The following is a 56,523-nucleotide window of genomic DNA, read 5'->3' as shown; positions in this document are numbered from 1 at the left end:
TCGCACACTCTCGCGGCCGCTGCGGTGGAGGCCGGCGCGCAGGCCTTCCGGGTCGGGATTTGCCAGGACGACCCGGAAAAACTGCGTTCGCTGCTGGACGACCAGACCATCCGCGCGGACCTGGTGGTGCTCACCGGCGGCACCGGCACCGGCCCTGGGGACATGGTCCGTCGCACGCTCACCCGCGAGGGCGTAACTTTCACCGATGTCTCCGTTTACCCGTCGCAAGTGTTCGGCTTCGGCCGGATCGGCGACGAGCGCACCCCGGTGATCTGCCTGCCGGGCGACCCGGGCTCCGCGCTCGTCGGTTTCGAGGTGCTCGTACGGCCCGTCCTGCAGCGCCTGGCCGGCGCCGAGCCGGTTTTCCGGCCGTCGGTGAAAGCGCACCTGACCGAGACGGTGTCCTCGCCGCGCGGCTATCGGGAGTTCCGGCCGGCGTACGTGACCGAGCGGCGCGGCGGCGGCTACACGGCCGCACCGCTGGCCGGCGGCCCGCACCTGCTGTCCGGATTGGCCGCCGCGAACGCGCTGATGGTGCTCGGCGAGCGGATCGCGACTGCGCCGGCAGGGACCTCAGTGGACGTACTGCTCTTCGATCGGCGACGATAACCGGCCGTGTATCGACACCCTGGGTGGCCCGCGACCCTGACCGACGGCCCTGTCACGTTGAGACCGCACCGCTCTCGTGACGCGCGCGCGTGGAGCGAGGTGCGGCTGGCCAACGAGCGCTGGCTGGCGCCTTGGGAACCGACCCGGCCGCAGCCGTGGCGGGTGTCCAACGACGTGAGCCAGTATCCGAACCTGTTCCGGTCGCTCAAACGCGGCGTAAGGACCGGCGACACGCTGCCGTGGGTCATCACGTACGAAGGCGCCTTCGCCGGCCAGATCACGCTCTCGAACGTCGTTCGGGGCGCGTTCTGCTCGGCATCGGTGGGCTACTGGGTGGATGGCCGGCTGGCCGGCCGCGGGATCATGCCGACCGCTCTCGCGATGGTCGTCGACCACGGCTTCACCGCCGCCAGCCTGCACCGGATCGAGGTCAACATCCGACCGGAGAACGTCGCCAGTCGTCGGGTGGTGGAGAAACTGGGCTTCCGCGAGGAGTCCCTCCATGAGCGCTTCCTGCACATCGACGGCGCCTGGCGGGACCACGTCGGCTACGCGCTGACCGTCGAGGACGTGGCACCGTCCGGTCTGGTCGCGCGCTGGCGGGCTTCTCGTACGCCCTGATTCGCCGCTGCCGTCGAGGTTGGTTTCGTCGCCGCCAGCCGAAACCAAGATCAACTTCTTCGCGCGCGCGTCCTCAGACCCACCCCCACCCGATATGGGAGGGGGCCAGAATGAGGTGGGGGTACGACAGTTTCGCGCCCCATGGGGTGTTGGTTGCAAGATGGCCCATTGCGGGCGGTCGTTATCGAGCGGGTACGGCGTGACCTGCGGATCTATCGCGAATAGGTAACAGTCCGGCGACTGAATCGGCGTTCGGGCCACGAGGGCTGTCGCGGGTGTTCTATGCTGCCGCCGTTCCCAGAGTGAGGTGAGGATGTCGAAACTGACCAAGCCGTCCGACGCGCCGGCGGGGCCCGTGCTGGAGGTCAAGGACCTTCGGATCACGTTCCCAACCCAGCAGGGTCCGCTCAAGGCTGTTGATGGCCTCTCGTTCGAGTTGGATGCCGGCAAATCGCTGGGCATCGTGGGCGAGTCCGGCTCCGGCAAGAGCGCCACCTCGCTCGCGCTGCTCGGACTCCATCGGCGCAGCCGGGCGAAGATCACCGGCGAGATCGTGGTGACCGGCACCGACATGCAGTCGGCCAGCGACGAGCAGGTCCGGCAGATGCGCGGCAGCCAGATCGCGATGGTTTTCCAGGACGCCCTGTCGGCCCTGAACCCGTATTACACGGTCGGCGACCAGGTCGCCGAGGCCTACCGGTCGCACGTGCAGTGCTCGAAGAAGGAGGCCTGGGCCAAGGCCGTCGAGGCGCTCGACCACGTCCGGATCCCGGACGCGGCGCGCCGTGCGAAGGCCTATCCGCACCAGTTCTCCGGCGGCATGCGCCAGCGTTCGGTGATCGCCATGGGCATCGTCTGCCAGCCCCGCGTGCTGGTCGCGGACGAGCCCACCACCGCGCTCGACGTGACTGTTCAGGCCCAGATCCTGGACCTGCTGGAGGACCTGCGCCGGGAGACCGGCATGGCGCTCATCCTGGTCACCCATGACCTTGGCGTGGCGGCCGGCAGCACCGACGAGATCCTGGTCATGCAGAAGGGCAAGGAGGTGGAGCGCGGGCCGGTCGGTGACGTGCTTCGCCGCCCGGTGCACCCGTACACGCAGGCCCTGCTGGCCTCGGTGCCGCGGCTGGATTCGCCGTCGGCGAAGGTGACGGCCCGGCTGGAGGCCATCAAGGCCGGCACGATCGACAAGGACGACGCGCTCGTCCAGGTCATCAACCTGCACCAGACCTTCCGTAGCGGCCGAGGCTTCCTGGGCAGCAACCGGATCGAGGTCAAGGCGGTCGACGACGTCACGCTCGACGTGCCCCGCGGCCGTACGCTCGGCGTGGTCGGTGAGAGCGGCAGCGGCAAGTCCACGCTGGCGCGGTCCATCATCCGGCTCCTGCAGCCCACCTCCGGCAAGGTCATGTTCGAGGGCAAGGACATCTCGAACCTGCCCAATGGCCAGCTCAAGCCGGTACGTCGGGACATCCAGATGGTGTTCCAGGACCCGGTCTCCTCGCTCAACCCGCGCATTCCGATCGGCGAGAGCATCGCGCTGCCGCTGCGGATCATGGGCGGCAAGAACAGCCGACAGATCCGCCAGGAAGTGCAGGACATGCTGGAGCGGGTGGGCCTGGACCCGCAGCGCTTCAACGCTTATCCGCACGAGTTCTCCGGCGGCCAGCGCCAGCGCATCGGCATCGCCCGGTCGCTGATGCTGCGGCCGAAGCTGCTCATCTGTGACGAGCCGGTGTCCGCGCTGGACGTGACCACCCAGGCGCAGGTGCTCCGGCTGCTGGACGACCTGCAGGAGGAGTTCCACCTCACCCTGATGTTCGTCTCGCACGACCTCGCGGTGGTGCGTCAGGTGTGCGACCGGGTCGCGGTGATGCAGCACGGCAAGCTCGTCGAGCACGCCGACACCGAGGAGCTCTACAGCAACCCGCAGCACCCGTATACGAAGAGTCTGCTGGCCGCCGTACCGCTGCTGGACCCGGACGAGGCGCGCGAGGCGCGTCGTGTCCGCCGCCAGTTGCTCACCGTCGCCTCCTAGCTCGCTGCTTCGTCCGCAACGCCCCGTTCCCTGCGTCCAGCGCAAGGAACGGGGCGTTGCGGCCTTCACGGCCGTGACACGCCGTGATCACCTCCCAGATCGGGAACTGGTAGGCACGTAGCCTCGTGTGACAGTTGAGGCAGACGTGACGGAGGTGTCGATGCTGCCCTCGTCGATCCTCCTGTTGATCGCCGCGGTCGGGGGACTTGCTGCCCTCGTGCCGTCCCTGGTGCGCCGGTACGACCGGAAGCTGCGCGCCGATTTCGAGCTGCGTACGTCGATGATGCGGGTGCTGCGCCGGCGCCGTCGTCGTACGACGGTGCCTGGCCAGGTGCCGGTAGCGCCGCCCAGCGCGGTGCTGGAGGAGCCGGCCGACGAGCCAGTCACGCAAGCCTTGCCAGACCTCAGCGGGTACGTGCCGGGCGCCTCCGGCCGGGCTGTGGTGTCCGGTGCGCTGGTGCCCGGCTCGGTCGAAGACGACGCGGCTGTGTACGAGGCTCTTAAGGACGCCGACGAAAGTTTCCGGCAGACCGGGCCGATCGACCTGCGCCCCGACACGATCTCGCTGCCCGCCGCGGCCTGGCTGCACCTGCGCCGTGCGCTCATCTGGCTGGTGTCGCTGCAGAAGGAGCAGGTCACCAGGGTCGGCGCCGCGCAGAAGCCGGCTGCTCGTACGACCGGACGCGCCGCCAGCGGCCCGGAGCCCAGCCACTGGTGGCGCCGCCGCCGGCGCCGCGTGGTGACCGTCCTCGCGCTGCTGGTCGCCGGTCAGGTCGCCGGCCTGCTGGCGGTCGGTCCAGGTTTCCTGGTCGGCCTCAGCGTCTCCGCGATCCTGCTCATCGCGTACCTCAGCCATCTCCGGAACCGGGCCGTCGCCGAACGCCGTCGTACGCTCGCCCTGCTCCGCCGTCGCCGCCGCGCCCGCGACTTCGCCGCCGTGGTGATGACTGTCGCCGGCGCCGCCGAACTCATCGGCTCCGACGCCGAACGTTCCCTCGTCGCCTGGGTAGCCACCCCCGCGTCGGCCCGCCGCCGCCCCCCAGACGACTCCACCATCGCGCTGCTCGCCCGCGGCGGCTACCAGGTCGTACAGACCACCGATGGCCGCATGGGCCTGCGCCGCGCCCCGGCCCCACCCGAGCCACCCCGCCGCGCCCCGGCTCGTACGGACAAACCCGCCGCCACGACGCCACCCTTCGAGGAACGCAAGGTCGCCAACCTCTGACCCGGCCGATCAAGGCTTCCTAGCCTGCGTGCTAATGTTGGCGCCGTTCAAGGGGCTGTGGCGCAGTCTGGTAGCGCACCTCGTTCGCATCGAGGGGGTCTGGGGTTCGAATCCCCACAGCTCCACAAATTGGCGGCTCGTGCTCGCGAAGAGCGCGAGCCGTTGTTGTTCCGCGATTGCCCTGGGGGCGGAGCCCCCAGACCCCGCCCCGGGGGCAAGCCCCCGGACCCCCAGGTGTGGCTGGGTCGGGTGTTGATCTTCAGTCGGGTTCGAATTCTGTCCCCTCAGGTCCACGCATTGGTGGTCCGTGTCCGCTGAGGACGCGGACCTTTGCGTTCCGCATTGCCCTGGGGGCCCAGCCCCCAGACCCCGCCCCGGGGGCAAGCCCCCGGACCCCCGCGTGTGGTTCAGTTACGTCGTTGGGTGCGGTTTGGGTTCGAATTCTGTCCCCTCAGATCCACCTGGTCAAAGGCCCTATCCGCATTTCGCCGGATAGGGCCTTTGAGGTGAGGCACGCAGGTAGTTCCGGATGTTGGTTAATGTTCGTGACGACACCACCATGCCGCGGCAATCCGGCGCCGACCTTGCGCAGCACTGCTTTTTGATTGGCCGCTGGGCATCCGTACGTTGCTCACAACACTGACATGTCCTCGCGACCCGGTTGATCCACGTCTGAACTTCGCGTTTCTGTAGTTTGCTCAGCCGTTTGTCGCCGAGCCCAGGCACGATGTATAGCCGCATGAACATGTCGTAGTTGGCGTACGTCGACGGGGCGCGGTTGGGCTTAATCACGTCCTCAAGCCAGTGTCACATCAGTCACTGGTGCCTCCTACGTCCCGGAGTCACACCGTTAAAAGTGCAGTCCCCACTTGAGTGCGGCACGCCCTGCACGTCACGCCCTGTTACCTTTGACCGGGCGTCAGAATCAGTCACCTCAGCCACTCCAGCCCTGTGTTGATCTTGGTTAGTTGGTCTAGCCGAAACGGACATTCACTCGATATGTCCGCTTCGGGTAGACCAACTAACCAAGATCAACAACGGAAACAGCGAACCCCCGAAATCGAGCGTTCACGAGAGCACCGACAAAACGGTGCCTGGTTCGTTCTCCCCGTCGGTGGGCAGGATGTTCGGTTCGAAGAAAAGCTTAACGATCAGATGGCGCAGCTCAGGCCCGACCTGAGTCGGGAATCGCTCGGCGTCGGGCCCGACTTCCGGGCGTCACCCCGAACCCGCTCCTGAGCGGTGATGCACGCAAGCGCAATGCGGAACTGCGTACGGGGGCGCTTGCGCTCGGCGTTCTCGTCGACTGGCGGGAGGTCAACAGCAATCCACGCGTGGTCCTGATGTTCGACGTGGAGACCGCCGGCGGCATCTCGTTCCGCGGTATCGCGGACGAAAACCTCACGATCACCGAGCTCACCCGACTCGCGCCAGGACAGACGTTGCCCGTGCGCTACCGGCCGGCCGTCATGGACCACTACATCTGCCTTGCCCGGGACGCGGACCCCGCCCACGTACGGCAGCTCTCTGACGAGATCGCGAGCCGCAAGCGGACCTGACCCGAAGCCATGGGTCAGCGGCACGGATTGATCGTCACCACCATCAGTCAGCTCAGGTGGTGTGCAGCGGGCTGCCGGACATCCAGCGGCCGGTGGATCTGTTGATCGTGGACGAGGACGCGCAGTCGCTTGATGAGTGCGGCCGCGTCGTCGCCGGATGCGCGGGTGGCGAGGTAGCCATCCGGGCGCACCAGAATGAGCTCGCCGGGCCGGGCGGCGTAGATCCGCTGGAATTCGCCGTCAGCGTCGAAGATGCCGCTGCCCTTCGTGCTGTTGATCCGGTGTACGTGCAGGTGCTCGGGCATCGCGAGGTCGGTCACGACGGGCATTTGCGCGTCGAATGCAAGCAGGTTCCACTGCGGGCCCCGCAGCAGGTCGAACACGTCGACGGTACGGTCGGGGCCGATCAGGCCGATCGCGTTCGGCGCCCGGTCTCCCGCACCGAGGCGATCGGTCTCGTGGGACGCGGGCCCGGTGCGGTAGCGAATGCCCAGGCCAGAGGTGAGCGAGTCGTCCGCGAGCTGGGTGAGCGCGGTGGTCACCACGTCGATGCCGCCTTCGGCCTGGTCGGCGGTGTTCTGGTATTTCTCGGTGCTGATCGCGAGGACCTTGCGGGCCACCGGAATCCGTTCCGCCGCGTACGTGTCCAGCAGCTGCGGTTTCGTACCTGTCAGGACCGCGGCGAGCTTCCAGCCGAGGTTGTAGGCGTCCTGGATCCCGGTGTTCATGCCCTGACCCCCCGCTGGCGAATGTACGTGTGCCGCGTCGCCGGCCAGGAACACCCGTCCGCTGCGATAGTCGTCGACCATCCGTACGTTCACCCGGTAGACGGACAGCCAGCTCGCCCCGGTCAGCCTGACCCCGGCACCGCGCTCGTCGAGCAGCTGCTGATAGAAGTCCAGGCTCGGCGTCTGGGTGGCGGCGCCCGCCGGGATGAGGCACTGGAGCTGCCAGTTCTGCGTGTTGGGCAGCGGGGTGAGGATGAGCATGCCCTTGTCCGAGGTCCAGACGTGGGCGTGATCGCGGCGCAGGTCGGCGACGGTGACATCGCCGAGATAGAAACGCTGCTCTTCGTGAGTCTCGCCGTTGAGTGTCAGACCGATCAGCTTGCGGATGGTGCTCTTGCCACCGTCGGTTCCCACTACGTACCGCGCTCGTACGGTGCGCTCGCCCTGCGGCGCACGCAGTGTCACGGTCACCCCGCCCTCGTCCTGCGTGAGGTCGAGCGCCTCCACTCCCCATTCGACCGCGCCGCCGAAGTCGGCGAGGCGCTCGCGCAACGCGTGCTCGACGTCGAACTGCCCGATCCACAGGAGGTTCGGATACGGCGTGTGGAAGCTGTCCTTCGCGGGGACTGTGATCGACGGGTGCTCGACGGTGGTGCCGTGCTCGTCGTGGAACCACATCGGCAGGTCGGCGATGCCGGTGCGTACGACGTAGTCGACGGCGCCGAGGTCGTCCAGCACCTCCAGCGAGCGGGACTGGATGCCCTTCGCCTTGGACGCGGTGTTGGGCATCAGGTCCCGCTCAACGATGCGAAAAGCCACGCCGCGCCGAGCCAGATCACAGGCCAGCGTGAGCCCGGCCGGCCCCGCTCCGACAATGAGGACATCGGTCTTGGTCATCTCGTACTCGCTCATAGCGTCCCCTCGCTTGCTCGATTAGATGCCGCACTGCATCTAATAGCGACACTACGACGAGCTGATAAGATGCGCAAGTGCATCCAAAAAATTCCACTCCCTCGCATCGTCGGCGCGGCGCCGCGCTGGAGGAGGCGCTGCTCTCGGCGGCGTGGGCAGTGCTGCGTGAGAACGGGTACGCCGGGTTCACCCTGGAGGCCGTGGCCAACCGGGCCGACACCAGCCGCCCAGTGCTCGCCCGCCGGTGGGCGACCCGGCATGACCTGCTGCACGCGACGATCGCGTACGCGGGCACGGAGTCACCGATCCGCACACCGAACACCGGCAGCCTGCGCGAGGACATGATCGCGCTGTTGCGACAACTGAACACGCGTACCGACCTCGCGGCCGTGCTCGGAGTGCAGCTCGGCGGCTACTACCAGGAGACCGGCGAAACCCTTGCGGACCTTCGCGACGTTATCCTCAACGGCCAGGATCCGGTGATGGCCAGCATCCTCGCGGCCGCGGTCGAACGCGGCGAGGCGAACCCCGATCGCCTGACGCCGCTCATTCGGTCACTGCCCGCGGATCTGCTCCGTCACCACGTTTTCATGAATCTGCGACCAATGCCGCAAGAGGGGCTTGACGAAATCATCGACACCGTCTTTCTGCCGCTCGTACGACGAGATGGAGGGGCGGCCGACTATTAACGACAAACGACTCGGCGAACAGACCAGTAGGGCGTGTCTCCTCATCCGCCTGGGATGAGGAGACACGCCCTACGTCTTTTGGGCTGGTTCAGTGTCGTGGCGAGGTTTTCGCGCGCTCGAGGGCGGCGGCCGGTAGGTCGCGATTTCCGTCCTGATAGAAGAGCCGCAGGGTCAGCGCGCAGATGCGGTCGTCCCGGAGGTCGGCGACGTAGTGGCCGTGTACGCCCCATACCTCGTCGCCCAGTACGTGGACGGCCCGGACGTGGGTTTCGATCCGATCGTCCGCGGTTTCCACCACCGGACCGGTCAGGTGCTGGGTGGCATCGAACCCGGGAAGCAGGCCGCTCCACTGTTCGAGCAGCGTGTCCGCGGCGATGGTTTGCGGCTCGCCACCGAACAGTGACGTGTAGTCCAGTTCGACCTGGTCTGCGAGGCATTTTCGTACGGTGGCCCAGTCCAGGGCGTCGATCGCAAACAGCATCCGGGTGATGACAGTGGTGTCGGTCATGCGCTGAGGGTCCTCTTGAAATGGGTGGTGGCGGCGTCCACGGCCAGGTCGACCTGGGCTGGTTGGTCATAGAAGTCGGTCTGTCCGCCGTCGGACCAGACCATCTCGGTCGGTCCGCTGAGCGTCTTGCCGATCCGCCGGACGTTGTCTGGCAGCACGCAGTCGTCGCCGTGCACGAAAAGACTCGGCGTCGACACGGCGGACGCGGCACTCAGGCCGTCGAAGGTGAGCCAATAGTGCCAACTCAGTTCGGCCATCTGATTGGTCCACGCCGGCACGGCGCCGCGGTCGGCGTCGGCGTAGTAATCCAGCGGCAACGACATCCCAGCGCGGTCGTTGCCATCTTCGTACGCGGGCACCGTGCGGACTGAGCCAGTGCTCAGGTAATCCTGCAGGGCTTCCCGCCCGCGGCCTACGCGCAGGTCGACGCCAGCGGCTCCGCCGTAAAACGGCGCCACCGACTCCATGTCGTGGAACCAGCCGGCGACGCTGGCGAATGCGGAAATCGGGGCGCCGGCGGCGATCGCGGCTAGCGCGTACTGAGCGCTGGCGCAGATGGCCAGGTAGCCGACCTGCCGCGGATGGACGAAGGAAAGCGTCGACACGTGTTCGGCCGCGGCCTTGATGTCAGCGATTTTGCGCGCCGGTAGCTCGGCCTGTCGTGGGCCGCCGCCGCTCTCCCCGAATCCGGCGAAGTCGAATGTGAAAACCGTGAAACCGCGGGCCGCGAGTGCTCTCGCGTAGCGGTCTGCCATTTGTTCTTTCACGGTCAGCCACGAACCGGTGACAATCACCGCCGGTTGACGGACGAGAAGGTTTTCGGGCTCACGATAGATGCGAGCGGACAACGACACGTCGCCGTTGACGATGAGGTAAGGATCAACATTCACCCGGAGAGGATCGCACGCCGGGACTGGGGTTTACAGGGTCGGATCTTGCGGTTTTCGGCGTAGCTGGCCGGGAAGTACGCCCAGCTGCGCGCGGAACAATTGCCGGAAATGCCGCACGTTGGACAGCCCCACCGCGCGGGCGATGTCAGCGACACTCGAAGGCGTGTCCAGCAGCAACGCCCTGGCCCGGTCGATCCGCCGGGAGGTGACGAACTGATGCGGCGCCATCCCGGTGGTGGCCTTGAAACCACGGGCGAAGTGATAGGGGCTGAGCGTCGCCACCGTGGCGAGCGCGTCCAGGGTCAACGGGCCAGCCAGCCCGGCGTCGACGAACTCCGCCACCCGGTCAACGGTCGCGAGGGGCAGCCGGCCCACCCGCCGACGGAGCCGCAACCCGCCGTAGCGTTCCAAAAGGTGGCTGCCCAGCCGGTGCGCCACCGTACTGGCGGCGACGTCGCTGATTGCGGTGCCGGTCAGGTGCGCGCGTCGCAGCATCGACGCGACCGCCAGTACGGTCGCGTCTGCGACCGCCATCGCCGGCTCGATCGCGTCGAGGCTTCCGCCCAGCGACCGGAGCAGGTCCTGGGACGGATAGATTTCCAACGACTCACTGGGTTCGCGAACACTCGCCCAGGTGATCTCCTCGGCACCGGTCACGAACACCGCGCCGGCCCGGATGTCGGAGTAGCCCAGCCGCCCGTCCAGCCCGTAGATGGCGGTCCGGTGCGCGGTGAACGAAACCCCGATCTGGTACGGCTTGGTCTGGGTGGCCGTGACGGTGGGTGGCAGCCAGGCGTACTCCGACCGCATCCCGGGCCAGTGTCGTACACCCATCTGTACGGTGCCGCTGGCTGGTGGCACACACTCCTCGTTGATCTGTATTTGGCCACTATAACCGCTGTTGACCGATCAAGAACCCGATAAGGGGAGTCGACCGGCGGAGGTTAGGCGAGATCGCGATAGCGGTGGATGAGGCTGTTGAACCGCCGTAGCTTGTTGACCGCGTCCGCGGGGACCGGGTCAGGGTGGAAATGCATGACCTTGTTGCGGATCAGCCGGATTTCCTCCAGGCGGTTGATGAAGGTGCGGCGATCCAGCGGCCAGCCGAGTTCGACCCACACCTGCTGGTTCTCCAGTACGCGTTGGTAGTCGCCGATCGACAGCTGGTCGAAGGTCGCGACGGACCTGTTGCAGTGCCGCCGGATGGTCTGGATGTCGAAGGCGCGGCTCAGAACCCATCGCAACGTCTGGTCCAGTTCGCCCAGTTGGAAGAACGGAGTGGCCATCTCGCCGTAGCGATCCGCCACGTCCGCAGTGGTGACGATGCCGGCGATTTCCTTGGTTTCGTTGCGGACGAACACGAACTCTCGCTGCTGCAAGGTGGGAAGAACCTCGAACAGGTCGCGGTCGTAGTCGACGACGTCGACTCGATGGTCGATCGCGTCAGCGAAGCTCGCATCGGGCTTCTGGTGTCTCGCGTGCGCGATGGAGCGCCAGGTCACGGCGCCACGCAGATTGCGAGATCCGCTGAGCACGGCGAGCTGCGAGAAGTCGTTGAGAAGCATTTTCGTGATCGCTTCGTCGAACGTACTGTTCGGCTCGACGGACATGACACCGTCCAGCGGCGACAGGTTTCCCACTGTCAGGCGGACATTCAGGTCGCCGCCGCCCTCATCGTCCTCGGCAACCGCCGCGTCGTCGATGCCAGCGACCTCAGCGATCGCGGTCACCTCGGGCTCGTCGGGCGGTGTGGTCAGCGAAACCATCGTGTCCAGAGTCACCGCGCGGAAGCTGGGAGACGTCACGAGTCCATGGTTGGCGAGGTCGGCCTCGATCTGGCTGACCTGATCGCCACGGTCTTTGGCGCCCCACAAAGAAAGGAGGTCGCGGACCGAAATACGTTCCGGCTGCTGGTCGTCGGCCCGCCTGCGGGCCACCCGCAGGCGCTCATGCAGGCGTTGGAGTTCGGTGTCGGCATTCTGCGGATGGGCCGCGTCGGCCGCAATCGCCTGGTCCAGCAACTCCTGACGTACGGCGTCCAGCAATCGGCCCTGGTCGACTACCAGCCACGCCAGCCAACCGTCGACTGCCCGCATGCCCGCCGCGACCATGGCGGCGCGGGACGGCGAGCGGAATTCCTCGCCGTCCGGGTCAAGCCGGATCCGGCCTTTGTCGGTCACCGTCGCGTGGTACGTCTTGCCAATCCGATTGCGCGTAAACCTGAGATTCGTACCGGCCTTCAACAGTCCGGCCCCCAGGAGGTCGGAAACCGTGACGCGGCGACCGTCGATCAAATACATCGAGCGGCCGGCCGGTTCGTCGCGCTCGTCCAGCCTTTCGTCAGCCATCTCTGCTCACCACTTTCGCAGGCCATCGAATTTGCGCCGAGCGCCGATCGCCTGTTTGAGCACTCTTTTCTCCAGTTCTGGCTGGCTCAGCCGGTTCACTCGGCTGAGCCCCAACTCAGCGGCGACCGCGAGCAGGTGATCTCGGTCGAGGGCCTGCGCACGAAGGTACGCGGCACCCGCTTCCTCGGTTTCGGTCTCGCGCAGGCGGACGGCAATAGCCGCCGCTGCGGCGTCCGGCTTCGTGGGGAGCGGCGGTGGCGCTGAGCTTTTGACCGGACCGGCGGACGACGGTGCCGGGGTTTTTGGTTCGGCGGCGGGCGTACGAGCAGGGGCCGCGCCGTTGCCAGCCAGTAATTCCACGAGCGCGGTTTTGTTGAGACGGCTGTAGCCGCTCAAGCCGCGTAGCCTGGCGATCAACCGCAGGTCGCCCATGGGCAGTTTGGACGCGGTCACGTAGGCCCGTCGATCGTTCTCCGACGTCAGTCGGGCGAGGTCCCGCGCGGCCTGGGCCGGATCGTCGGATGGCTCGATGCGATGGTGGACCGGTGCCGGTTCGCCGGTGTTTTCGCGGGAGCCGACGGGCGCCTCGTCAGCGGGAGCAACGGCCAACTGTACGGTTCCGCTGACGATCGCCTGCAGCGTGCTTTCGTCCTGCCGTGCGAGAAACTCGTACACCCGGGCCTGCAGGCTCGCGAAATTTCCCAGCTCGTTCACCGATGACCACCCGCCGACAACGTGAGCGCGCCGAGCACCTCGTCGGCCAACTGGTCGAACTCCCGGACGACCTCGTCTTTGCCGCTGGCGCTCAGCATCGCCGGTATGCCACTCTCGCCGGCATCGCCGAAATGTCGAGGGCTGTTGCGGATTCTGCTTTCCAACACCGGGACTCGGGAGTTCTGGCGCACTTCCTCGATGTAGGTGTGCTGGGCAAGGGTCACCTGCTGTGAGTAGATCTGCACCATCGTGAAGACGACCCCCAGAAAAGCCGGATCGATGGGACGGTGACCACTGGTTTCGGGCTTGTGGTTGACATAGTCGTTGAACTGCTGCACGAGCGCGGCGCAATTCCCCACCAGGTAGTCCAGCCCGAGGGTGGACAGGTAGTCCGCCTTGGCTGGCACCAGAATGTGCTCACTGGCCGCGATCGCCGTCTTGGTGACGAGCCCGAAATTCGGTGCGCAGTCGATGAGCACCAGGTCGTACTCGCTGAAATTCTCGTCTTCGAACGCATGGCGCAGACAGCCGTGCAGGTCCAGGAACCTGCGTTTGGATCCGTCGAGAGTGGTGGTTCCGCCAAGTCGGGCGGCGAGCTCAAGATCGATGTCGATGAGACCGAGGTGAGAGGCGATCAGGTCAAGCTGTCCAGTGGTGTTCTTGAGTGCCTCGTTGACCCGCTTCGGTGTGACGACGAGGTCTGCCAGCGAAATGTCTCGCCCGGGTATTTCGGCGCCGTACCACTGTCTGATCGTCCGGTGGTCCTTCAACTGATCGTGCCAGTCGTCGATGGTGAAAAACGAGAAGGTCAGATTGGTCTGTGGATCGAGGTCGACAAGCAGCACCCGCAGGCCACGACTGGCGGCGACTGCACCGAGATTCGCCGTAAGCGTCGTCTTTCCCACTCCACCCTTGTAATTCATGACCGCCACGATTCGCATACGCTTCTCCCCGATGGTCCGGTGCCCGACGGTGCTGGCGTAAATCGATCAGCCCGCTGCGCTGATCTGGCGTGTTGACTTTCGCAGACACCGCAGGCGAAAAGCAACGGCTACAAGGTGTATCAATGTGTGTCAATACGAATGTGCACCCGCGATGGGCCGTTTGCGCTAGCCACCGGGCTGATCCGGTGGGCACCGCGGGTCCAAGGTCACTGGTGACCACACGACCGAATTCGTGGTAGACGCCTGCCGCTACGGCACTCTTACTCATCTGAAGAATGTCGGAACGTCGCGCGGATGGAGAACGTCCCTGACGATTTGGCTGTCCGGCGACGAAAGTGGTCAGCCAATGGTCGAACGAGCAATCGTTCGCTGGGGACTCGATCGCGTCGGCGAGACCTACGTGGAGGCAAGATCGACCGCCACCCTCGTTCGGTCCGTGATGACAGCCTGACAGTCCGTATCCGGCGGATGTCCGGCCGATGCTGCTCCGGCGTTGCCGCGGCTAGCCTGGCGACACTCATTTACGGCTTAACAGAGCCAAATTCATCGGAGGGTGCGCGGTGATCTCGGTCAACGGCTCCAGCAGTGACTACGCGATCCTGAAGCAGGTCCACCAGATCAAGCTCGGCCGGCTCGACCAGGAGGTCAACGAGCTCAAAACCGGCGTCGACTTCTCCGAGCTCCGCGAGCTGGAGGCGCTCTACGTGGCGAGCCACGGCAATCCGTCCACCGGCGACTTGGGCAGCATCGACACGAAGAAACTGCTCGAGCTGCTGACCGCTCCGGGACTGGGCATCCCAGCCACGTACAAAGGCACCATCGTGCTGCTGTCCTGCTACAGCGGCCAGCAATACAGCGGGACTTCATTGGCCGAAAGAGTCGCCGCGGGCCTGCGGGGAAAGGTCACCGCCGGCGCGAAGGTCGTTGGCGCGAACGGGTTTTCCTTCGGTACGAGGAAACTGCGGGATGGTGCGCGCCGCAGCAGTGTGCTGCTCAACGCGACAGGCATCAGAGACTTCTACTTCCTGGACAGTCCCAAGAACGCGACTTTGTCGGCCACCTGGCTGGCGCTCAAACCCACCCACGCTGATGGCGTACTGAAGACCAAATTCGTCCGCGCTGCCGAGGTGAACAAGACCATCAAGGAGAACCTCACGCAGCGGCTCCCCGGCGGCCAGACTCCGCAGGACGCGGCCCTGAATATCATCACGAGTTTCACGGCCACTGCGAAAAAGATCCAGGACACCCTGGACAACCTCGCCGCGAAGAAGTTCCCCAGAGGCACCGTGGCCGAGGTGGTCAAGCATTTGCTCGACCACCCGAAGGACGCTGACGTGACGGCCTGGACTCAGAGCATCGAGGAACAGTACGAACTGTTCCAGGCACATTATCTCTGGGCCTCGGATGTGGACGCATTTACGACCGTGCAGGTTTAGCTGGAAATCGCCTTAACAGACCGAAGAATCCGGCTGATACGGCAGGTTTCCAACGGTTGCAAGAATTTTTGGTCTGAAGGGCGACAGTGCGCGTACCGTCCCCGGTGTCGGCGTCGGCCAGACCGGGGCCGCACACCGGACCAGGCGGGGAGGAAACGTGCAGCCAGGCCAAAACCAGCATGGCGAGAAACGTAAGCTCGACGAGTCTCAAGGCAATCAGCCAGCGCAAACACCCGGCGAGCCAGCCTCGAAGAAGCAGCGTCGGGGCACCGATCCGCCGCCGCCCGATCCCGTGCCGGGGCCTGGCCCGGGGCCTGCTCCCGGTCCTGGAGGGCTGCAGTTGGTCGTTGGTCAGACGTACCGGTTCGTCAGGTTTGTTCACGATGAGCAGGAAGACACCGTCGAGTTCACTGACCACACAGGGCCGTTGACGCAAGTCCAAGATGACTTATGTACGTTGCAGGACCCAACTGATGGTGTGGTCACGGTGCCGACCGCGGATGTTGTTTCGCTGGTCCCACCGTTGCTCTGGCCGACGCTTCAAGTCCAGCTCGCCCCGGTCACCTGCATGGTCATCGGATGTGGTCAGCGGTTGCTGCTGGCGGCGAAGGCGACGGCGTACGGGATCGGCTTCAACCAACTGCTCTCCATGGTGATCGAGGTGGATCTCACCCAAAACTCGGACGACGATGATGTTTATCAGGAGATAGTGCAGGGGTCGGTCCCATCGCTGGCGGCGGGCAGTCACGAGCCTTCCTGCTACAACGCGGCGACGGTCATCTACAACCTGCTCGCGGCCGCGCCGCTGCCGTCCATACCGGGGGACAGGGGCGCACTCGGACCAGCCTCGATCAGCGGCGCGAAAACCGCGGCTGGCTTCCAGGGACGCGAAAAGCCGGCCGCGGACGACGGCCAAAGCACCATCCAGCTGACCACGGCATGCGACGGTTTGGCCGCGGCCCTGACGACCGCCGCCGGCACCGGCAATCGCTGGGTTTTCGGCATCAACTTCGGCATTCACGGGTTTGTCATCGCGGTGTCGGGGGCGACGGCCGAGATTCTGCAGAGCTTCGCCGGCGACAACGGCGAGATGTTGATGAGTTTCCTGGAGAAAACCCTCACCCACGGCCGGGTTTACACCGTGGGCCAGCTGATCGGGCTGTTCTACGAGATGATCGAGGAAGGCGATGAGGACGCCGATCCTGGCGCCTTGCGTGCCCAGTCGATCCTTTTCGGCGGGCGCGCCGACGAGGGCCTGACGCTCGCGCCGTTTCGCTGGGTGGCCTGCCAAATGAAGACTGACCAGGCGATCCAGCAGGCATTGACCGCCTGGATCCAGGGCGGCATCAGCTTCTACGACGACGTGAAGGCCGCCAAAGACAAAGCCGAAGAATCAGACGACGACAGCGACTAACACAAGGTGGCCGGCAGCCGCGTTCGTACGCTATGACGTACGCGGCTCGCCGTCCACTGGCCGTAGCCCGGCGAACACCACGTCCAGCATCCGGTCGCGGGCCGTCTCGTCGAGATCCATCGCGGCGACTCCGCGGGACGCGCCGATCAGCAGCGCGTAGAACTCGTCCAGCCCCAGGTCGGCGCGTACGGCACCGGCTTCCTGAGCTCGGGTAAGCAGCTCGCCAACTGCCGCATGCAGTGCGTACGACGCGCGTTCGGCGTCCGTCCCGTCGCCGCCACTGGCCTGCAACGCCCCGGCGATCGCGAGCTTGCCGGCGGCGTCGGCGACCAGGTGAGCGAAGAACCCCGTCAGCGCCGCGCCGGGGTCGGCCGCCCCCAACAGCGCCTGCGCCTGCTCGCGTAGGCGCTCCAGCCGGGTGACCAGGACAGCCTCCAGTAACGCCGCCTTGGTGGGGAAGTGCCGGAAAACAGTCGCGATCCCGACGTGGGCCAGTTCGGCGACCCGTTCGGTCGAGGCGTCCTCGCCGGAGCCGTACACCTTTTCGGCCGCCGCCAGAATCCGCCGCCGGTTGTCCTGTGCGTCCGCACGCATCATGTCGTTTGCCATCCGAAGTCGTCACTCCGTATAATCGGAGTCGTCACTTCGGATCATAGGAGCACGCTGATGAGCGCCAAACCTCGGGACGTTTTTCTGCAGTTGATCAACGGCGTCGTGGACGACCGGCTGGACGGATTGGCCGACCTCTACGCGGAGGAGACTGACGTACGTCATCCGTTCGCGACGCCAGACCGGCCGCCGCTGCTCAGCCGCGCGGATGTGCGGGAACATTTCACCTTCGCCGACGGACTCCGGCCGGAGTTCACCCGCCGGGTGGTCGACCTGGTCCTGCACGACGGCGCCGACCCGGAGGTGGTGGTGGCCGAGTTCAGCTACGAGTTCACCTATCCGGACGGGAAAGTCTTCCTGATGCCCGCGGTCATGGTGATGCGCGTACGAGACGGAAAGATCGTCGAGTCGCACGACTACTTCGACCCGATCCGCGGTGCGCGCGCCCGCGGTGCGCTACCCGATTTGGCCGCCGGCCTGGCAGTGAACTAATCCCGCGGTTTCCATTCGTACGAGAAGAGGACGCATGCTGACCGCTACTGCTGGGATGGTTGCCTCGTACCAGGAAATGACCGCGACCAAAGGGGCCCGAACACCGTGACCACCACTACCGATGCCGAGCGGGTCGACCTGCTCGCCGCGCTCGCGACCGCCCGCGCCGCCCTGACCAGGACCATCGAAGGGATCAGCGACGAGCAGGCCGGCGAGCGCCCGACGGTCAGCGCTTTGTGTCTGGGCGGCCTGGTCAAACATGTGACGTCCACCGAGGCGCAGTGGCTTCGCTTCGTGGTCGAAGGGCCGTCGGCGATGAGCTATGACCTGCCCGACGGCGTCACCTGGGCGGACTTCGCGGCTGGTACGGCAAGCGAGTTCCCGCAGTGGGCCATCGACCGCGAGCAGGACTTCCAGATGCTGCCCGGTGAGACGGTGGGCGGGATTGTGCAGCGGTACGAACAAGTGGCCGCGACTACCGAAAAGATCATCGCGGGTGTTCCGGATCTGTCGGCGGGCCAGCCGTTGCCGGCGGCGCCGTGGCACCAGCCGGGCGCGACCTGGAGCGTGCGTACGGTCCTGATGCACGTCATCGCTGAGACCGCGCAGCACGCCGGCCATGCGGACATTCTGCGCGAGACACTCGACACCCCCAAGGCGTAATGACCACCCTCGACACTCGGGCGCTCAACCGTGCCACGCTCGCCCGACAGTTGCTCCTCGACCGCGCTGACCTGCCGGTTCTCGATGCCGTCGGGCACCTGTGCGGGCTGCAGGCCCAGCAGCCGCAGGAGCCTTTCGTCGGGTTGTGGTCACGGTTGAGCGCCTTCGACCCGGTGCTGCTATCGGACCTGGTGGTCCAGCGGCGGCTGGTGCGTACGCACCTGATGCGGCGCACTGTCCACCTCATGACCGCCGCCGACGTGCTGGCCTGGCGAGCCCGACACGACGCCATGCTGCGCCAGCGAGCACTCGGTGCGTACCGTCGCGAGTTCGCCGGGATCGATCTCGACGAGCTCGCGGCAGCCGCCCGGGCGGCGGTGGCCGACGGCGAGCCCCGTTCGATGGCCGAGGTGGCAGCGCTGCTCGAGCAGCGCTGGCCGGCGCCGGGGCGGCGGGCGCTGGGCGAGGTGGTGGCCGCCGCGCTCGTCCCGATGGCGCAACTGCCCCCACGCGGGTTGTGGCGGCAGCAGGCCGGAGTGCGAAATGTGCCGCTTTCCCGCTGGTTGGGGCGCGAGATCGACCCGCTGGCCGCGGATGGCTCGGATCCGGTGGGGGAAGCGCTCGTACGACGTTATTTGGCCGCGTTTGGTCCAGCCACGACCACCGACCTGCGGGCCTGGTGCGGCCTCGCCGGGTTGCCCGCCGCGGTGGCCGCCGTACGTGCCGAGCTGGTCACCTTCCGGGACGAGCGCGGCCGCGAGTTGCTCGACTTGCCCGACGCGCCGCGCCCGGACCCCGACACTCCCGCTCCGGTGCGGTTCCTGCCGGCGTTCGACAACGCGCTCCTGGGCTATCAGGATCGTGGCCGGATCGTCGACGACGCGCACCGCGGCCTGTCGATCGCCGGCGCGCGCGTGGTGCTGGTCGACGGCCGAGTCGCCGCCACTTGGACAGTCGAGGCGGACACCGTGACAGTTACCGCGCTGCGCCGACTTTCTCCCGCTGACCGCACGCATGTTGTCGAAGAGGGCGGTGAAATCGCGCTCTTTCTCTCCGGGCAGGAAAGCGACCGCGTATGTCTCGAGTGAGCACTACCAGTCGTGGATCGTGCCGTCGGCGAGGCGGTTGAAGGGCAGATAGGCCGGCGCGTACGGGTGGCGGGCGGCAGCTTCCTCGTCGAGGGTGACCCCGATGCCGGGTTGTTCGCCGGGATGAAGGTAGCCGTTCTGGAAAGTGAACGTCTGCTGGAAAACCTCGTTGGTCGCGGTGCCGTGCCGCATGTATTCCTGGATGCCGAAGTTGTGGATCGCGAGATCCAGGTGTAGTGCGGCGGCCATGCCGACCGGAGAAATGTCCGTGGGCCCGTGGATTCCTGACTTGATCTGGTATTGGGCCGCGAAATCCAGGATCTTGCGCATGGCGGTGATGCCGCCGGTGTGGGTGACCGCCGAGCGTACGTAGTCAATCAGCTGTTCCTGGATCAGCGTCTGGTAATCCCAGACGGTGTTGAAAATTTCACCGATCGCGAGCGGAGTGGTGGTGTGCTGGCGGACCAGCCGCAGCGCCGCCTGGTTTTCCGCCGGGGTGCAGTCTTCCAGCCAGAACAGGTCGTACGGCTCCAGTGCCTTGCCCAGTTTGGCCGCCTGAATAGGCGTCATGCGGTGGTGGCCGTCGTGCAGCAACGGCAGCTCGGGACCGAATTCGTTGCGTACGGACTCGAAAACCGTCGGCAGGTGGCGCAGATATGCGCGGGTGTCCCAGTCTTCCTCCGGCGGGAATGCCTGCCGCTGAGCCGGCTCATAGTCATATCGTTTGCCGTCGACGGAAGGCTGCGAGGCCACGCCATATACGGCTTTCAGACCTGGGACAGCGGTCTGGATCCGCATCGCGGTGTATCCCTGCTCGCGATGAGCCCGGATCGAGTCGAAAAGCTCCTCTGTCGTACGGCCGCTGGCATGTCCGTACGCCTGAATGCCGTTGCGGGATGCGCCGCCAAACAGTTGATAGAGCGGCATCCCGGCCATTTTCGCTTTGATGTCCCACAAAGCGACGTCCACAGCGGCGATGGCGGCCATCGTGACCGGGCCGCGCCGCCAATATGCCGAGCGGTAGAGGAACTGCCAGGTGTCCTCGATCCGGCCGGCGTCCCGGTCGATCAGCAGCGGTGCCACATGATCGGACAAGTAAGACGCGACCGACAGTTCGCGGCCGTTGAGGGTGGCGTCGCCGAGGCCGGTCACGCCGTCCTCGGTGGTCAGCTTGAGCGTGACGAAATTGCGGTCCGGGCTGGTGACAATCACGTCCGCGGCGCGGATTCTCATCGGTGATGACGCCTTTCCTCGATTTCGGCGGCGGTGTGTGCGATAACCGCGGCGAGCGCACCCTGGTCGTCCCACTCCGGCACCACCTGGCGCAGCACCGCGGCCGCCCCAGCCGGCAAGCTGCCGTCGGCGAGCCCGGCCGCGCCCGGATCTTGCCCGCCGGCCCGCAAATGGACCAGCCAGGCAGCGAGCAGCGTTGCCTGCCCGAGCGGTTGTTGACCGGCGTACGACCGTAAGACAGGAGCCATCCGTACGCGCAGTTTCTCTGAGCCATCCAGGGCGATCTTGGCCAGCTGGTGGTCGATGCGCGGATTTCCCCAACGTTCCAGCAGATCGGCCTTTGCTCGGCCGATTTCATCGCTGGTAAACGGCAAAAGCGGGCCGGCCTCGGTCCAGACCTGCTCGACCGCCTGTCGGCACACCGGATCGCCGATGGCATCGAAAACCGTCGCGTGCCCGCGAGCCAGGCCCAGGTAGGCCAGCATCGAGTGGGCGCCATTGAGAAGGAAAAGTTTGCGCATCTCGTACGGTCGCACATCGTCCACGAAACGCGCGCCGGCGAGCTCCCAAACCGGTCGGCCGGCCGGAAAGTCGCCGGCCAGCACCCAGTCGGTGAACGGCTCGGCGACCACTGGCACCCGGTCTGGCCGGCCGGTCAGCCGCTCGGCGGTGGCCAGGTCCGCCGGCTCGACTCCGGGCGTGATCCGGTCGACCATGGTGCAAACAAAGGAAATCTCGGCGGCGATCCAGCTGGCCAGGGTCGGATCGACGAGATCGGCGAATTCCAGCACCGCGCGCCGGGTCGTTTCTCCGTTGCCAGCGAGGTTGTCGCAGCTCACGATCGCAAGGGGACCGCAGCCGGCGCGCATCCTGGCGCGTAGGCCGGCGGCCAGTCGGGCGACCGCCGTACGCGGCTGTTCGCCGGCAAGGGTCGCTCGTACGTCCGCACGAATGTCGGCCGCCGCGGTGTCCAGACCGCCGTCCGAGCGCAACCGATAGCCCGCCTCGGTGACGGTCAACGTGACCAGGGCCGTCCGCGCATCCGCGAGATAGTGGTTCCACAGCTGGTGATTCGCGCCATCGGCTGCGACCGCGATGCTCGACACCGGCTCGGCCCGGTCTTCGTCGGCGGCCCGGATCAGCAAGGTGTACGCGCAGTCCTGCCGGGCGAGTTCGATGGCGGCATCGGGCCGGCGACCGGTGAAACTCGCGTAATGCCAAGGATCGCCGCCGGCCCTGTTCACCTGCTCGGTGTACCAGGCCTGGTGGGATCGGTGGAAAACTCCCAAACCCAGATGCACCAGCCGTGGCGCGGTCATAGGTGACCTGGTTCGCTGGTGAAGTCCAGGAGCACCTTGCCGGCTCCGCCGGCCCGGTCGCGAGCAACAGCGAAGGCCTCTTCTGCCTTGGCCACTTCGAAAACGTGAGTGATCAGGGGCGTCACGTCCAGGCCGGTAGCCAGAAAGTCAATCGCATCGGTGATCTCCCGGTCGAACCGGAATGAGCCGAGATAGCTGATTTCCTTACTGACCAGCGCGGAAAGGTCGACGGAGACCGCGCCAACCGGAAGATTTCCCACCTGCACGAGGGTCGCCCGCCGCGGCAGCCAGCGGACGACGTTGCTGAGCCCGGCCGGTGAACCGGACGCCTCGAAAGCGATTTCGGCCTCCGGCAACTCCGAAACAGTCGACGCGTCGATGGTTTCGTGTGCTCCCAAGGCTTTCGCGATCGCCAGCGGCGCCGATGCTATGTCCACCGCGTAAACCTGGGCCGCGCCCAGCCGCCGAGCGATAGCCACCACCAGTGCCCCGATCGGCCCGGTCCCGTTGACGAGTACGGTTTTGCCGGCCAGCTCGCCAGCCCGCCGGACGGCATGCAGCGCGACGCTCAACGGTTCGACCACCGCGGCCGACCGCAGATCGACCCAGGGTGGCAACGGCCGAATCTGGCTGGCCGGCACGACTTTGCGTCGTACGAAACCGCCGTCGGTGTGCGGATCGTGAGCGGCACTCCCGAAATAGCGCATCCGTACGCACAGATGGGCGAGTTGCCCCTGGCAATAGCGGCATTCTCCGCAGCCGGTGCCGGGATGGATGGTGACTGGCTGGCCAACACGTAAATCGAGGACATCGTCGGCGATTCGCGCTATTCGGCCGGAAAGTTCGTGACCCAGCACCAGCGGATGGCGCAGCACGCTGGTGCCGGCGCTGCCGTGCGAGACGTAATGCAGGTCAGAGCCGCAGATCCCGCCGTAGTCGACCTCGACGATCACCGATCCCGGCGGGCAGTGGGCGGGCTCGGGGACCTCGTCGATCCGCAGGTCCGCCACGCCGTGTACGACGACCGCTTTCACCGGCTCCCCTTCTCCATCCGTACGCCGTCATCGAACACTGCCATGGCAGTTGTGTCAACGGCGGCTCTCGGCCGATAATGCCCGGGTGACCAGAGCCGCGTCCGCCCGGGAAAGCGCCTATCAGGCGATCCGGCACGCGATCATCACCGGCGCGGACGCGCCCGGTGCGCTGCTGTCCGAGAACGAGCGCGCGGTGGCGCTGGGCCTCAGCCGTACGCCCGTCCGCGAGGCGCTGATGCTGCTCGCGCACGAAGGGCTGGTTGAGGTGCGGCCGCAGAGTGGGACGTATGTGAGCGCCATCGACCCGTCGCTGGTCCGGCAGGCGCAGTTCGTACGAGAGTCCATCGAAATCGCTTCATTGGCACAATGCGCGGCGAATTTCACCGCGAAGCATGAAAAGGAACTGCGCAGAATTCTTGCCGCGCAGGATCGTTGTCGGACCCGGGACGAATTCTATCCGTTGGATGAGGAGTTTCACCGTACGCTGCTGGATATCGCCGGCCACCAAACCGCCTGGGCCGCCGTGTCCGGTGCGAAGGCGCACCTGGACCGGGTGCGTTATATCGGACTGAAGGGCTACCGGCCCATTCGCGAGTATGCGGCCGATCACCGGCGGGTGGTGGACATGTTGGTGGCCGGCGATCTGGCCATGGCCCAGCAACGGTTGCGCGAGCATTTACGTTTCGTACTGACCGATTTCCAGCGCATCCAACGCGCTCTGCCGGAGCATTTCTTCACCGGCGACCAGACCACTGCTCGGCGGATCGCGCGCCCTCCCCGACAAAACAAGGCAAACTAGTGCTACCCGGACGTGGTTGACATCACTGCCATGGCAGTGCTTGGATGCCCGAAGTCTTTGTCCAGCAGTTGCGGGAGGCACCGATGGCCATGTCCCAAGGGGAGCTGCGCGCGCTCTCCGACGAGGCCGCGCAGCGAGTGATGAACCAGCCTGGTACGGCCAGCGGCAGTCGCGCTGGCTGGCTGATGATTTCCACGATTCTCATTGAGGCATGGGATCTCTATTCCATCTCCTTCCTGCTGATCTTCATCAAGAAGGATTTCGGCAGCGATCCGCTGCTGGTCGGCCTCGCCTCCGGTGCGGTTCAGTTGGGCGCGTTGATTGGCTGCTTCGCCGGCGGCTGGATCGCCGACAAGTTTGGCCGCAAGAAGGTCTTCATCACCACGATGATCCTGTTTGTGGTGCTGGCGCTCGCGCAAGGGTTCGTCACCAGCATGTGGGAGCTGATTTTCATCCGCTTCCTGCTCGGATTCCCGTTGGGCAGCGACATTTCCTCTGGGTACGCGTACATCATGGAGGCGATGCCCCGCGGCAAGCGGGAGGTGATGGGAAACCGCTGGCAGGGAATGTTCGCCATTGGCGAGATCGTCGCGATCGCTGTCATCACGGTGATGTTCTTCCTTGGCATCGACCACGAGACGCTGTGGCGCATCGGCCTCGCGCTCGGCGCGGTGCCGGCGCTGGCCCTGCTGCTGGGCCGGCTGAAGATCTCGGACACCGCGCTCTCGCTCATCCAGCGCGGAAAATTCACCAAGGCCAAGCAGGTGTCGCAGCAGATGTTCGGCGATTCGCTGGACATGTTGCCGGACGAGGACTTCCAGATCGATCGGCCGTCCACTCGCGACTTCCTGAAAAGCATCTGGGCCGACGAGACCCGCCGCCGGGCCAGCATCTTCGCCTGGATCTCCAATGCCTGCCAAGGCGCGGAATTCGGTGCTTTCGGGTTCTACCTGCCGACCATTCTGGTGGTCGTCGGCATTTCCAAGAACAACGTGGTCGGCACCAACCTGCTGACGCTCGGGATCTACTGCATCGCCGCGGTCGCCGGTTTCGTCGGGCCGCTGATTACCCCGAAAATCGGCCATCGCGGGATCTCCCAGTGGGGATATGGCATCGCGTTCCTCTCGCTGCTGCTGGCCGCGGTGGCGATCTGGCTGGACCAGGGCATTTTGTTGCTGGTCGCGGCCGCCGCGCTGATGTGGGGCCACTACTGGGATGCGTCTAACGGCATGACCATTACGTCGATGGTCGCGCCGAGCCGGTACAAGGGGACCGCGTCCGGTTTCGGTTACATGTTCGTGAAACTCGCCGCGTTCGTCACGCTCGTACTCTTCCCGGTGCTGTTGGCCGCGGCCGGCACGGCTCTCGCGACCGCGATCGTTTCGGTCATCTCGCTGGTCGGTTTCCTCGCGGCCCGCTTCATCCTGCCCGAGGTCTACGGGTACGTGGAGACCGAAGGCCCGGCGGCGGCCACCGCCGCTGCCTGATTCGGCGTTCGCCGCAACGCCCCGTTACTTGCGCCAGCCGCAAGCAGCGGGGCGTTGCGGACTTATACTGTGAGTGTGGCGGTGAGCAGTGACGAGTTCTTCCGAGTGTTGGGTGCGCTCGTCGACGTCCAGCGCGCCGAAGGCAGCCGGTACAGCTCTTTCAGCGTGAGAGGGAAGAAGTTCGGCTATTTCTGGCCACGTACGCAGACGGTCGGCCTGAAGCAGACGCTGTCCGAGCAGCGGGCGCTGGTGGCCGAGCGGCCGGCGGTTTTCGAAGAGCAGTTCAGCTCCGGCGGGTTCGGTTGGGTGGTGGTCTGTTTGGCCGGCGTCGAGCTGGACGAGCTGTCCGAGCTGGTCTTCGAGGCCTGGCGGCTCACCGCGCCAGCGGAGCTGCTCGCCACGGTGCCGGACCCGGCGCCCTCGGGGGAAGAGGTCTAGGCCAGTCTCTGCGGGATGCCGGAACAAGCCCTAACATCCGCGGTAACCGCTTGATCGAAGGGATGTGACCAAGTGGCATCCGAGCAGAACGCGCTGCCGCCGGACGAGGACCCGGACTCGGGTCTGCTGTCGCCGCAGGAAAGCCTGGATGACGACGAGCTGGGCGGCGATGTCGACGACGGTTATTCGCCACCGGAGCGCCCTTCTGAGCTGACTGCCTGGGGGACCACCGCGAGGGAGGCCCGCGGGCACGAGGACGTTGGACGCCGGCTGGCCCGCGAGGTGCCGGACGTGAGCGACACAGATGACAGTGACGGACTGGGTGACAGCGCCGACACCGACGGTGAGCTCATCGACGACCAGGTCGGGGACGTACGCGCCGGCCGGCTGGCCTCGCCCGATGACGTCAGCGACGACGAGCCGGACTACTGGGCCCGCGATGTTGGCATCGACGGCGGCGGCGCCTCGGCGGAGGAAGCCGCCATGCACGTCATCCCGGAAAGCTACGAAGACCGCCGCTGATGGGAAGCATTACTGACGGAGGACAGCACGTGGCGCACAACCCGGAAAGCGTCTTCACGTACGGCGCGCCGCGGCTGAAGTTCGGAAGTGGGGCGGCCGACGAGATCGGCTACGACCTCAGCCTGACCGGCGCGAAGCGGGTGCTCATCGTCACCGACGCCGGTGTGGCCGCGTCCGGCAGTCCGCAGCGGGTCGCCGAGCGGATGAAGGAATTCGGCATCGAGGCGGTCATTTACCACCAGGTGCATATCGAGCCGACCGACGCCAGTCTGGAAGAGGCCGTTGCGTACGGGCGAGATTTGGGGCCCTGGGACGCGTTTGTCGCGGTCGGGGGCGGATCCAGCATCGACACCGCCAAGGCGATCAACCTGCTGACCACCAATCCCGGGACACTGCTGGACTACGTCAATGTTCCGGTGGGGCAGGGAAAGGCGCCGACCCAGCCGCTCATGCCGCTGGTCGCGGTGCCGACCACTACTGGCACGGGCAGTGAAAGCACCACTGTCTGCGTGCTGGACGTCCTTGATCTGAAGGTAAAAGCCGGCATCAGCCACGCATTGTTGCGGCCCACGCTGGCGGTCGTTGACCCGAGCCTGATGGTGAGTCAACCGGCCGGGGTGACCGCCTGCGCTGGCATGGACATTCTTTGCCACGCGCTGGAAAGCTACACGGCCCGGCCGTACACGACGTACGAGCGCAAGGCCGCCGACCAGCGGGTTCCTTACTGTGGTTCAAATCCGATCGCGGACATGTGGGCGGAGAAGGCACTTTCGTTGATGGCGACTTCCTTTCGGCGCGCGGTACGCGACGGTGGCGATGTCCAAGCGCGCGAGTCGATGGCACTGGCCGCGACTTTTGCCGGCATGGGCTTCGGAAACGCCGGTGTCCACATCCCGCACGCCAACGCGTACCCGATCGCCGGGCGTGTCAAGGACTTCCGTCCGAAGGACTACCCGAACGACGAGCCGATGATCCCGCACGGCATGTCCGCGGCTTTGACCGCGCCGGAAGCCTTTCGCTTCACGTTCGATGCGGCCCCTGATCGTCATCTACGAGCCGCCACCTTACTGGCGCCCGATGCCGAACCGCCAGCGGACCCGGCTGCGTTCCTGCCCACTGTGTTGGCGGACCTGATGCATGACATCGGTATGCCCAATGGCATCGCCGAGGTCGGCTATCACGCCGGTGACATTGACGATCTGGTCGGCGGAGCGCTAAAACAACAGCGCCTGCTCGCCATCGCACCGAAAGCCGTCACCGCCGAAGACCTCGCGGCGATCTTCAGCAGCTCCATGAACCTCTGGTAATCGGCTCAGTCTCGTACGGCTGCGGTGCCAATGACCCGGGTTAGCAGCGTGACGAGAGTCGTCCGTTCGTCGGGAGACAGCGCCGCCAGGAGCTGAGCCTGGGCGTCCGTCAGCAGCTTCCGCAGTGTCGCGAGGTGCTTTCTTCCGGCCGCTGTGATCGACACTATGTTGCGCCGGCGGTCGGCGGGGTCGGGCGTACGGGTGACGAAGCGTCGCTCGGCCAGGTCGTTGATCGTTTCGGTGACCTCGCTGCGATCGATGCGGGTGCAGCGACCCAGATCCGCCTGGCTCGACGGTCCGTTCTCGTCCAGGGTCGAGAGGAGGGTGTAGTGATACCGCCGAGAGCCGGTGTCCTTCAGTGCCAGATCAGTGATCCGGTTGGCGGAGATGGCCGCCAGGTTGAGCAGCCTGCTCGGCAGGGCGAGTCGCGTGGTGGGGGCGGCATCTTCGGCGAACTCCATGGCATCAAAGCTAACAGATAGTTGGCACCTCCAACAATCTCGGGTAGTGTTGGACACTCCAACGTTGGATGGTCCATCTAATCTCGTCCTGGAGGATTCACATGACCGAGCATCCCCTTCCTAGTTTTGGCCTGGCGCTCGGCGAGGCCGCCCGCAAAATCGGCAAGCTGCACCGTCGTGCCCTCGCCGAGGCCGGTTCCGACTTCCCGAGCTGGATGCTGTTGGTGCTGTTGAAAGAGAAGGTGACAGCGCTTGCTGTCGACGAGGTGGTCGCTGAGCTGGACCGACGCATGGATCTGGCCCGCCCAGCCGTGATCAACTTGCTGGAGCGTACCGCCGAATTGGGTTTTGTTGCCTATCATCCCGAAAATCCCACACCGATGGTGGCTCTCACTGAAGCTGGGGCAGCGCATTTCGAGAGTATGTACGCGTACGCCCGGAAAGCCACCGACGCGGCCATCGGCGGTATTGATCCGGAGATGGTGGAAACGGCGATACGCGTCCTTCTTGAAGTCGACAAGCGGGCAGCGTCACTGATGAGTGCCCCATTCTAGGAGATTCCTAGCTCAACAAATGGTGGTCAGAGGACGACGACTACTTTGCCGCTGGCATGTCCTTTGTGGACATAGCGAATCGCGTCCGGCGTTTCGGCTAGCGCGTACGTACGATCAATGACCGGGGTGATCTTGCGGTCCTCGATCAGCTCGCGCAGGATCATCAGGTCTTCCCTGTTCTCTTGCGGAAACACTCCACGCAGGTGTTGGCTGAGAAACATCGACAGGACGACCGCCCGGAGCAGGCGATCCATCCCGCCGAGCCAGCGCCGGCCCTCGCCGCCGACGATGACCAGAGTCCCGCGTGGTGCGAGGGAACGGCGGAGCCGGGACAGCGGCCGGTTGCCGGCGATGTCGAGGATGAGGTCGAAATGGCCGGTCCGATCGGTGAAGTCCTCGCGGGTGTAGTCGATGGTCTCGTCGGCGCCGAGCGAGCGGACCAGGTCGACTTTCGTCGTACTGCAGACGCCTGTGACGTGCGCTCCGAACGTTTTGGCAAGCTGTACGGCGAAAGTCCCGACGCCACCGGCGGCTCCGACGACCAGCACCCGTTGGCCGGCTCGCACCTGGCCGGCATCTCGGAGAGCTCGCAGCGCGGTGATGCCGGAGACCGGGACGGCGGCGGCCTGGTCGAAGCGAAGGCTCGCCGGCATCGGCGCGCATTTATCCGCTCGTACGCTCGCATACTCGGCGAATGAGCCTTCGCAGATCCCGAAGACCTCGGCACCGACGCGCAGATCGGTGACGTTTTCACCGACTGCCTCGACGGATCCGGCGACGTCTCGGCCGCGTACCCGCACTTTCGGCGCCCGCAAACCAAAGCCGATCACCCGCAACAGATACGGCTGGCCCGCCATCAGGTGCCACACGCCCGGGTCGACACCGGCGGCTCGTACCCGTACGAGCACCTCATCGGCACCTATAGGGGGCTTGTCGATGTCCCTGAACTCCAACACATCGGGGGAGCCGTACGTGTCCTGAACCATGGCTTTCACGATGTTTCTCCTGAGTTCTGCGGATAGTGGAAAACGTCGTCCAGCGGGACGTGGAAAACGTGCGCGATCTGGAAGGCCATCTCAAGGGACGGCGAATAGCGGCCCTGCTCGATCGCGATGACAGTTTGCCGCGTCACGCCGATGCGGTCGGCGAGCTCGGCCTGGGTCATCTGGCCGTGCGCCAAGCGCAGCGAGCGAATGATGTTCGTGACTCGGGTCGGCTTCACCATCTTCAGAAACCTCTGCGGTAGGCGAAAATCCGAGCCACTGAGCCAAGGATGGACGACAGCGCGAAGGCCAGGTAAACGGCGTTCGCGATCCAGAAATAGCTCACCTGGGTGATGGCCAGCAGCAGCGCCGCGACCGCGCCGATCACCACGAACGACTGACCGACGTGTTCGCCAAACCTGCCGATTTCCCGGTCACGTCGGTCCTTTTTGTTGGCATCTTGAGGAAAGATGACCGCCGTTGCGATGGTGAAGGCAACTGTCACGACAATGGCGCCGCCGATGGTCCATAGCATGGGTGCCACATAGGGCACCGCGGTGAGTGGGACCGTTCTGGTTTGCCCGAGAATCAGCACAAGATAGGTCGCGTATCCACAGATCGTGACCACGAGCATGATCCAGGCCCGTTTCTCCTCGTACGCCACGACCACTCCCGATGTTAAGAAACTTTGACAACACCCAAGGTAAGGCGACAGTGACGAGATGTCAAAGATTCTTAACATCGTCGGCAGATTCCGACTGGGCGGCGATACGGCCTTGACCGTCGCCATCCGCTGCCGTACGGTCCCGTCGGCCCACCGCCTTTCCGGGGAGAATCTGGTGAAACCTCTCAGCGTCGTACTGGCGGCAGTGCTGGTCATCGCCGGCCTGGGGTGGGCGCCGCCGGCGGCGACCGCGTCCACCGGGGCCAGTGCGGCGGGCTATGTGTCCCAACTGCCGGACCCGATCTTTTACCCGCGGCTCATTCGGCTGGCCCACAACGGCGCCGCGAACGGCACTTTGGTCGCATCCGGCGACGCGAGGGTGGGCGCGAGCGGCGACGGCGTCGGTCGCATCTTCAGCAGTACCGATGACGGCCGGACGTGGACGCGGACCGCCACCATCGCCGACCCAGCCTCGGCTGGCGGCGCGTTGTGCTGCACGACTTTGTACGAGTTGCCGGCCGCGGTGGGCGCGTACCCGGCGGGGACCCTGCTGTGGGCGACCTCGACCGGTTCGAGCCGCGGCACCGCGGAGCTGCGGCTGTGGACCAGCACGAATCAGGGCGGAACGTGGTCGTTCGCCGGCTCGATCGTCAGCGCGCCGAGCACGGCGGCCAGCAACCGCGCTTTCTGGGAGCCGGAGTTCGCCGTCACCAAGAATGCCGAACTCGCGGTCTATTACTCCGACGACCTCACCGCGCAGGCCCAGCACGACCAGAAACTCGCTGAGGCGCGGACCAGTGATCTCCATGACTGGTCCGAAAAACGCGATGTGGTGGCGAGCGCGACCCGGGCCAACCGGCCGGGCATGGCCGTCGTACGTAAGATCGGCGACGGCTCGTACGTGATGACCTACGAGTTCTGTGGCAGCTGGCAGGGAAACTGCGAGGTCCGCATGCGTACGTCGGCGGACGGCTGGGACTGGGGCGATCCCGCCACTGTTGGTTCGGTGCTCGGTGCCGACGGCGAGTACGCCGGGCACGCGCCGACGGTCGAGTGGCTGAATTCCGGAATTCCGGGCGGAACCTTGGTGGTGGTCGGCCAGTTCATGTACAACTCCAACGGTACGGTCGCCGCGGACAGCGGCCAGGTCATGTTGGTCAACGAATATGGCAGCTGGCGGCGAGCGCCCGCGCCCGTACGAGTGTCGAATGCCGCGGATGCCTGCGACAACTACAGTTCCCCGCTGCTGGCCTCGGCAGACGGGCAGCGCGTCGAGCAGCTCGCGGAAGCTGGTTGCACCGCGTATTTCGGCGTCGCGAACACCACCGTGGCCACGTCCGTACGAGCATCCCTTTCTGGCGACGGAAAAGCCGACATCGCCGGTATCGACACGGCCGGTGCCATTCGGGCGTGGATTAACGTCAAGGGATTCGACACCATGCCTTGGGGCGCCAGTCTGGCCGTCGCGTCGATGAGTACGGATCCGCGACGAACCAGGTTCGCGGACCTGGACGGCGACGGCAAAAAGGACATCATCTCGATCGAACCTGACCCGACCAACCCGAATGCGAGCCGGGTTTACGCGTGGCACAACGGACGTGGGTTTGCCTCGCCGCCCTGGGACGGCGCGAAAACCCTGATCGCCGAGATGGACGCCGACCCGGCGCGAACACAGTTCGCGGACCTCGACGGCGATGGCAAGGCCGACATCATCGCGATTGGCGCGGACGGCAACGTTACCGGGTGGCGCAACATCCGCGGGTTCGCCGAAAACCCGTGGGGCGGCAGCCAAACCCACTTGGCCGCACTCGACCCCGATCCGACCCGGATCAAGTTCGCCGATCTCGATGGCGACGGCAAGGCGGACCTGATTTCGGTGGGCCCGGACGGAAAGGTGCTCGCCTGGCACAATGTCCTGGGTTTCGCGCCGAATCCGTGGGCCGGCGGCCCGACCCAGATCGCCGCGATGGATCCGAACCCGGACCGGACCCAGTTCGCCGATCTCGACGGCGACGGCAAAGCCGACATCGTCGGGATCGGCGCGGACGGGACCGTCACCGGATGGCGCAATGTCCTGGGTTTCGCGCCGAATCCGTGGGGCGCCAGCAGGCAGATCGCCCAGATGGACCTGGACCCGACCCGGACCTATCTTATTTAGTACCTCGTCAAGCAACGTTGGGTAGGTAATCGGGTCGGCGGATTTTGGAACCGCTCACAGGCTTCGTGAGCCACTCTCGACACGATCAGCCTTGACCCAGTTTCCCGCGTCTGAGTCACAATCCCCAGGTCCCGAGCCACCTGCGCGACCGTCTTGTCCGTCTCACGCACAATCCACACCGCTCCCGCACGGAACGCCGAATCGTACTTCCGCCGCATTTCCGGCATCCCTGGTGCCTGATCCTGAGGTTCCGGCGAAGGCGCGGTCGCGACAGTATTCCGTGTCTTGCAAGGTAAAGACTCTGGCTGAGTACGAGGAGTTGGATGAAGCGGACAAGGGTGCCCTGCTGCGACGGGAAGGCTCGTATACGTCGCTGATCTTGGCGTGGCGGACTTAGCGGGACCAAGGAGCGCTGGCGGGGCTGGTCGATCCCGCGGGGCGGCCTGCGGCCGACCCGCGGGATCGGGAGAACGTCCAGCTGCACAAGGAAAAAGAGCGCCTGGTCGGCGAGCTGGGCAAGGCTCGGCAGGTGATCGATATCCAGGGAAAACTCTCCGCACTGATGGAGCAACTCGCACATAGCAGGGTTGTGGGCCGCCGGGCGTGATAGTGCCCGGCGGCCGGGTGGATGTTCTATGTGGCGAGCTGGTTAATCCCGCGGATGGGTCTTCGTTCGCGGTCAACGTACGCGGGCGGTAGGAATTCAACGATTCCGTTGACGATGCGTACGTCCCAGCCGCCGTGGTGCACTAATCGATGGCAGCGGTCGCACAGGAGTACGCAATTGTCAAGGCAGGTATGCCCACCATCGGCCCAGTGCTGCACGTGGTGCCCTCTGGTCCAGCGGGGTGGTCGGCCGCATCTGGCGCAGCCTTTGTCTCGCGCTATCAAGGCTTTGCGTAGGGCTGGTGTGATGAGTCGTTCGTTGCGTCCGACATCCAGGGGCACGCTGTCGCTGCCCAGCACCATCGGGATAATGTCCGCGTCACACGCGAGCCGGCGGACGCCTTCGGGGGAAATCGGTGCGCCGCTGTGTGGGTAGGCGACTCCGAGGCGGTCTCGGAGCGTGTCCCAGCTGATGGTGATGGTGAGATGCGGCCGCTCGGCGCCCTGGATGGGGAGTTTCCCGGAGTCCGCGATCAGATTCAGGGCTTCCGCGAGCGCGTCCCCGTTGCGCTCGGACACTGACCGCTGATCAGGGGTGCCATTCTCAGCCGGGCGGGGTTTAGTCAGGGGGCTCAGAATTTCACTGAACAAAGTGCCGGTTTCCCCGTCGAACGAGCCACTGAAGTTCAGGCGCCCGTCTGTCCCGGTGTGCAGGGACAGTTCGCGGCGTGGTGTCTCGTTTTCGTGTTCGGACGGCGCCGGTCCGTCAGGGTCCAGGTGATCATGGATCCGTCGGCCAACTTTGGCTAGGCCGGGTGCGGTGTACCGTTTCGCGTGCTCCACCAGCGACGCTTCGGCTTCCTCACGATCCTGGATGGTCACCCTGGCCGGGAGCCTGGTCACGACCCCAACAATCGTGTCGATCTGGGAGTCGGCGAGTTCCCCGCGGCGCATCGCCTCACTCGCTATGCTGAGTGTGGGTGCGAGTGTTTCCCCGGTCAGGGCTTGGCTGGGGCACAGGTTCAGGGCTCGTTTGTAGCGTCGGGATGCCTCTGTGGGGGACAGTCGCAGGAGGTCTTGCAGCATGCCCAGGGTGTTGCGGTGTCCGAGCGTCTTGCCGACGTTTCCTCGGTGGATCGCCGCGACAATGTCCAGCACTTCGACCTGCAGTAGCCGGACCGCTTTTTCTTTTGCCTGCAGCAGCTCACCGAGCTCGTCCGGGTCACACCTCCAGAGTTCTGGAGTGGTGGTGTCGTCGCCGGCGGCCATGACATTAATTCTACCGCCGGCACCGACAATATGGCCGCGTATGGGTAATCAGGAATTGCATACTTTCACAATAACCTCAACGAAACATAGAGAGCGCGCGCGTTCAATTGAGGTTCTGGGGGAACCTCAGTTGGCGACGTTGGCCGGCTACGCCGCCTTGGCCGAGGACACTTGCGCCCTCATCCCACCCCCAAGTACTCAGGTCATCCCAACCATCAATTGGCACCGGATAAATCGACATAGTGCAGATATCGTTCCTTGACGTGCTCGACGTGTTCACCTTGCCAACGACCTCCAGGTCTGCTGCTACTTTAATGGTGCGGGCAGCCTTGTGTCCGCTCTGGCGCCGGACGAACGGATGAATGGATGACTTCGGCTGTTCCCCCGTATGTCATGAGCGTCGGCTGCGTCTTCCTGGCTGGCCTGAACGCTTACCAGGCCATTACGGGTCGGCGGCTGAGCAAGGCGCCGAGTGGGCGCGATCAGCAGACGATGAGGCGTCAGTCATCAATCGCGGCGGTCGTACTCGGCCTCGTTGCTGTCGTTGGTTTCGCCGTTGCGGCCGTGATGGGAAGCTGACCACGACCTGTTTCGTGAGTGTTGGGAGTCCTCTCGCGAGCCTGCTTCTGCCTTCGTCCTCTTGATCGACTTCGTGCAGGCCGACAGCCAGATCAGCACATCGACCCGAGCAGATGTCCCGCAGTGACAGAGTCGGCGTTAGCTCACAGTGCTCAAGGCGGTCTGTACGAGCGTGCCAGCGCGGCTTTCTGGACGATGAAGCTGGCTTCGTACACCGTTTCCTGGGCTGCCTCGTCGGGGTCGGGGTCCAGCGCGTAGTAGGCGAGGATGTGGGCTCGCGCCACTGGCGCCGTTCGTGATCCGGTTCGGTGGTGTCGGTGCCCTGCTGCTGGGCCTGTTGGATGCCCTCTTCGTGCATCAGGCGCTCACTCTCAGCTGGTCGCCGTTGGCCTCAGCCACTGCCGTAGCGGCGAGCCCCCGTACTGACCGGCGTGTAGTGCGGTCACCGTTTCTTGTGCACCGGCAATCGGGACTACGCCCAACACGTGAGTGGTGACGGCGGCGACCACCCGCCGTTGCGCGACCGGTCAGCGCCACCGAGATCGGGCGATGTCACGCGTCAGGCGGCGTAAATTACAACAAATCTACCTACACTAGTACCGAATCGGGAGCTCTTCGAGACCGCGGATGATGCTGGTGATTCCGTTGTCACGCCACCGCAACTTCTCGGGCGAGACGGCAAGGGCCAGGTCCGGGAAGCGGCGTACGAGCGTACCGATCGCGATCTGACCTTCGAGCCGGGCGAGCGGGGCACCGAGGCAGAAGTGCAGGCCGTGGCCGAAAGCGAGGTGGGATGGGGTGGCCCGGGTGATGTCGAGTTGGTCGCCTTGCGGCGCGTGCGCAGGGTCGTGGTCGGCGGCGGCCAGTACGACCGACACCATGCTGTTGGCCGGGATCGTCACGCCGGCGATTTCCACGTCCTGGACCGTGTAGCGCGGCGTGGCCCGCTCGACAGGACCGTCGAAGCGGAGCAGTTCCTCGATTGCCGGCACCACCAGCTCGGGTCGCTCGCGAAGCAGTTTCAGCTGGTCAGGGTGGCACAACAGGGCGAGCATGCCGTTCCCGATCAGGTTGACGGTGGTCTCGTGGCCGGCCACCAGCAGCAGCTGGATCATGCCGACCAGCTCGTCCTCGGACAGCCCGTCCCGTTCGTCCGCGGCCACCACCAGAGCGCTGACCAGATCGGGCAGCTCGTCCGGCGGCAGCGTCGGGTCCACTCGTACGCGAGCATTCGCCACCAGACCCGTCATGTAGTCGCGCATCCACCGACGGGCCTCGCGTTGTGCGGCTAATCCCTCGGGCGTCAACTCCGGCGAAATGCTCGCCCTGGTGTTCCGGTGAAAGTCGTGCCGATCGGCGAAGGGCACGCCCAGCAGCTCGCAGATAACCGTTACTGGCAACGGAAAAGCCAGCGCGGCGAGCAGATCCGCCTCGGTCCCGCCGGCCATTTCATCCAGCAGTGCGTCGGTGATTTGTTGGACTCGCGGCCGGAGCGCCTCCATCCGTCGCCGGGTGAAGGCGCTGGTGACCAGCCGGCGCAGCCGGGTGTGGTCCGGCGGGTCGGTGGACAGCAGGTTGACGCCGAGTGGGTTCTCGCTTTCGGTGACCAGGCCCAGGTCGCGCACCCACTGCGGCGCGTGCCGCGGATGCTTGGAAAGCCGCGGGTCGCTCAGCGCCGCGCGGGCGTCCTCGTACCGGCTGACCAGCCAGATCTCGGCGCCCATCGGCCCCTCGATCCGGTGCACCGGCGCTTGTTCACGCAATCGCTTGTACGCCTCGTACGGATCGGCCCGGTCAATGGCGACGGTCATCTCGACCTCCAGAATAGATACGGCTCCGTTGCTTATCGAGCCTATTGTCGTTCCCATAAGAAACGCAAGGGTTTCTTATTGGTGAGTAGAGTGCAGTGGGTGACATCGAGCCAGACAACTCGTACCCGCCGTCGCGGGCAGGCGTTGGAGGACGCGATCTTCCAGGCCGTCCTCGACGAACTCTCGACGGTCGGTTACGGCCGGATGACCATGGAAGGCGTAGCGGTCCGCGCTGGTACGGCCAAGTCCTCGCTTTATCGGCGCTGGGCCACCCTCGAGGACCTGGTCATCACGGCGGTGAACGAGTGGCTGCCGAACCCGCCGCCGCTGGCCGAGACCGGAGACCTGCGCGCCGACCTGGTCACCGCGATGACCAGGATGGCCGACACGCTGGCCGGCCCGATCGGGCGCGCGATCGGCAGCATCCTCGGTGACCTGCGCAAATCGCCCAGCCTGCAGGCTGCCGCCCGGGAGAAGGTGATCGAGCCACGGCAACGCGGTCTGCGGGCCATCTTCGAGAGCGCGGCGGCCCGCGGCGAGATCCGGGCCGGCGCGATCACCCCGATCGTGCTCAACGTCGGGCCGGCGATGGTGATGAGCCGTGGTCTGGTGCAGGGACTTCCGTTGTCCCGACGCGATATCGAGGACATCGTCGACCAGTTGATCCTGCCCGCCGTACGGTAACTACCGGGCAGCGGTCAGCTCCAGGTGCACGCCGGTCTTGAATTCCCGCCGGCGAGGTGGCCAGGATGTGCCCATGGCCGACGACACCTGGTTCACCCCGCTGACCCCGCTCGCCTTTCTGGACCGCTCGGCGCGGGTTTTCCCCGACAGGACGGCCATCGCGTACGGCGACCGACGGATCAGCTACGCCGATTTCGCGGCCGAGGCGACCCGGCTCGCGCACGCCCTGCGGGCCAGCGGCGTCAAGCCCGGCGACCGGGTGGCGTATCTGCTGCCCAACATCCCCGAGATGCTGGTCGCGCACTTCGGCGTACCGCTGGCCGAAGCCGTGCTGGTCGCGGTCAACACCCGGCTGGCCGGCCCCGAGGTCCGCCATATTTGCCAGCATTCCGGCGCGAAACTGCTGGTGGTGGACGCGGGCCTGCATCCGACAATCGCGCCGGTGGCGGCCGAGTTGGGGATCGCGATCGTGACGGTCACCGACCCGGCGTCCGGGGCGGCCGCGGACCCGGCGGTCGGTGGCATGTCGTACGAGGAACTGCTGGCGCGCGGTGCGGACACGCCGTTGCCGTGGGCGGTGCGGGACGAGCGGGACACGATCTCGATCAACTACACGTCCGGGACCACCGGCCAGCCCAAGGGCGTGATGTATCACCACCGCGGCGCCTATTTGAACTCCCTGGCCGAAATCGTGCATTCGCAGCACACGCCGGAGTCGCGTTATCTTTGGACACTCCCGATGTTCCACTGCAACGGCTGGTGTACGACGTGGGCGGTCACCGCGATCGGTGGTACGCACGTGTGCCTGCGTTCCATAGACGCCAACGAAATCTGGCGGTTGCTCGACGAGGAAGGCATCACCCACCTCAATGGCGCCCCGACGGTCCTGGTCACCATCGCCAACGCCCAGCCGGCCCACCAGCTCGACCGCGAAATCATCGTCACCACCGCTGGCGCGCCACCGAGCCCGACCGTCATCGGCCAACTGACGGAGTTGGGCGCCCGGCTGGTGCACGTGTACGGACTGACTGAGACCTACGGCCCGTACACCGTGTGCGAGGTGCAGGACGGCTGGCTGAAGCTGGATCCGCAGGCCCGCAACAAAATGCTGGCCCGGCAGGGCGTCGGGATGGTCGTCACTGACGGGGTACGGGTGGTCGCTCCGGATCTGACCGACGTGCCGCGCGACGGCGCGACCATGGGCGAGGTGGTGATGCGTGGCAACAACGTGATGTCCGGCTACTTCGCGGATCCGGCCGCCACCGAGCGGGCTTTTGCGGGCGGCTGGTTCCATTCCGGTGATCTCGGGGTGTGGCATCCGGACGGCTATATCGAGCTGCGCGACCGGGCCAAGGACATCATCGTGTCCGGCGGCGAGAACATCTCGACCATCGAGGTGGAGGCCACCATCGACTCGCATCCGGCCGTCCTGGAAGTGGCCGTTGTGGGCGTACCGCACGAAAAATGGGGAGAGCGGCCGAAAGCCTTCGTGGTGCTGCGTTCCGGTGCCACCGCGACAGCTGAGGAGATCGCCGCGCACGTACGCGCCCGGATCGCGCGTTTCAAGGTGCCGGACACCATCGACTTCGTCGCCGAACTGCCGAAAACTTCCACCGGAAAGATTCAGAAGTTCCAACTGCGCGAACGCGAGTGGAAGGACCGCGAATCCCGGATCCAAGGTTAAACGGACTAGACCAGACTTTCTGGTAAAACATCATAAGAATGGCGATTCGCTGTTGACGGATCGTGTCGGTCACTGGCTAACATTGTGACCCGCTCCCCGAGCCGCAGGGACTCACATGAGACCGTCCCCGATTTACCGGCCGATCGCCAGCCAGGAGGAGTTGCTGGCGCTGTCGGATCTCGCGGTGCGTCGGGTGATGAACCAGCGCGGCACCAAGATCGGCCGGCGGGCCGGCTGGCTGATGATCTCGACGATTCTGATCGAGGCGTGGGATCTGTGGGCGATTTCTTTCCTGCTCATCTTCATCAAGGCCGAGTTCCACCCGAATCCGTTCATGGTCGGGCTCGCGGCCGGCGCGGTCAACGCCGGTGCCCTGCTGGGGTCGCTGTGCGGTGGCTGGGTGGCCGACCGGCTCGGCCGGCGCCGGGTATTCCTGGGCACCATGGTGCTTTTTGTGGTGCTGGCGCTCGCGCAGGGTTTCGTGACGAACATGTGGGACCTGGTTTTGTTGCGGTTCCTGCTCGGATTCCCGCTGGGCAGCGACATCGCCTGCGGGTACGCGTACATCATGGAGGCGATGCCCAGGGGCAAGCGGGAGGTGATGGGAAACCGCTGGCAGGCCATGTTCGCCATTGGTGAGGTTTTCGCGATCGCCGCCGTCACGGTGATGTTCCTCGCCGGCATCCAACCGCACCTGTTGTGGCGCCTCGGCCTCGCGCTTGGTTCGATTCCGGCGTTGGCCTTGCTGCTGGTCCGGCTGAAGCTGCCGGACACCGCGATGTCGCTCATTCAACGCGGCCGTTTCCGGGAAGCCAAACGGGTCTCGATGCGGATGTTCGGTGACCCGCTGGAAATGCTGCCCAACCAGGACTTCCCGATCAACCGCCCCAGCACTCGGGACTTCCTGCGCAACATCTGGGCCGATCCGGTGCGCAAACGTGCCACTATCTTCGCCTGGATCTCCAATGGCGCGCAGGGCGCCGAATTCGCCGCTTTCGGGTTCTACTTGCCGGTGATTTTGGTGCTGACCGGGGTGACCGGGATCGCCGCGACCAATTTCGTGACCGGAGCGATCTATCTCATCGCGGTGGTCAGTGGTTTCGTCGGACCGGCGATCACGCCGTGGATCGGGCACCGCGGCATCGCCCAGTGGGGGTTCGGCACCGCCTTCGTCTCCCTGCTCGCCGCCGCCGCATTTCTCGCGCTGGACTGGAAAATCCTGGTCCCGGTAGCCGCAGCCACCCTGATGTGGGGCCATTACTGGGATGCTTCCAACGGCATGACGATCACCGCGATGATCGCCCCCAGCCGCTACAAGGCCACCGCCGCTGGATTCGGCTATATCTTCTGCAAACTCGCCCAGTTCGTCACGCTGATTCTGTTCCCGGTGATGTTCGCCGCCATCGGCATCCCACTGGCCACGGTTGTCGTCTCGCTCATCTCCCTCGGCGGTTTCCTGGCCGCCCGTTACATTCTCCCCGAGGTCTACGGCTACGTAGAACAAGAGGACACCCACCGCACTTTGGCCGCCGTACGCGCCTAAAGCCGCAAAGCCGCGGTCAGCTCGCGAGGGTGATCTGGTGGCCTTGCTTGTCGACTTTTGCCTGCAGATAGCGGATGTTGGTGCTGTTGGCGAAAACGCCCGTACGCAGCCGATGGCGGATCTGGATGTGGTGGGCGATCAACTGCTCAGCCTTGTCGGGATTATTGGACAGCAGGTCGATCGTGCCCACGCCCAGCGCGGTCAGCATTTGCGCGGCCGCCGTGTAGTCACGACCGTCTTCGGGCAGCCCCAGAGCGGTGTTGGCGGCGAAGGTGTCCAGGCCGGTGTCCTGCAATGCGTACGCGTCGAGCTTGCTGTAGAGGCCGATCCCGCGACCTTCCTGGCGCAGGTAGAGCAAGTAGCCGCCAACGCCGGCGATCCGCTCGGTCGCCTCCCGGAGCTGCGGCCCGCAGTCACAGCGGGCCGAGCCGAACACGTCACCGGTCAGGCACTCGGAGTGCAGTCGTACGAGCGGGACCTCCGCGCCGGCTGGGTCGCCCAGCACCAGCGCCAGGTGTTCGAGGCCGTCGACCAGACCGGTGAAGGTCACCGCCTCGGCGTCCACCGCGTAGCCGTCGTCGAACCGGAGCGGGATCCGCAGGCGGGTACGGACCGTGGTCGGCGCAACGTTGGAGCCCATGGACACGCCCTTCACCGACGACAGGTAGGTCAAGAATCCCGCTGGCCCGGGCTTTATTCCGGCCGCGCCGGCCGGTGGTGATCACGGCCACACGTCACAGCTGGGTATATCCGTAAACAGCCTGCGTGACGGCGGTGATCTTGCTGGCCGCGGTGGGCCAGTCGACGCTCGTCGGATAGAGGCTCAGCACGATCAGGATGCGGCTGTCGTGGTCGACGAGGCCAGTCGTGTGCAGCAGGTGACTGGTCAGATCGACGCCGTCGGCGGGGATCTTCGCGGCGACGCCGGCCGGTGCCTCCTCGCCGGAGCTGGCTGGGCTGTCCGCGGAACTCGTCGGGCACTGCGGTGTGCGTACGACGTCAGGGAAACCAGACCAACCTTGTTTGATCCGGAACGGCGCCGGCGCCACGCTCGGGATGCCGAAATACTGGTCGCTGCCGTCCTTCGCGCACTGGGTGGACTGCCCGAGATTGGCCAGGATGAACTGACCGAACGCATCCTGTTGGTCAGCCAGCAGATACTGGTACGTGCGCAGGATGTCCGACGCGCTGATCGCGGTGTATCCCCAGTAATTCCGATCGGCCGGCGGCTCGGTGTGCTGCAGACCAAGTTTTTCCACCATTCTGGTGATGACTTCGGTGTAGCCGTCCCCGCGATAGAAGTACTTCGCGGCGGCGTCATCGCTGGAGCGCAACATCGACTGCAGTTTGGGAAGATCATCGGCCGGAATATTGTCCACTGAGCCCTTGATGGTCAGGTAGTCCAGTGCGATGAGGATTTTCACCACGGACGCGGACCTGAACTGCTTGTCCGGGTCACGGCTGGCCAGGATGTGGTTTGTCGGACGATCAAACAGCAGGTAGCTGGTGGTCATGTCCGAGGGGATCGGCACTGGGGGAGCCTCCGTCCGGGCGCTGGCCGCGGCCGGGCCGAAGCCGGCCGCGATGATGGCGACCGATGCCGCCGTGGCACACAGCAATCTCTTCACGAATACTCCGATCAAGGACAAAGCGGGCAGCAAAATCCTGCCATGCCCTGATCTGTACGGTCATACCGGTGGGTCTGCCGCCCAGATGCCGCGGACGTGACCCAGGTGCTGGCGCATCAGCCGCTCGGCGCCGTCCGCGTCCCGGGCCTGGATGAGGTCGAGCAGCTCGGCGTGCTCGTGCGAGGAATCGAAAAGCGCGCTGCCCTCGGTCAGTGCTTTCAAGCCGTACAAGCGAGAGCTGGTACGCAACGACCGGACGATCTCGACGAGCCGCGGATTTCCGGCCTGGGCCAGCAAAGTCAGGTGGAAGTCCAGGTCGATCGTGACGTGTGCGATGAAATCACGGCGGCTGGCCGCTGCCTCGATGCCGGCGGCCAGCGGACGCAGCCGTTCGATCACCGCCGGGTCCACCCCCGCCTGCGCGATCCGCCGGATCACCGGGATCTCGATCAGGGCGCGCAACTCGGTGAGGTCGTCGAGCTCGGCGGCGGACAGTTCGGTGACCCGGAAACCCTTGTTCCGGGCGATTTCCACCAGACCCTCTTTGGCCAGGTCCAGCATCGCCTCCCGGACCGGGGTAGCCGAGACGCCGAACTGCTCGGCGAGGCTCGGCGCGGAGTAGACGACTCCGGGCGCCAGCTCACCGGAGATCACCGCGCCCCGCAGGGTTTCGGTGATCTCCTCGCGCAGGCTCCGGCGACCGCTCAGTGGCGCGAGGCGTACGGCCGCATCATCGATCACAGTTCGAACCCCTCGGGAAACGGATCGTCCGGATCACGCAGATATTGTGCCGTACCAGTGATCCAGGCCCGGCCGGTGACGGTCGGGACCACCGCGGACCGGCCGCCGACGGTGGTTCGCTCCACCAACCGGCCAGTGAATTCGGTGCCGATGAACGACTCGTTACGAAAGTCGGTGTGCAGCGGCAGCAGTCCGCGGCTGTGCAGCTGGGCCATCCGGGCGCTGGTGCCGGTCCCACAGGGCGAGCGGTCGAACCAGCCGGGATGGATCACCATCGCATGCCGGGAATGTCTGGCGGTCGATCCCGGTGCGGCCAGGTAAACATGATGGCAGCCAGCGATCTCCGGGTTCTCCGGATGCTCCGGTCGCTCGCTCTGGTTGACAGCCGCCATAATGGCCAGCCCCGCGTCCAGCATCCGCTGTTTGTTCGTACGCTCAAAGGCGATCCCGAGGCTCTCCAGCTCCACGATGGCGTAGAAGTTGCCGCCGAAAGCGACGTCGTACGAGATTTCCCCAAAATCCGCCGTCTTGACCGTACGATCCAGGCCCAAGGTGAAAGACGGCACGTTTCGCAGGGTGACCGCGCGAGCGGCGCGTTGCTCGACTTTCACGTCCACCACGACCAAACCTGCCGGAGTGTCCAACCGGATGGTGGTGACCGGCTCTTGGACCTCGACCATGCCGGCCTCCACCAGCACGGTAGCGACTCCGATCGTGCCGTGCCCGCACATCGGCAGGCAGCCGGACACCTCGATGAAAAGCACTCCCCAGTCGGCGTCCGGACGCGTCGGCGGCTGCAGGATCGCGCCGCTCATCGCGGCGTGGCCGCGCGGCTCGTTCATCAGGAACTTCCGGATGTGGTCGAGGTTTTCGAGGAAATACCGGCGGCGGTCGAACATCGTGTCGCCCGGGATGACCGGCACCCCGCCGGTGATGACGCGGGTCGGCATTCCCTCGGTGTGCGAGTCGACGGCATGGAGGACCCGGTCGCTGCGCATAGTCAGGAAAGCCCTTCTGCGAGCGCCTTTTCGGTGGCCTGGCGAACGGTTTGCTCATGCTCGGCGCTCAGCGGCACGCGCGGCTGTCGGGACGGCCCGCCATAGCGGCCGGCGAGGTCCATGCTCAGCTTGATCGCCTGGACGAACTCGGTTTTGGAGTCCCAGCGCAACAACGGATGCAGCGCCCGGTAGAGCGGCAGCGCGGTGCCGAGATCGCCGCCGGTAGCGGCTTTCCACAGCTCGACGCAGGCGTGTGGGAAAGCGTTGGGATAGCCGGAAATCCAGCCCACCGCGCCGGCGATCGCCAGTTCCAGCGCGAGATCGTCACTGCCGCACAGCACTTCGAGGTCGGGCGCCAACTCGTGCACCTGGTAGATCCGCCTTACGTCTCCGGAAAACTCCTTCACGCCGACGATCAGCCCCTCGCCGTGGATCTCCGCGAGCAGCTCCGGAACCAGGTCGACCTTGGTGTCGAAGGGATTGTTGTACGCCACGATCGGCACGCCCACCTTGGCGACTTCTCGATAGTGGGCGACCACGGCCCGTCGATCGGCGCGATAAGTGTTGGGAGGCAACAACATCACTGCCGGCGCGCCGGCCTCCGCCGCCTGCTCGGCCCATCGGCGAGCCTCATCGGCGCCGTACGCGGCAACGCCTGGCATCACCGAGAAACCCGGCGGCGCGGCCGCGACCGCGGTGGTGACAACCTGCGCCCGCTCCTGCGCTGAAAGCGTTTGGTATTCGCCAAGCGAACCGTTCGGGGTGACGCCGTCGCAGCCGTTCGCGGCCAGCCAACCGACATGCTCGGCATAGCCGTCGAAGTCGACTTTCCCTTCGCGCAACGGAAGCGCCGTCGCGACCAGCACGCCGTGCCATGCCTTTTCCGGTTCGTTCATCAGTTCTCCAGTCTCGACAGCACTCCCAGCGGCACCGGCTGGCCGATGGGTCGTTCGGCCAGCCCGCGCAAATCCTGTTCGGTCACCGCTCGGCCAAGCTCGCCGGCCACCAGAGCGGCGGTGGGGTAGCCGCAGACGCGGCCCTGGCACAGCCCCATCCCGGGCCGCGCGTACGACTTGACCGCCCGCGGGTCGGTGGCGCCGAGCTCGGTGACCGCATGGCGGATCGTGCCGACAGTGATTTCCTCGCAGCGGCAGGCAATTGTGTCCGTACGTACCCAGCTCTGCCAACCCGGCAACACTGGATAAGTCTGGTGCATCGCCTCCGCGAAAATCCGCAAGGCCGCTCGCCGCCTCAACAACCGGCTGGGCGGACGTGCATTCGCCGCGAAGAGGCCGGCAATTTCACCTTCCACGAGCGAGAGTTGAGCGCCACCGACTCCGCAGGCCTCGCCCGCAACGTAAACTCCGGTAACCGTGCTGCGCTGCTGGTCATCGACCTTGACCACCAGGCTGCCGTCGGCGTCGACGACCATTTCGCAGCCCAGCTGTCGCGGAATTTCGGTCTGTGGCGTGAAACCGTAGCCGACCGCGACCGTGTCGCAGTCGATCCGGCGCTTGCTGACTATTGTCCAGTTCGAGTCCAAACGCGCGACGGTGACTCCGGTGACGCTTTCCGTGCCATGCGCCTGGACCACAGTCGTACGCGTGCTGAACGGAATTCGATATCGTCTCAGCCTCCGCAAATAGCCAGCACCTTCGAAGATCTTGCTGACATTGCGAGAAAGGGCCAACGGATGTCGTAAGAAAGCGGTGGGTCGGCCGGCCTCGAAAACCCCGACCACCTGGCCGCCAGCCTCGGCCAGGCCAGCGGCCACTGGCAGCAGAAAAGGGCCGGTGCCCGCGACCGCGATCCGGTTACCAGCCACCACGCCCTGGCCTTTCAACAAAGCCTGCACTCCGCCGGCGGTGAAAACGCCCGGCAATGTCCAGCCCGGGAAGGGCAGCTGCCGGTCGTACGCGCCGGTGGCCACGACAACCGTACGACAGTCGATTTCCCGATCCGGGAGAGCATGGATGGTGAAGCCGCTGTCGGTACGCTCGATGTGCCAGATCGCGTGTGACGGCAGGAAAGTGACGGCCTCCAAGGCCGCGCGCAGGGGTGCGGGGAGGCGGTCCTCGCCGGCGCGATGCCGCCAATACTGCCCGCCCGGCCGCGGCGCCGCGTCAATCAGCACGACCCGGCTGCCCTGTGCCGCTGCGGCGGCCGCCGCCGAGAGGCCAGCCGGACCGGCGCCCAGCACGGCGATGTCGTACGAGCCGTCAGCAGGCGAGATCGCCATGTCCGGCCCCTTCCTGTGTTTCCACGACATCACCCGGCCGCACCTCGGTGAGACAGGCGCGCTGGTTGGGTCCGCCGCTAATTGTTGCCAGACAGTCAAAACACACGCCGATGCCACAGAAAATGCCGCGTGCCTTGCCATCTTTTCGGGTGAGTCGCCAGGACCGGTGCCCGGCAGCGATGAGCGCAGCGCCGACGGTCTGCCCGGGCTCGGCTTCGATGTGTTTTCCGTCGAAGGAAAAGGTGATCATCTGGCGGCTTCTTCGAATCGATGCGGGCGCAGCGGGGTTAGGTCGACAGCAGGCCTCTGGTCAGTCAACAACTGGGCGATCACATGCCCGGTCGCGGCCGCCAGCCCGATGCCGGCACCCTCGTGGCCGCAGGCGTGCACCAGGCCGGGCACCCGTGGATCCGGCCCGATCACCGGCAGGTGGTCTGGGCAGTACGGCCGAAAGCCCAAGTAGCTTCGCAGCAGTGAAACCTTTTCCAGGAAAGGGAAAACCCCGATCGCCTGGGTGGCCAGTCTACGCAGCACAGGCAGCGAGAACGTGCGATCGAAACCTACCCGCTCACGGCTCGCTCCAATAAGGACGGTCCCACTTTTGGTTCCCTCGACCACCACGGATGTTTCCAGCCCGGCGTCATCGCTGGCGACGTTCGCGAGGTATTCGGCGGTGTAGACCTTGTGTCGTACCACCCGAGGCAACGGCTCGGTGACCAGAACGAATCCGCGCCGAGGCAACACCGGCACCGGCGCGCCGGCCAGCTCGGCCACCTGGCCGGCCCACGTACCAGCCGCGTTTATCACCCACCGGGCATAAAACTCGTCCGCCGGGTCGGTCTTCACCCCGATCACAGCGCCCTGCCGGTCGCGCAGGAATGCCACCACGGTGGTGCCGGTGCGTACGACCGCACCTGCCTGGCGAGCGCGGCGCAACAGGTGAACAGTCGCGAGCATGGGGTGGACCTGCGCGTCCTGCCGATAGAGCGCACCGCCCACCACATCGCGGGAAATATTGGGCTCCAACTGGAAAAGCTCGTCCTGGTCAAGGTCGACCGCGTCGACCCCAACGGCCCGCTGCCCAGCCGTGAGCGCCCGCAGCCCGGTCGCGGTCGCCGCCGATCCAGCCACCACCACGCCACCTTTTGACTCGTATTCCAGGCATCGCGCGTCAAGGTCCGCGCTTATGTCCTGCCAGAGCCGCGAAGAGAGCAGTGCGAGATCCAGCTCCGGTCCGGGTTCCTTGTCCGAGACCAGAATATTGCCCTCGCCGGCGCTGGTCGTGCCACCCGCGATCGCGCCACGATCGACGACGGTGACGGTCAGCCCAGCGGCCGTGCACGCGTACGCACAAGCCGCCCCCACCACCCCAGCCCCAATCACCAGCACATCAGTTCCCGCCACACCAGTAGCATGTCATATTGCACTCTCCCTGACCAGTAACCCCCGGCTCGCTCAGTGGAGGTCGCCCGTCCCACGCCACGCGCACTCGCGCACGGCCGTACTCACTCAGCCAAGTGAACCCAGCCACACTGGCCTTCAACCCAGCCCCGCCCGCGCGGCGGCCGGAGGCCGCCCAGGTTCGTGGCGGTGGGGTGCCCGGTTTTTGGGCGCCCCGGCGATGCGAACCGGATGCGCCACCGCAGGTACTGCGGCCATCAACACTGCCCCGCCCGCGCGGCGGCCGGAGGCCGCCCAGGTTCGTGGCGGTGGGGTGCCCGGTTTTTGGGCGCCCTGGCGACGCGGACCGGATGCGCCGCCGCAGGAACTGCGGCCAACAACTCAGCCGCCCAGGGTTCGTGGCGGTGGGGTGCCCGGGTTTTGGGTGCCCCGGCGATGCGAACCGGATGCGCCGCCGCAGGTACTGCGGCCAACAACACTGCGGCCATATACTTGTCCGATTTTCGCTACTAGCGGGCTGACTGGCGCTAACCGGCAACGGCTCGATGGGCAAGGCTGAACAGCATGACCATCGCAACGCAGGCCCAGACGCGCTATCGGGGGAAAGCGGACCGGCCGGCGGTGGCGCTGATGGCGGTTGGGCATGCGGTGGACGACCTCTATCAGGGGGCCGTGCCGGCGCTGATCCCGTTCTTCGTGGCCGCGCATCACTGGAGTTATGCGGCGGCGAGCGGGATCACGTTGGCCGCGACCCTGCTGTCGTCGGTGATTCAGCCGGTTTTCGGAGTGCTGGTTGACCGGTGGGCGCTGTCCTGGCTGGTGCCGGCCGGGATGAGCGTCGCCGGGCTGGGCGTCGGGCTGTCCGGGCTGAGCGCGAACTACTGGGTGACCTGGCTGGCGATCGCGCTTTCCGGGCTGGGCGTCGCCGCGTACCACCCGGGCGCCGCACGGTTGGCCCGGGCCGCGAGCCGCGGCGGCCACACCGGGATGAGCTGGTTCTCGCTCGGCGGCAACGTTGGTTTCGCGCTGGCTCCGGTGCTGGTGGCACCCTTGTTGGAGACGTACGGTGTGACCGCCACGCTGCCGTTGCTGGTGCCGGCGCTGGTTTTCGCGGCGGTCAGTACGGTGCTGATCCGCCGACTGGGGTCGGCCGGCACGACCAGCGGCCCTCGTGAGGTGCCCGCGACCGATGACTGGCCGAACTTCGGCAAGCTGACGTTCGTGCTGGTCGTACGCTCAATTCAGACCTTCGGTCTGGGCACTTTTCTGGCGCTCTACGTGCAACGTCGAGTGGGCGTCGGGGTAGCCGCGGGCGACGCGGCGCTGACGTTGTTCTACGGCGTCGGAGCGTGCGGCACGCTGCTTGGTGGTTGGCTCGCCGGCCGGTGGGGGCGGATGCGGACCGTTCGGATCGGTTACGCACTCAGCATTCCGGGTGCGGTCGGGATGGCGGTGGCCAGCGGGCCGCTGTTGTACGTCTTTATCGCCATCACCGCACTCGCGCTTTATGTCCCGTTCTCATTGCACGTGACGCTCGGCCAGGACTACCTGCCGAACCGGATCGGCACCGCGAGCGGCGTCACTCTCGGCCTCGCGGTCAGCGTCGGCGGCCTCGCCGTACCACTGCTCGGCAAGCTGGCCGACGCAACAAATCTGCAGGTCGCGGTGGCCGTGCTGGCTGTGCTCCCGATCCTCGCGTTCGCCGTCACCCTCCGGCTGTCCGAACCGCGCTGACTTCACAGCGGGAGGCGGTAGTTGGTGGCGGGCTGGAAGCCGACCGATTCATAGAGTGGCGCGCCCATCGACGTGGCGTGCAGCTCGGCGATCCCGATGCCCTTCGTACGGGACCAGTCCAGGACCGCGGCCAGCAACTGGCGGGCGACGCCCTGGCCACGGGCGGAGGGATAGACGTACATCCCGCCGACGTACGCGCGCAGGCCCGACGGGTTGCCGGTACGCGGGAGCCCGTCCAACAGCCACACCGAGCAGCCGCCGGCCACGGTGTTTTCTTGCTGTGCAACGAAGGCGGCAAAGGAGTCGGTGCGGAGCTTTCGGTCGTACCAGTCGGACATGCCGCGCATCCAGTCCGCGGTCGGGTCGCTGATGTCGTGGCCCATCGACTCGAACATCAGGATCGCCATCCTGGCCAGTGCGGCGGCGTCCGCGCTGGTCGCCGGCCGGATCATCGCCGCGGTCTGCTGCAAGGTCACGCTGAGTTCCTTTGGTCTGTGAATTGACTACCAATACACTCAGGAAACCGAGAAAGCGGCAGGAGAACCAGAGCCAATGACAGCCAATGTGGACCGCTCCGCCGAGCAGCTGGCGGTGTTGTTGCTGGCCGGCTGGCACCAGGGCCGCGGCCCGGCGTATTTGCGGCTGGCCCAGTCGCTGGCCACCCAGATCCGCACCGGCCGGCTGCCGGCCGGGAGCCGCTTACCCACAGAGCGCGCGCTAGCGCGCGCATTGGCCATCAGTCGTACGAGCGTCGTCTCCGCCTACAGTGCCCTGCGCGAAGAAGGCGTGATCGTCAGCCGGCAAGGCGCCGGAACCTGGGTCGCCGGGGAGGTGCGGGCCAAGCCGATGGACCGGCCGGGGCCACCGTTCGTACGCGAAGCCGTCGCCGACCCGGCAGCGCTGTGCGACTTCGCGTCCGGCATCGGGACGGCCGACCCGTACGCGGTCGAAGTGATCACAGGTGGTGACTGGCTCGGCGACCTGGCCGCCGAGACCGCCACTCGCGGTTACCTTGCGCTTGGCCTGCCGGCGCTGCGGGACGCGATCGCTGAGCAATACCGGCACGCCGGCCTGCCAACCAGCGCTGAGCAGATCGTGATCACCGGTGGCGCGCAGCAGGCGCTGAGCCTGATCGCCGCCGCGGTCGCCGAGCCGGGCGGCCTCGCCGGCGTACAGAATCCGACGTATTCGGGAGCGCTGGACGCCTTTTCCTCGGCCGGCCTGATGCCGGTGCCACTGGCCGCCGGACCGGAAGTCGACGGCAGGTCATTGGCGGAAGCGCTGCATCGGCATCGGCTGCGGTTGTGCTATCTGATCCCGACTTGCCACAGCCCGACCGGGTCGGTGATGCCGGCGTCGACGCGCGCCGAGATCGCCGCGGTGGCCGCCGCGAACGATGTTCCGACAGTGGACGACACCACCCTCGCCGGTCTGCTGCTGACCGGTGACCCGCCGCCGGTGTTGGCGAGTTTTGCCCCGGACGCACCGATCCTGACGGTCGGATCACTGAGCAAGCTGACCTGGCCGGGCCTGCGGATCGGCTGGATCCGGGCGCCGGCCGCCCGGCTGGCCGCCATCGCGGCCGCCAAGAAGGCGGTCGACCTGGGCACCTCGGTGGTGTCGCAGACAATCGCGGTCCGGCTGGTCGCCGGCTTGGCGCAGGCCACCGCCCGCCGCCGGCAGTCCCTGCTGGAATCCCTGGACTGTACGGAAAAACTGCTCCGCGAGCAGTTGCCGCAGTGGCAGTGGCATCGCCCGGACGGCGGTTACCTGCTGTGGATCAGCCTGCCGGCCGGTGACGGCACCGGTTTCGCGACCACCGCCCGACAACACGGCGTGCCAGTGATGCCCGGCTGGCAGTCATCCCCGAACAACACCCACACCGACCGGATTCGGCTCTGCTACGGCCATCCGCCGGACCTGCTCCGCCATGCGATTCCCCGTCTCGCGCAGGCCTGGCACTCCTACCTCGGCGAAATCTGACGGGTCCAGAGAAAAGAAAGCAGACCGGCGGCGAGAGCGTACGACGGGTCACGTGAACAGCGTTCACATGGCGGCCGTTCGGTGTCAAGCGACAAGCTGGTCCAGCGGCTTGTCGGGATCGGCGAGGGCCTCCGGGTCGACCTGCTGGCCGCCGAGGATGAGCGCCTTGATCGGGTCGACGACATCCCAGACGTTCACCGCCATGCCGGCCAGCACCCGGTTTTCCTTGAGCCAGAAGGCAATGAACTCCAGGCCCGGCACGTCCCCGCGGAACACCACCTGGTCGTAGCCGTCGGGATCGGCGTAGCCGACATATTCCATCCCGAGGTTGTACTGGTCGGTGTAGAAGTACGGCAGGTCCTGGTAGCTGGACTCGTTCCCGAGCATCGACGCGATCGCCGTGACCGGCTGCCGACGGGCGTTGTTCCAGTGCTCGACCCGAATCTGTTTGCCCAGCACGGGATGGAAAGCGTTGGCGGCGTCGCCGGCCGCGAAGATGTCCGGGTCGCTGGTACGCAGCGCCGCGTCCACCACGATCCCGTTGTCCACGGTCAGCCCGGCCTGCTCGGCGAGCTGGGTGTTCGGGGCCGCGCCAACAGCGATGAGGACGGCGTCGGCCGGCAGCTCGGTGCCGTCCGCGAGCTTCACGCCGGTCACCCCGTCGGCGTCCGTGGTGATCTCGGAAACCTGTTCGTGGAAACGGAAATCGACCTCATGTGCGCGGTGCAGATCGGCGTACACCTGGGCGACCTCCGGCCCGAGCACGCGCAGCAACGGCAGGTCGGCGGTTTCCACCACGGTGACCGCGACTCCGGCCTTGCGGGCCGCCGCGGTCGCCTCCAGGCCGATCCAGCCGGCGCCGATCACCACCAGCCGGGAGATGCCGGCGAAGACGTTTTTCAGCGCCTCGGAATCGGAAAGCCGACGCAGGTAGTGCACACCGTTGGCGTCCGCGCCGGGCACCGGCAACGGCCGCGGGCTGGCGCCGGTGGCGAGCAGCAGCTTGTCGTACCCGATCTCGGAACCGTCCGCCAGCCGCACCTGGTGGCTCTCCCGGTCGATGGCGCTGACCGCGACACCGAGCCGCAACTCGATGTTGTGCTCGGCGTACCACTCCTGCGGATGTACGTACACGGTGTCCGGTTTCGCCTTGCCGATCAGCACTTCCTTGGACAATGGCGGTCGCTCGTACGGGCGCAGGGTCTCGTCGCCGACGATCACGACCGGCCCCTCGAAGCCCTGCTTACGGGCCTGTTCGGCGGCTTTCGCCGCGGCCAGCCCGCCACCGACGATCACGAACCCCTGCGCTGTCATCCCGGTCTGCCTCTCGTCTGCCGTCTTTGGTTTTATTGGTGAATCCTGGTCCTCTCTCAGTTACCGAGGCAAGTGGGGTGCCAAGCGCAGGTCACTCGCCGACGTACGGTTTGAGGGCGATCCCGTTGGCGGCGTCGTGGACGATCTGGGTGACTTTGCGCATGATCGCCTTGCTGCCGGGCAGTTTGGGCATCACCCGGAGCATCAGGGTCTGCATGCGGATCGCGGCCTTGGAGGGCGCCACCATCTGCTTCACCGTCTGCAGCCCGAGTTTCTGGTTCTGTTCCACGAAAGCGCGCATCTCCTTTTCGTAGTTGGCAAATCCGACCACGTGATCGCCGCCGGCCGCGGCCAGCTCGCCGGCCAGCACGTACGCGCCGATCAACGCGAGCCCGGTGCCCTGCCCGGAGGCCAAAGACGGTCCGTAGCCGGCGTCGCCAACGAGGGTGACCCGGCCGCGGGACCAGCTGTCCAGCCGGATTTGGCTGAGGCTGTCGAAATAGAAGTCGGGAGCGGTCCGCATCGACTCCAGTAGCCGTGGCACTTCCCAGCCGATGCCGGCAAAGGCGTCGGCGACGATTTTCTTCTGAGCCGCGACATCCCGGTGGTCGTACGACAGTTTTGGTGACGAGAAGAGGAAGAGCGCCTTCGCGTCGGTCATTTGGCTGGTGCTGTAGACGTTGGTCGTACGGCCTGGCTCGACGTAGAGCCGCTCGGACCGGTCCAGCCCGAGGTGGTTCGGGGTGGAGAAGATGCAGGCGTAGTAACCCATCTCGTGGAGGAACCGCGACTCGTCGCCAAAGGCCAGCGTGCGTACGTTCGAGTGCAGGCCGTCGGCGCCCACGACCAGGTCGAAGTGGCGCGTACCAGCCTTCTCGAAGGTCACCTTCACGCCGTCCGCGCCATCGACGAGCTCGGTGAGCGAGTCGTCGAACAGGTATTCCACGTCGTCCTTGGTGCGGTCGTAAAGGATCCGACTGAGGTCGCCGCGCATGATCTCGTCGTCGCCCTCGGTGCGCCCGGCGAAGAAGTCGGCGGGCATGGTGACCAGCGGTTTGTTGTTCTTGTCGACGAAAGTTTCGTCCTGCATGTCGGTGCTGTGCGCTCGTACGTCGGCCATGATGCCCATCCGGCTGGCCACCTCGACGGTCGCGCCACGCAGATCGACCTTGTAGCCGCCAGGCCGCAGCTCGGAGGCCCGCTCGACGACGGTCACCTGGTAGCCGTAGCGGTTGAGCCAGTAGGCCAGCGCCGGTCCGCCGATGCTCGCTCCCGAGATCAAAACGTTCATGTTCAGCTCCTTCGTCGGTGTGCTGAGAAGGACCGTACATACGTCTAAGACATACGTCTAGTACAAATGTGCAAGACGTTTGTTCGGATGTTCGGTACGCTGGCGGTCATGGGAAATCGCGAGGATCTGCTGGAAGGCGCGAAGCGCTGCCTCTACGAGAAGGGTTATGCGCGTACGACCGCACGGGACATCGCCACCGCGGCTGGTACGAGCCTCGCCGCGATCGGCTATCACTACAAGACGACCGAGGCGCTGCTCAACCAGGCGTTGATCGAGGTGATGGGCGATTTCGGAGACAAGCTCGCGGCCGCGTTGTCGCCGGACAACCCGGACGCCGGGACGCTGGAGAAGTTCGAGGCGATGTGGACCGGCGTGCTCAACTCTTTCAAGGAGGACCGCGCTGTCTACGCCGCCAGCCTGGAGATTTTCGGCCAGATGGACCGGGTGGCCGAGGCCAAGCAGGCATTCGCCGACGGCATCGACGAAACCCGCTTCTGGTGGGCCAAAACCCTGCACGGCACCGATCCGGGCGACGAGAAGACCGCGAGAATCCTCGGCTCCTTCTACCAGGCGCTGATGAGCGGCGTGATCGTCCAGTGGCTGATCGACCCGGAGCGGGCGCCTTCGGCGCAGGACCTGGCGACGGCGTTGCGGCTGGTGGGTGCGCAAACTCGGTGACACCCGAGGTCGGTCGTACGGGATACTCGCGGGGTGACTTCGACCGACCCGCACATTCTCGATGACCTGGCCTGGCGCGGCCTGATCGCGCAGTCCACCGACCTGGACGCGCTTCGCGCCGCGATGGACGCCGGCCCGATCACCTTCTACGTCGGCTTCGACCCGACCGCGCCGAGCCTGCACTTTGGCAACCTCATGCAGATCATCACCGCGGCCCGCTTCCAACGCGCCGGGCACCGCGCGTTGGCGCTGGTCGGTGGCGCGACCGGGCTGATTGGCGACCCCAAGGCAAGTTCCGAGCGCAGCCTGAACCCGCCGGAAGTGGTGGCGAGTTGGGTGGCGAAGATCCGCGCGCAGATCCAGCCGTACTTGAACTTCGACGATCCCAACCCCGCGACGATGGTGAACAACCTGGACTGGACCGCGCCGATGTCGGCGATCGAGCTGCTCAGGGACATCGGCAAGCACTTCCGGGTGAGCAAGATGCTGGCCAAGGAGGCGGTCTCGGCCCGGCTGCAGTCCGAGGCGGGCATCAGCTACACCGAGTTCAGCTACCAGATCCTGCAGGGGATGGATTTCCTGGAGCTTTACCGGCGGCACGGCTGCACGCTGCAGACCGGCGGCTCCGACCAGTGGGGCAACCTGACCGCCGGCATCGACCTGATCCACCGGGTCGAGGGGGTCGGGGTGCATGCGCTTGCGACGCCGTTGCTGGTGAAGGCGGACGGCACGAAGTTTGGCAAGACCGAGACCGGGACGGTCTGGCTGGATCCGGACCTCACCAGTCCGTACGCGTTCTACCAGGTGTTCTTCAACTCCGACGACAGCAAAGTCGTGGAGTACCTGAAGTTGCTGTCGGCCCGGCCGCGAGCCGAGATCGAGGCGCTCGCCGAGGCGGTCGCGACTCGGCCAGGTGCTCGCGAAGCGCAACGGGCGTTGGCGGAGGAGCTGACAACTCTCGTACACGGGGAGTCGGCGTGCGGTCAGGTGCTCACGGCCAGCCAGGCGCTGTTCGGTCGCGGCGAGTTGGCCGACCTGGATGAGTCGACGCTGGCCGCCGCGCTCACCGAGGCCGGGCTGGTGGAGGTCGCCGATCCGGTGCCGACCCTCGCTGAGCTGCTGCGGGACACCGGTCTGTGCAAGAGCTTGTCGGATGCGCGGCGGACCGTCGACGAAGGTGGTGCTTACGTGAACAACGTAAGAGCCGCTGACGCTGACCAGCCGCCGGCGTCGGACTCGCTGCTTTTTGGCGGCTGGCTGGTGGTGCGGCGCGGCCGCAAGTCGGTCGCCGGCGTACGCGTCAAACGCTGACGTCCGCGATGTTGATCTTGTCCGGAGACGCCCGGACAAGATCAACACCTCGCATGCCGTACGTGCCGGCGTCAAGCGATGTCGCCGGATCGAGACCGTGACGGGCGGCACCGTTAACCGATTTGACGCGGCCGTCCACGACGCCGTAACTTCGTGGTCGCTGACGGGATACCGGACAGAAACCAAGGTGCTTGGTCTTGATGACGAGCAGCGGGTTGGCCGGCCAGAAGCACTCAGACCCCCGGTGAGACGGTGAAAATCCAGTCCGCTAGGGTTTGGAACAAGCCAGTCAGGCGAAGCCGAGATGAACTTCAAGTTCCGGAAACGGAACGAAGTTGACAAGGCGAGAACGACAGACTAGGCTGGAGAAGTTGCCCCGAACATGGCTGAGAGGCCGGACGCGGTGGCGGTTGTTCTTTGAGAACTCAACAGCGTGTTGGATTGTCAGTGCCAATTATATCCCGCACTTGGGGTGTGATGGCAAGACCATCAGGGTCTTGTTGTCCAGTCCAGGTCGGATTCCTTTGGTATGAAAACAAGTGTCAGCTTGTTTGAATGCCAGGTTTCATCGACAGGGGCCTTC

The 56,523-nt window shown here is 65.8% G+C and carries 53 protein-coding genes, 1 tRNA gene and 1 pseudogene (1 of these 55 only partly in view); 26 read left to right on the top strand and 29 right to left on the bottom strand.

The annotated features are described in order from the left end of the window. The 5 genes from ABD301_RS37275 to ABD301_RS37255 form a co-directional block, all read left to right on the top strand. On the top strand, positions 1-609 hold the final stretch of the coding sequence (locus tag ABD301_RS37275; RefSeq protein WP_344314819.1) for a molybdopterin molybdotransferase MoeA. Its footprint begins 633 nt before the window's first position; the window shows 609 of its 1,242 coding nt (coding positions 634-1,242); its start codon lies beyond the left edge, outside the window; the stop codon is at positions 607-609. Positions 610-615: 6 nt separating this feature from the next. After that, on the top strand, positions 616-1,230 hold the full coding sequence (locus tag ABD301_RS37270; RefSeq protein WP_163571221.1) for a GNAT family N-acetyltransferase: 615 nt from the start codon (positions 616-618) through the stop codon (positions 1,228-1,230). Between the two features lie 313 nt (positions 1,231-1,543). After that, positions 1,544-3,268: an ABC transporter ATP-binding protein gene (locus ABD301_RS37265; protein ID WP_344314818.1), complete on the top strand. Its 1,725-nt coding sequence runs from the start codon at positions 1,544-1,546 to the stop codon at positions 3,266-3,268. 127 nt (positions 3,269-3,395) lie between these two features. Further along, positions 3,396-4,493 carry a hypothetical protein gene (locus ABD301_RS37260; RefSeq protein WP_344314817.1) on the top strand — a complete coding sequence of 366 codons (1,098 nt, stop codon included), beginning with the start codon at positions 3,396-3,398 and terminating at the stop codon, positions 4,491-4,493. Positions 4,494-4,544: 51 nt separating this feature from the next. Next, positions 4,545-4,618 (top strand) — tRNA-Ala (locus ABD301_RS37255). Positions 4,619-4,967: 349 nt separating this feature from the next. On the opposite strand, the pseudogene ABD301_RS42640 reads toward ABD301_RS37255, so the two are convergent. Then, positions 4,968-5,288: pseudogene (locus ABD301_RS42640) on the bottom strand (N-terminal phage integrase SAM-like domain-containing protein); the annotation flags it as partial. A gap of 539 nt (positions 5,289-5,827) precedes the next feature. Between ABD301_RS42640 and ABD301_RS37250 the strand changes: the two are divergent. Further along, positions 5,828-6,052 carry a hypothetical protein gene (locus ABD301_RS37250; protein WP_344314816.1) on the top strand — a complete coding sequence of 75 codons (225 nt, stop codon included), beginning with the start codon at positions 5,828-5,830 and terminating at the stop codon, positions 6,050-6,052. Positions 6,053-6,099: 47 nt separating this feature from the next. Here ABD301_RS37250 and ABD301_RS37245 read toward each other — a convergent pair whose 3' ends face one another. Beyond that, positions 6,100-7,692, bottom strand: coding sequence for an FAD-dependent monooxygenase (locus tag ABD301_RS37245; protein WP_344314815.1), 1,593 nt, complete (start codon positions 7,690-7,692; stop codon positions 6,100-6,102). Between the two features lie 77 nt (positions 7,693-7,769). On the opposite strand from ABD301_RS37245, the gene ABD301_RS37240 reads away from it, so the two are divergent. Then, the gene (locus ABD301_RS37240; RefSeq protein WP_344314814.1) at positions 7,770-8,381 is read left to right on the top strand and encodes a TetR-like C-terminal domain-containing protein; all 612 of its coding nucleotides are present in this window, start codon (positions 7,770-7,772) and stop codon (positions 8,379-8,381) included. A gap of 88 nt (positions 8,382-8,469) precedes the next feature. On the opposite strand, the gene ABD301_RS37235 is transcribed toward ABD301_RS37240, so the two are convergent. From ABD301_RS37235 to ABD301_RS37210, 6 genes are all read right to left on the bottom strand, one after another. Beyond that, a complete protein-coding gene (locus ABD301_RS37235; RefSeq protein WP_344314813.1) occupies positions 8,470-8,889 on the bottom strand; it encodes a nuclear transport factor 2 family protein in 420 nt (139 codons plus the stop codon). Next, positions 8,886-9,779: an alpha/beta hydrolase gene (locus ABD301_RS37230; protein WP_163571230.1), complete on the bottom strand. Its 894-nt coding sequence runs from the start codon at positions 9,777-9,779 to the stop codon at positions 8,886-8,888. The genes ABD301_RS37235 and ABD301_RS37230 overlap by 4 nt, the downstream gene beginning before the upstream one ends. A 30-nt stretch (positions 9,780-9,809) precedes the next feature. After that, positions 9,810-10,640: a helix-turn-helix domain-containing protein gene (locus tag ABD301_RS37225; RefSeq protein ID WP_344314812.1), complete on the bottom strand. Its 831-nt coding sequence runs from the start codon at positions 10,638-10,640 to the stop codon at positions 9,810-9,812. Positions 10,641-10,723: 83 nt separating this feature from the next. Beyond that, positions 10,724-12,127: a CBS domain-containing anti-phage protein gene (locus ABD301_RS37220; RefSeq protein WP_344314811.1), complete on the bottom strand. Its 1,404-nt coding sequence runs from the start codon at positions 12,125-12,127 to the stop codon at positions 10,724-10,726. 6 nt (positions 12,128-12,133) lie between these two features. After that, positions 12,134-12,841 carry a hypothetical protein gene (locus tag ABD301_RS37215; protein ID WP_344314809.1) on the bottom strand — a complete coding sequence of 236 codons (708 nt, stop codon included), beginning with the start codon at positions 12,839-12,841 and terminating at the stop codon, positions 12,134-12,136. Next, positions 12,838-13,782: a ParA family protein gene (locus ABD301_RS37210; protein WP_163571235.1), complete on the bottom strand. Its 945-nt coding sequence runs from the start codon at positions 13,780-13,782 to the stop codon at positions 12,838-12,840. Before ABD301_RS37210 ends, ABD301_RS37215 begins: the two co-directional genes overlap by 4 nt. A 563-nt stretch (positions 13,783-14,345) precedes the next feature. Here ABD301_RS37210 and ABD301_RS37205 point away from each other — a divergent pair. Then, complete coding sequence (locus ABD301_RS37205; RefSeq protein ID WP_163571237.1) at positions 14,346-15,221, top strand: hypothetical protein; 876 nt, start codon at positions 14,346-14,348, stop codon at positions 15,219-15,221. A 487-nt stretch (positions 15,222-15,708) separates the two neighbouring features. Further along, entirely contained in the window at positions 15,709-16,635 is a 927-nt protein-coding gene (locus ABD301_RS37200) for a hypothetical protein (protein ID WP_344314808.1), read from the top strand. Between the two features lie 30 nt (positions 16,636-16,665). On the opposite strand, the gene ABD301_RS37195 is transcribed toward ABD301_RS37200, so the two are convergent. Further along, positions 16,666-17,244, bottom strand: a complete 579-nt coding sequence (locus ABD301_RS37195) for a TetR/AcrR family transcriptional regulator (RefSeq protein WP_344314807.1) — start codon at positions 17,242-17,244, stop codon at positions 16,666-16,668. Positions 17,245-17,301: 57 nt separating this feature from the next. Between ABD301_RS37195 and ABD301_RS37190 the strand changes: the two genes are divergently transcribed. The 3 genes from ABD301_RS37190 to ABD301_RS37180 all read left to right on the top strand — a co-directional run bounded on the left by ABD301_RS37190 (position 17,302) and on the right by ABD301_RS37180 (position 19,487). Next, positions 17,302-17,736: a nuclear transport factor 2 family protein gene (locus ABD301_RS37190; RefSeq protein ID WP_163571239.1), complete on the top strand. Its 435-nt coding sequence runs from the start codon at positions 17,302-17,304 to the stop codon at positions 17,734-17,736. 105 nt (positions 17,737-17,841) lie between these two features. Next, positions 17,842-18,399 carry a DinB family protein gene (locus tag ABD301_RS37185; RefSeq protein ID WP_163571240.1) on the top strand — a complete coding sequence of 186 codons (558 nt, stop codon included), beginning with the start codon at positions 17,842-17,844 and terminating at the stop codon, positions 18,397-18,399. After that, positions 18,399-19,487: a winged helix DNA-binding domain-containing protein gene (locus ABD301_RS37180; protein ID WP_344314806.1), complete on the top strand. Its 1,089-nt coding sequence runs from the start codon at positions 18,399-18,401 to the stop codon at positions 19,485-19,487. Before ABD301_RS37185 ends, ABD301_RS37180 begins: the two co-directional genes overlap by 1 nt. A gap of 3 nt (positions 19,488-19,490) precedes the next feature. On the opposite strand, the gene manD is transcribed toward ABD301_RS37180, so the two are convergent. From manD to ABD301_RS37165, 3 genes are read right to left on the bottom strand one after another with little or no spacing between them, the layout of a single operon-like run. Further along, the gene (gene manD, locus ABD301_RS37175) at positions 19,491-20,720 is read right to left on the bottom strand and encodes a D-mannonate dehydratase ManD (protein WP_344314805.1); all 1,230 of its coding nucleotides are present in this window, start codon (positions 20,718-20,720) and stop codon (positions 19,491-19,493) included. After that, the gene (locus tag ABD301_RS37170) at positions 20,717-22,039 is read right to left on the bottom strand and encodes a mannitol dehydrogenase family protein (protein WP_344314804.1); all 1,323 of its coding nucleotides are present in this window, start codon (positions 22,037-22,039) and stop codon (positions 20,717-20,719) included. The genes manD and ABD301_RS37170 overlap by 4 nt, the downstream gene beginning before the upstream one ends. Further along, positions 22,036-23,073, bottom strand: a complete 1,038-nt coding sequence (locus ABD301_RS37165) for an L-idonate 5-dehydrogenase (protein WP_344314803.1) — start codon at positions 23,071-23,073, stop codon at positions 22,036-22,038. The genes ABD301_RS37170 and ABD301_RS37165 overlap by 4 nt, the downstream gene beginning before the upstream one ends. Positions 23,074-23,158: 85 nt before the next feature. Here ABD301_RS37165 and ABD301_RS37160 point away from each other — a divergent pair, with 85 nt between their 5' ends. The 5 genes from ABD301_RS37160 (at position 23,159) to ABD301_RS37140 (ending at position 27,626) form a co-directional block, all read left to right on the top strand. Further along, positions 23,159-23,872 carry a GntR family transcriptional regulator gene (locus ABD301_RS37160; protein WP_344314802.1) on the top strand — a complete coding sequence of 238 codons (714 nt, stop codon included), beginning with the start codon at positions 23,159-23,161 and terminating at the stop codon, positions 23,870-23,872. Between the two features lie 44 nt (positions 23,873-23,916). After that, entirely contained in the window at positions 23,917-25,359 is a 1,443-nt protein-coding gene (locus ABD301_RS37155; RefSeq protein ID WP_344314801.1) for an MFS transporter, read from the top strand. A gap of 75 nt (positions 25,360-25,434) precedes the next feature. Beyond that, positions 25,435-25,797, top strand: a complete 363-nt coding sequence (locus ABD301_RS37150) for an MmcQ/YjbR family DNA-binding protein (protein ID WP_163571279.1) — start codon at positions 25,435-25,437, stop codon at positions 25,795-25,797. Positions 25,798-25,869: 72 nt separating this feature from the next. Continuing rightward, the gene (locus ABD301_RS37145; RefSeq protein WP_279581814.1) at positions 25,870-26,319 is read left to right on the top strand and encodes a DUF5709 domain-containing protein; all 450 of its coding nucleotides are present in this window, start codon (positions 25,870-25,872) and stop codon (positions 26,317-26,319) included. Continuing rightward, a complete protein-coding gene (locus ABD301_RS37140) occupies positions 26,319-27,626 on the top strand; it encodes a hydroxyacid-oxoacid transhydrogenase (protein ID WP_344314800.1) in 1,308 nt (435 codons plus the stop codon). Before ABD301_RS37145 ends, ABD301_RS37140 begins: the two co-directional genes overlap by 1 nt. A 5-nt stretch (positions 27,627-27,631) precedes the next feature. Here ABD301_RS37140 and ABD301_RS37135 read toward each other — a convergent pair whose 3' ends face one another. Beyond that, the gene (locus tag ABD301_RS37135; RefSeq protein ID WP_163571246.1) at positions 27,632-28,087 is read right to left on the bottom strand and encodes a MarR family winged helix-turn-helix transcriptional regulator; all 456 of its coding nucleotides are present in this window, start codon (positions 28,085-28,087) and stop codon (positions 27,632-27,634) included. A gap of 101 nt (positions 28,088-28,188) precedes the next feature. On the opposite strand from ABD301_RS37135, the gene ABD301_RS37130 reads away from it, so the two are divergent. Beyond that, positions 28,189-28,641, top strand: a complete 453-nt coding sequence (locus ABD301_RS37130; RefSeq protein ID WP_163571248.1) for a MarR family winged helix-turn-helix transcriptional regulator — start codon at positions 28,189-28,191, stop codon at positions 28,639-28,641. A 26-nt stretch (positions 28,642-28,667) separates the two neighbouring features. Here ABD301_RS37130 and ABD301_RS37125 read toward each other — a convergent pair whose 3' ends face one another. The 3 genes from ABD301_RS37125 to ABD301_RS37115 are packed head-to-tail and all read right to left on the bottom strand — an operon-like array spanning position 28,668 to position 30,288. Beyond that, positions 28,668-29,627: an NAD(P)-dependent alcohol dehydrogenase gene (locus ABD301_RS37125; RefSeq protein ID WP_279581834.1), complete on the bottom strand. Its 960-nt coding sequence runs from the start codon at positions 29,625-29,627 to the stop codon at positions 28,668-28,670. Between the two features lie 5 nt (positions 29,628-29,632). Beyond that, positions 29,633-29,866, bottom strand: coding sequence for a helix-turn-helix transcriptional regulator (locus ABD301_RS37120; RefSeq protein ID WP_163571251.1), 234 nt, complete (start codon positions 29,864-29,866; stop codon positions 29,633-29,635). A gap of 2 nt (positions 29,867-29,868) precedes the next feature. Continuing rightward, entirely contained in the window at positions 29,869-30,288 is a 420-nt protein-coding gene (locus tag ABD301_RS37115; protein WP_344314799.1) for a hypothetical protein, read from the bottom strand. A 58-nt stretch (positions 30,289-30,346) separates the two neighbouring features. Here ABD301_RS37115 and ABD301_RS37110 point away from each other — a divergent pair, with 58 nt between their 5' ends. Continuing rightward, the gene (locus tag ABD301_RS37110) at positions 30,347-32,446 is read left to right on the top strand and encodes an FG-GAP-like repeat-containing protein (protein WP_344314798.1); all 2,100 of its coding nucleotides are present in this window, start codon (positions 30,347-30,349) and stop codon (positions 32,444-32,446) included. A 633-nt stretch (positions 32,447-33,079) separates the two neighbouring features. Here ABD301_RS37110 and ABD301_RS37105 read toward each other — a convergent pair. Together ABD301_RS37105 and ABD301_RS37100 are read right to left on the bottom strand one after the other, a co-directional pair. Continuing rightward, positions 33,080-34,321, bottom strand: coding sequence for an HNH endonuclease (locus tag ABD301_RS37105; RefSeq protein ID WP_344314797.1), 1,242 nt, complete (start codon positions 34,319-34,321; stop codon positions 33,080-33,082). A gap of 1,172 nt (positions 34,322-35,493) precedes the next feature. Then, positions 35,494-36,711 carry a cytochrome P450 family protein gene (locus ABD301_RS37100; RefSeq protein WP_279581818.1) on the bottom strand — a complete coding sequence of 406 codons (1,218 nt, stop codon included), beginning with the start codon at positions 36,709-36,711 and terminating at the stop codon, positions 35,494-35,496. A 99-nt stretch (positions 36,712-36,810) separates the two neighbouring features. Between ABD301_RS37100 and ABD301_RS37095 the strand changes: the two genes are divergently transcribed. The 3 genes from ABD301_RS37095 to ABD301_RS37085 all read left to right on the top strand — a co-directional run bounded on the left by ABD301_RS37095 (position 36,811) and on the right by ABD301_RS37085 (position 40,622). Next, complete coding sequence (locus ABD301_RS37095; protein WP_344314796.1) at positions 36,811-37,395, top strand: TetR/AcrR family transcriptional regulator; 585 nt, start codon at positions 36,811-36,813, stop codon at positions 37,393-37,395. Positions 37,396-37,468: 73 nt separating this feature from the next. Further along, complete coding sequence (locus tag ABD301_RS37090; protein WP_344314795.1) at positions 37,469-39,079, top strand: long-chain-fatty-acid--CoA ligase; 1,611 nt, start codon at positions 37,469-37,471, stop codon at positions 39,077-39,079. Between the two features lie 115 nt (positions 39,080-39,194). Beyond that, entirely contained in the window at positions 39,195-40,622 is a 1,428-nt protein-coding gene (locus ABD301_RS37085) for an MFS transporter (RefSeq protein WP_344314794.1), read from the top strand. 16 nt (positions 40,623-40,638) lie between these two features. On the opposite strand, the gene ABD301_RS37080 is transcribed toward ABD301_RS37085, so the two are convergent. The 8 genes from ABD301_RS37080 to ABD301_RS37045 form a co-directional block, all read right to left on the bottom strand. Further along, a complete protein-coding gene (locus ABD301_RS37080; protein WP_163571258.1) occupies positions 40,639-41,262 on the bottom strand; it encodes a GTP cyclohydrolase II in 624 nt (207 codons plus the stop codon). A gap of 94 nt (positions 41,263-41,356) precedes the next feature. Continuing rightward, complete coding sequence (locus tag ABD301_RS37075; protein ID WP_344314793.1) at positions 41,357-42,250, bottom strand: serine hydrolase family protein; 894 nt, start codon at positions 42,248-42,250, stop codon at positions 41,357-41,359. 60 nt (positions 42,251-42,310) lie between these two features. Beyond that, positions 42,311-42,991, bottom strand: a complete 681-nt coding sequence (locus ABD301_RS37070; protein ID WP_279581821.1) for a GntR family transcriptional regulator — start codon at positions 42,989-42,991, stop codon at positions 42,311-42,313. Further along, positions 42,988-43,989 carry a proline racemase family protein gene (locus ABD301_RS37065; protein WP_344314792.1) on the bottom strand — a complete coding sequence of 334 codons (1,002 nt, stop codon included), beginning with the start codon at positions 43,987-43,989 and terminating at the stop codon, positions 42,988-42,990. The genes ABD301_RS37070 and ABD301_RS37065 overlap by 4 nt, the downstream gene beginning before the upstream one ends. 2 nt (positions 43,990-43,991) lie before the next feature. Continuing rightward, positions 43,992-44,885: a dihydrodipicolinate synthase family protein gene (locus tag ABD301_RS37060; RefSeq protein ID WP_344314791.1), complete on the bottom strand. Its 894-nt coding sequence runs from the start codon at positions 44,883-44,885 to the stop codon at positions 43,992-43,994. Continuing rightward, on the bottom strand, positions 44,885-46,228 hold the full coding sequence (locus tag ABD301_RS37055) for an FAD-dependent oxidoreductase (RefSeq protein WP_344314790.1): 1,344 nt from the start codon (positions 46,226-46,228) through the stop codon (positions 44,885-44,887). Before ABD301_RS37055 ends, ABD301_RS37060 begins: the two co-directional genes overlap by 1 nt. Beyond that, a complete protein-coding gene (locus ABD301_RS37050) occupies positions 46,209-46,478 on the bottom strand; it encodes a (2Fe-2S)-binding protein (protein ID WP_163571262.1) in 270 nt (89 codons plus the stop codon). The genes ABD301_RS37055 and ABD301_RS37050 overlap by 20 nt, the downstream gene beginning before the upstream one ends. Further along, positions 46,475-47,632 carry an FAD-dependent oxidoreductase gene (locus ABD301_RS37045; protein WP_163571264.1) on the bottom strand — a complete coding sequence of 386 codons (1,158 nt, stop codon included), beginning with the start codon at positions 47,630-47,632 and terminating at the stop codon, positions 46,475-46,477. Before ABD301_RS37045 ends, ABD301_RS37050 begins: the two co-directional genes overlap by 4 nt. Before the next feature lie 561 nt (positions 47,633-48,193). On the opposite strand from ABD301_RS37045, the gene ABD301_RS37040 reads away from it, so the two are divergent. Beyond that, the gene (locus ABD301_RS37040; protein WP_163571266.1) at positions 48,194-49,363 is read left to right on the top strand and encodes an MFS transporter; all 1,170 of its coding nucleotides are present in this window, start codon (positions 48,194-48,196) and stop codon (positions 49,361-49,363) included. A gap of 2 nt (positions 49,364-49,365) precedes the next feature. Here the strand turns inward: ABD301_RS37040 and ABD301_RS37035 are convergent, their stop codons facing one another. Continuing rightward, complete coding sequence (locus tag ABD301_RS37035; protein WP_344314789.1) at positions 49,366-49,839, bottom strand: GNAT family N-acetyltransferase; 474 nt, start codon at positions 49,837-49,839, stop codon at positions 49,366-49,368. A gap of 76 nt (positions 49,840-49,915) precedes the next feature. On the opposite strand from ABD301_RS37035, the gene ABD301_RS37030 reads away from it, so the two are divergent. Beyond that, the gene (locus tag ABD301_RS37030; protein WP_344314788.1) at positions 49,916-51,346 is read left to right on the top strand and encodes an aminotransferase-like domain-containing protein; all 1,431 of its coding nucleotides are present in this window, start codon (positions 49,916-49,918) and stop codon (positions 51,344-51,346) included. Positions 51,347-51,430: 84 nt separating this feature from the next. Here the strand turns inward: ABD301_RS37030 and ABD301_RS37025 are convergent, their stop codons facing one another. Together ABD301_RS37025 and ABD301_RS37020 are read right to left on the bottom strand one after the other, a co-directional pair. Continuing rightward, positions 51,431-52,660, bottom strand: a complete 1,230-nt coding sequence (locus tag ABD301_RS37025; RefSeq protein WP_344314786.1) for an NAD(P)/FAD-dependent oxidoreductase — start codon at positions 52,658-52,660, stop codon at positions 51,431-51,433. Between the two features lie 91 nt (positions 52,661-52,751). Beyond that, positions 52,752-53,951 (bottom strand): FAD-dependent monooxygenase, encoded by a 1,200-nt coding sequence (locus tag ABD301_RS37020; protein ID WP_344314785.1) that lies wholly within the window; start codon positions 53,949-53,951, stop codon positions 52,752-52,754. Positions 53,952-54,059: 108 nt separating this feature from the next. Between ABD301_RS37020 and ABD301_RS37015 the strand changes: the two genes are divergently transcribed. Together ABD301_RS37015 and tyrS are read left to right on the top strand one after the other, a co-directional pair. Beyond that, complete coding sequence (locus tag ABD301_RS37015; protein WP_163571285.1) at positions 54,060-54,629, top strand: TetR family transcriptional regulator; 570 nt, start codon at positions 54,060-54,062, stop codon at positions 54,627-54,629. A gap of 33 nt (positions 54,630-54,662) precedes the next feature. Next, complete coding sequence (gene tyrS / locus ABD301_RS37010; protein WP_344314784.1) at positions 54,663-55,940, top strand: tyrosine--tRNA ligase; 1,278 nt, start codon at positions 54,663-54,665, stop codon at positions 55,938-55,940. Positions 55,941-56,523: the final 583 nt, after the last annotated feature.

The sequence above is a fragment of the Fodinicola feengrottensis genome, assembly GCF_039530045.1.
GTDB classification, from domain to species: Bacteria; Actinomycetota; Actinomycetes; order Mycobacteriales; family HKI-0501; genus Fodinicola; species Fodinicola feengrottensis.
Note: the sequence above shows the minus strand (reverse complement) of the source record. Positions and strands in the feature narration are given on the sequence as shown.

What these genes read in the sequence shown, in the direction of transcription:
- ABD301_RS37265 (WP_344314818.1), top strand. Translation starts at nt 1,544, where the DNA reads ATGTCGAAACTGACCAAGCCGTCCGACGCGCCGGCGGGGCCCGTGCTG.
- ABD301_RS37245 (WP_344314815.1), bottom strand. Translation starts at nt 7,692, where the DNA reads ATGAGCGAGTACGAGATGACCAAGACCGATGTCCTCATTGTCGGAGCG.
- ABD301_RS37235 (WP_344314813.1), bottom strand. Translation starts at nt 8,889, where the DNA reads ATGACCGACACCACTGTCATCACCCGGATGCTGTTTGCGATCGACGCC.
- ABD301_RS37220 (WP_344314811.1), bottom strand. Translation starts at nt 12,127, where the DNA reads ATGGCTGACGAAAGGCTGGACGAGCGCGACGAACCGGCCGGCCGCTCG.
- ABD301_RS37210 (WP_163571235.1), bottom strand. Translation starts at nt 13,782, where the DNA reads ATGCGAATCGTGGCGGTCATGAATTACAAGGGTGGAGTGGGAAAGACG.
- ABD301_RS37195 (WP_344314807.1), bottom strand. Translation starts at nt 17,244, where the DNA reads ATGGCAAACGACATGATGCGTGCGGACGCACAGGACAACCGGCGGCGG.
- ABD301_RS37190 (WP_163571239.1), top strand. Translation starts at nt 17,302, where the DNA reads ATGAGCGCCAAACCTCGGGACGTTTTTCTGCAGTTGATCAACGGCGTC.
- ABD301_RS37180 (WP_344314806.1), top strand. Translation starts at nt 18,399, where the DNA reads ATGACCACCCTCGACACTCGGGCGCTCAACCGTGCCACGCTCGCCCGA.
- manD (WP_344314805.1), bottom strand. Translation starts at nt 20,720, where the DNA reads ATGAGAATCCGCGCCGCGGACGTGATTGTCACCAGCCCGGACCGCAAT.
- ABD301_RS37170 (WP_344314804.1), bottom strand. Translation starts at nt 22,039, where the DNA reads ATGACCGCGCCACGGCTGGTGCATCTGGGTTTGGGAGTTTTCCACCGA.
- ABD301_RS37155 (WP_344314801.1), top strand. Translation starts at nt 23,917, where the DNA reads ATGCCCGAAGTCTTTGTCCAGCAGTTGCGGGAGGCACCGATGGCCATG.
- ABD301_RS37140 (WP_344314800.1), top strand. Translation starts at nt 26,319, where the DNA reads ATGGGAAGCATTACTGACGGAGGACAGCACGTGGCGCACAACCCGGAA.
- ABD301_RS37135 (WP_163571246.1), bottom strand. Translation starts at nt 28,087, where the DNA reads ATGGAGTTCGCCGAAGATGCCGCCCCCACCACGCGACTCGCCCTGCCG.
- ABD301_RS37130 (WP_163571248.1), top strand. Translation starts at nt 28,189, where the DNA reads ATGACCGAGCATCCCCTTCCTAGTTTTGGCCTGGCGCTCGGCGAGGCC.
- ABD301_RS37125 (WP_279581834.1), bottom strand. Translation starts at nt 29,627, where the DNA reads ATGGTTCAGGACACGTACGGCTCCCCCGATGTGTTGGAGTTCAGGGAC.
- ABD301_RS37120 (WP_163571251.1), bottom strand. Translation starts at nt 29,866, where the DNA reads ATGGTGAAGCCGACCCGAGTCACGAACATCATTCGCTCGCTGCGCTTG.
- ABD301_RS37110 (WP_344314798.1), top strand. Translation starts at nt 30,347, where the DNA reads ATGTCAAAGATTCTTAACATCGTCGGCAGATTCCGACTGGGCGGCGAT.
- ABD301_RS37105 (WP_344314797.1), bottom strand. Translation starts at nt 34,321, where the DNA reads ATGGCCGCCGGCGACGACACCACCACTCCAGAACTCTGGAGGTGTGAC.
- ABD301_RS37100 (WP_279581818.1), bottom strand. Translation starts at nt 36,711, where the DNA reads ATGACCGTCGCCATTGACCGGGCCGATCCGTACGAGGCGTACAAGCGA.
- ABD301_RS37090 (WP_344314795.1), top strand. Translation starts at nt 37,469, where the DNA reads ATGGCCGACGACACCTGGTTCACCCCGCTGACCCCGCTCGCCTTTCTG.
- ABD301_RS37085 (WP_344314794.1), top strand. Translation starts at nt 39,195, where the DNA reads ATGAGACCGTCCCCGATTTACCGGCCGATCGCCAGCCAGGAGGAGTTG.
- ABD301_RS37080 (WP_163571258.1), bottom strand. Translation starts at nt 41,262, where the DNA reads ATGGGCTCCAACGTTGCGCCGACCACGGTCCGTACCCGCCTGCGGATC.
- ABD301_RS37065 (WP_344314792.1), bottom strand. Translation starts at nt 43,989, where the DNA reads ATGCGCAGCGACCGGGTCCTCCATGCCGTCGACTCGCACACCGAGGGA.
- ABD301_RS37060 (WP_344314791.1), bottom strand. Translation starts at nt 44,885, where the DNA reads ATGAACGAACCGGAAAAGGCATGGCACGGCGTGCTGGTCGCGACGGCG.
- ABD301_RS37055 (WP_344314790.1), bottom strand. Translation starts at nt 46,228, where the DNA reads ATGGCGATCTCGCCTGCTGACGGCTCGTACGACATCGCCGTGCTGGGC.
- ABD301_RS37050 (WP_163571262.1), bottom strand. Translation starts at nt 46,478, where the DNA reads ATGATCACCTTTTCCTTCGACGGAAAACACATCGAAGCCGAGCCCGGG.
- ABD301_RS37040 (WP_163571266.1), top strand. Translation starts at nt 48,194, where the DNA reads ATGACCATCGCAACGCAGGCCCAGACGCGCTATCGGGGGAAAGCGGAC.
- ABD301_RS37030 (WP_344314788.1), top strand. Translation starts at nt 49,916, where the DNA reads ATGACAGCCAATGTGGACCGCTCCGCCGAGCAGCTGGCGGTGTTGTTG.
- ABD301_RS37025 (WP_344314786.1), bottom strand. Translation starts at nt 52,660, where the DNA reads ATGACAGCGCAGGGGTTCGTGATCGTCGGTGGCGGGCTGGCCGCGGCG.
- ABD301_RS37020 (WP_344314785.1), bottom strand. Translation starts at nt 53,951, where the DNA reads ATGAACGTTTTGATCTCGGGAGCGAGCATCGGCGGACCGGCGCTGGCC.
- ABD301_RS37015 (WP_163571285.1), top strand. Translation starts at nt 54,060, where the DNA reads ATGGGAAATCGCGAGGATCTGCTGGAAGGCGCGAAGCGCTGCCTCTAC.